This is a genomic window from Aeromonas sp. 600724 (assembly GCF_049175135.1).
In the GTDB taxonomy this organism is placed as follows: domain Bacteria; phylum Pseudomonadota; class Gammaproteobacteria; order Enterobacterales; family Aeromonadaceae; genus Aeromonas; species Aeromonas veronii_A.
Window position 1 is genome coordinate 115,344 of record NZ_JAAKUM010000002.1, and the last position, 56,290, is coordinate 171,633.

Sequence of the window (56,290 nt, forward strand, 5' to 3'; positions counted from 1 at the left end):
TGGAACCACATGGAGTGATCGATGGTCGCCACCTGCATATCCGGCTCCCAGTAGGACACCCCGTGCGGCTGCAGCGAGGTGAGCAGGAAGTTGAAGTCGGAGGCGTAGGCCAGCAGGTATTTGTGCACCCGCAGATCGTCCGGCATCTGGCCGTTGGCCTTGAACCAGACGTGGCGCACCGGGTCCTGCACCGTCGGCCGAATAGGGTCGACCAGGGTCACCGGGCGCATCTCGATGGGCTGCTCGCAGAGGATCTTGTCCCGCAGGGAAGCCGGGATCAGGTTCTCGTAGGGGCGCACCAGCTCCAGCTCACTCTTGAGCTCCTCCGGCGGGGTGATGCCGGTCGGCATCTGCGCCTGATGCTCGAAACCATCTGCCGGCACCTGAAACGAGGCGTTGAGATAGAAGATGGGCTTGCCGCCCTGAATCGCCTTGACCCGGCGGGTGGAGACGGTCTGGCCGTCACGGATATTCTCCACGTCATAGACGATGGGACGGGTCACATCCCCCGGACGCAGGAAGTAGGAGTGAAAACTGTGAACCTGACGGCCGGTCTCGACCGTCTGCTTGGCGGCTGACAAGGCCTGCCCCATTACCTGTCCGCCAAACACGGCCCGCAGACCGAGATCCTGGCTCTGGCCCCGAAACAGGCCCTCCTCGATTTTTTCCAGCGCCAGCAACGCCAGCAGCTCATCAAGTACCTTGCTCATCGTTCACTCCTCTATCAGAGCCGCACAGGCTAACAAGAGCTGATCCGGGGCGCAATCTTTTGGCTGGCAATCAAGGATTTCCGGATAGAAGAAAGGAGGCTCGATAGCCTCCTTTCTTCTATTCAACCAGACACGATAATTGTCAGTTATTTGAGAAAAATGCCTTGGTTATACCCATTTCCAATCCCCTCACTTCAGCCAGCCCTTTAAGACGACCAATACATGAGTATCCTGGATTTGTTTTCTTCTTCAGGTCATCAATCATCTGATGACCATGATCTGGCCGCATGGGGATAAGTCTATTATCACCATCTTTCAGTCGCCGTTGCTCTTCACGTACAATTTCCAATACCACATTATACATGTCGACATCACCATCAAGGTGAGCCGCTTCGTGGAATGTCTTCGGATTATCTTCCCGCTTGGTTGAACGCAAATGGGTGAAGTAAATACGATTCCCATAACGCTTGATCATATCAACCAGATCATTATCCCCACGCACACCATAAGAGCCGGTACACATGGTAATACCATTGGCCTGACTGGGAATTCGGTTAACCAGCCATGCGATATCCTCAATGGTAGAGACGATACGCGGCAACCCCAGGATCGGGCGGGGAGGATCATCCGGATGGACAGCTAAACGGACGCCTGACTCTTCACACACAGGTACGATTTCATCGAGAAAATAGGCCATGTGCTCCCGCAAACGGTCTTTGTCGATATCCTTGTATTTATCCAACTGCGCCTGAAATGCCTCCAGGGTATAACCCTCTTCAGCACCAGGTAAGCCGGCAATGATATTCCGGGTCAGAGTCTCTATTTGCTCCGGGCTCATTTCATTAAAGTAGCTGAATGCCTGTTGCTGCTCTTCCGGTGAATATTCCTGCAAGGCACCCGGGCGCTTGAGGATGTAGAGCTCAAAGGCGGCAAACGCAATATGGTCAAAACGCAGGGCTCGGGAGCCGTCCGGCATCTCGTATTCCAGATCGGTTCGGGTCCAGTCCAGCACTGGCATGAAGTTATAACAGATAGTATCAATACCACAGGCGGCCAGATTACGGATCGACTCTTTATAGTTGTCTATCCATTGCTGATACTGGCCAGAATGTGTCTTGATCTCTTCATGTACAGGTACACTTTCAACTACCGACCAGGTTAAGCCTTTTTCTTCAATTAATGCTTTGCGAGCGAGTATCTCGTCTTTATTCCAGATCTGACCATTTGGTATATGATGCAGGGCAGTCACAATGCCAGTTGCCCCCGCCTGTTTGATATCATTCAAGGTTACCGGGTCATTAGGCCCATACCAGCGCCATGTTTGTTCCATATACTCACCTATAATTTTATATGTGGCAACTCGATTTACTTTTAATAAAAAGCTAGATACACCATCAAAAAACTCAAACATCATTTACTATGAAATGTCATATCTTTTTGATGGAAATACTGGATAAGAGCTGAATAGATACCCATCAAAGTTTGGGTCATCACTATCAGAAAGCTCCATCAATCTGTTTTTTACGTTCTCAAGATGCTGCCACATTGCTTTTTTAGCTGCTTCCGGATCTTTTTTTATCATAGCCGATAGGATTGCTTGATGATCGACAAACCACTCTTGTCGATATGTCAAATCGGTAATTCTTGCATGCAGTTTTTTCCACATGGAATTGGTTTCACGAATATCCCACGACTGTTTAAACAACTCAACTAACACACTATTTTGAGTGGCCTCGGCAATAGCTAGATGAAATATATGATCACCTTCCTCCCCTTCACCTGAAATCAAATCTTGCCGCTCTATCTCCAACGCTTTGCGCATTTTAGATATGTCATGAGGTGTAGCCTGCAAAGCAGCAAACTCAGCGATATTACTTTCTAATAATTGTCTTGCTTGTAACATCTCAAATGGACCAGCGATACTTTGAGGCACATTTAGAGATTCATTATTTTTTGGCTGCGGCAACTGGATAACATAGACACCAGAACCTTTACGGACCTCAACCAAATTTTCCAACTCCAACATGATCAATGCTTCTCTAACCACCGTTCTACCAACGCCAAGTTGCTCAGCAATGTCACGTTCTGGTGGTAGACGATCACCAACCTGGTATTGTTCATCCAACAATTGATTACGGAGAAACTGCCCAACCTCTTGATATGGTCGTTTGATTTCAATAGTCATCAGAATAAAGCCCAGCGATAATAGATGTGATAGTAGCTATCATAGCAACCGTAACAAACTGGTCAACCAATTGTTCGAGTAAGGGATGGCTGGAACGTACCCATCCCCACTCATGATCATTTTGCGTTTTTAATTCGCTCCACCATCACATCTAATTCAGGATCGTTTTTCTGTATTTCAGCATATATTGGCTGAACAGCCTGCACGAAAGGTGCTTTATCCACATTGCTAAAAATTACCCCAGCTTTTTCTGCAACAGCTCGTTCCTTTTCCTCTGACTGTATCCATAGTTTTTTCATCAACTCAGAAGAGTTAGCAGCAGCCTTATATAAAACTTGTTGCTGCTCTGGAGTCAATTTATCTAGTGTCTTTGTCGAAACAACCAGCACATCAGGTACCATTGTGTGTTCATCAAGGCTGAAAAATTTTGCAACTTCACTGTGACGGCTCAAGCTAAATGATGGGATGTTGTTTTCTGCCGCATCAACAACACCTTGCTGCAATGCAGTGTACAACTCACCATACGCCAAGGGGGTTGGATTTCCGCCCAAGGCCTTTACCATAGCAATGGCTGATGGACTAGGCTGAACCCTTATCTTCATGCCCTTCAGGTCGCTTGGCGAAGTGATCGGTTTCTTGGCATATAGGCTACGAGCACCAGCATCATAATATGTCAAGCCAACGAAACCTGATGCCTTTGTAGAATTCAGTATTTCACGACCAATATCTCCCTCTTCGACCTTGAATAGATGCTCTTTATCTCGAAACAGATATGGCAGATTAAATACCGAATAAGCAGCCCCGAAAGACTCAAGCTCAGCTGCATTGCTCTTGACCATGTCAAGGGCACCATTTTGCATCAGCTCCATCGATTCACGTTGCGACCCTAACTGAGCATCTGGATAAATTCGGATCACCACCTCTCCGCTGGTTTTTTCGCGAACCTCTTTTGCCATATCAGACATTGCCTTGTGCACAGCATGATCACGGTTATGGTTGTGACTCAATTTCAAAGTGGTCACAGCCATAGCTTGTGATGGCCCAAACAAGAGCAGAGCTCCAATCACAGTACCGAGCAACGTTTTAGCAGCATTCATAGGTGACTCTCCCATTAGCCAGAGAGCAAACCTGTGTTTGCTCGCATATCTGACTGGTTGACCAAATAGTGGGTTTCAGGTTTATCGGAAGCGATGATGTCCCCTTACCTCGTGCCAAGTCAAAGGGAAAAGCCAAATTGGTCGACCAAGATCACAATACCAGCGAACAATTTGGTCGACCTGTTCATATGTGACCGCTATCACTAGTACGTAAATAGTCGCTTCCCTATACTGACACCGTCTTAATGGAATCTCTGGTCAACCAATTCTGGAGATCCCCCCCAAAAAGGACTGATAAGTAATGAAAAAATTTATCTTTCATCTAAATCAGACGCTCGCAATATTTACAATTTGCTTGTCTGTCTTTTTAGTTGTGTGTGTCGTGTGGCAAGTGTTGTCACGCTACATCTTTGCCACCCCTAGTACCATAACAGATGAGCTATCTCGCTATTTGTTCATGTGGGTCGCAATGATAGGGGCGGCCTATACCACAGGACAAAAAAGACATCTAGCAATTGACTTGCTCGTCATGAAGCTAAGTGGTAAACGAAAGATTTTGGCAGAGCTCTTCATTCAAATAGCGATCACTGCCTTTGCGGTTATTGTACTTATCTATGGCGGTTCAGTTCTAACTATCCAAACCTTAGCCGCAGGCCAGTTAACACCAGCTCTCGGTATCGAAATGGGGTATGTATATTTCTGCCTCCCCATCACCGGCATCTTGATGGTGATTTACTCAATACACTTCATGCTTTTACTTGTGACAAAAAAGCAAAATAGTTTCGATGTTGTTCCCGAACAATGTTAATCAGGATTAAGGTGTAATTTATGGACTGGCAAGTCATTCTCACTTTGTTTGGAAGTTTTGGAATATTATTGTTTATTGGTCTTCCGGTTTCATTTGCAATCGGATTGTCTTCATTACTTACCATCGCAATGGCATTACCACTTGATACGGCAATCACAGTCGTTGCGCAACGAATGGCTGTGGGAATGGATAACTTTGCTCTATTAGCGATCCCATTCTTTATTTTAGCTGGTAATATCATGAATCAGGGAGGTATCGCTGCACGACTAATCAACCTAGCGAAAGTTCTTGGGGGTCGCTTACCAGGTTCACTGGCACATGTGAACATAATGGCCAATATGCTTTTTGGTGCTATTTCAGGTTCTGCTGTTGCTTCTGCTGCCGCCGTTGGTGGCACTATGGCACCGATGCAGAAAAAAGAGGGATATGACCCTGCATTTTCTGCAGCCGCCAATATAAGCTCTTGTCCAAGCGGTTTACTGATTCCTCCCAGTAACACCCTAATTGTTTTTTCTTTAGTATCTGGGGGGACTTCTATTGCAGCATTATTCTTGGCTGGCTATATCCCAGGGATATTAATGGGATTGAGCCTAATGATCGTTGCAGGTATTATCGCCAAACGTAGAGGCTATCCAGTTTCCCCAAAACCAAGTTGTTCCCAAATATGGGATACTACAGTTAAAGCACTGCCTTCGTTACTACTCGTCATACTTATTATGGGTGGAATTATTGGTGGAATATTTACTGCGACAGAAGCATCCGCCATCGCAGTTATATACACGTTAGTCTTGGCTGTATTAATATACCGAGAGGTATCATTCAAACAGTTACCAAAAATAGTGCTCGAATCTGCGATTACAACCTCGATTGTACTATTGCTAGTCGGTGCATCCATGGGAATGTCTTGGGCAATGGCTAATGCTGACATCCCCTATATGATTTCGGATGCGTTATTGGCAGTTTCTGATAACCCCTTGGTACTTTTATTGATAATAAATATCATCTTGCTGATTGTGGGGATTTTTATGGATATGACTCCCGCAGTCCTCATCTTTACACCAATATTTCTACCTATTGCGCTAGATCTAGGAATTGATCCCGTCCACTTTGGCGTAATGATGACCTTTAATCTGGCGATAGGGATCTGTACCCCTCCAGTCGGAAGTGCACTTTTCGTAGGCTGCTCGGTTGCAAATATATCTATTGACCGAGTAATCAAACCATTACTGCCTTTTTACGCGGCCATGTTCATCTCACTGATGTTGGTCACATATATCCCGCAACTTAGCTTGTGGCTCCCTCAGATCTTGCTTGGCTACTGAGCAACAAGGATAACATACCAATGAATATTGCTAGCTGTGAGCTTCATACAAAAAAATTAAACACTATGTATCTACGTGGTGAACTAAAAAGCCGGATCGTCCACCTTGGCTTCGGCGCATTCCATCGAGCACATCAGGCACTGATCACGCACGAAATGCTGGCTAAACATGGCGGAGACTGGGGGATCTGCGAGGTCAACCTGTTCGGTGGAGAGGAGCTGATCCGATCGCTCAGAGCACAAGACCACCTCTACACCGTGCTGGAGAAGGGTGCCGAGAGCGTACAGCCCAAAGTGATTGGTTCTGTGGTGGAGTCACTGCACCCCACCTTTGACGGCATGTCCGCCATCCTCGAGAAGATGGCAGAACCGCAAGTCGCCATTGTATCGATGACGATCACTGAAAAAGGCTATTGCGCAGACCCTGCCACCGGGCAGTTCAACCCGCAGAATCCGTTGATCCAGCACGACTTGCAGCACCCTGATGCCCCCACTTCCGCCATCGGCTGCATCGTTGCCGCCCTGCGCCTGCGCAAAGAGCGTTGCCTCCCTCCCTTTACAGTCATGTCTTGCGACAACGTGCAGGAAAATGGTCATGTTGCACGTCAGTCCATTCTGGGATTTGCCGAACTGCTCGATGGAGAGCTGGCATCCTGGATCCGTGAGCAGGTCACCTTCCCTTGCACCATGGTCGACCGCATCGTACCTGCAGCCACCCCGGAGACGCTGGCCGAGATTGAGCAGGCAATTGGTGTGGCTGACCCCTGTGGTATTGCCTGCGAGCCATTCCGGCAATGGGTGATTGAAGATAATTTCGTCAATGGCCGACCAAACTGGGATCTGGCCGGTGCCGAATTTGTCAGCAATGTCGTGCCCTTTGAAGAGATGAAATTGCGCATGCTGAACGGCAGCCACTCATTTCTCGCCTATCTCGGCTACCTCGGCGGCTATGCCCATATCGCAGACACCATGACCAATCCGGCCTACCGCCAGGCAGCACTTGATCTGATGCTCAATGAACAGGCGCCAACCCTGAACATGCCTGTTGGAACTAATCTCGAGGGCTATGCCCAACAACTGATCACCCGTTTCACCAACCCCTCGCTCAAACACCAGACCTGGCAAATCGCCATGGATGGCAGTCAAAAGCTGCCACAACGCATGGTCGACTCCGTCCTCTTCCATCTGAAGAACGGCAGTGATTACCGGCATCTGGCATTGGGCATCGCCGGATGGATGCGTTATGTCAGCGGTGAGGGAGAAAACGGTGAGGTGATCGATGTCAGGGATCCCCTGCTACCCCGCTTCCAGGCGATCTATGCAGAGCACGGCCTCAGTTGCAACGTGGTCAAACCGTTGCTGGCCATTGAGGCCATCTTTGGCCCGGAACTGCCGCAACAGGGTGCTTTTGTCGATGCGGTCACTCGGGCCTATCAAGGACTGCTTGACCACGGCGCCCGTCGCTGCGTCGCTGCGCTCTAATCACCATATCTGGCAACGACCGGGCCAAGGGAGAAATGAATATGAAGTCTTTCCTGTGTAAGGATTTTCTGTTGAACAGCGATGCGGCACGTCATCTCTACCATGACTATGCCGCTGATATGCCTATCTATGACTACCACTGCCATCTCAATCCACAAGAGATAGCGGAAGATCGCCGATTCGATGATCTGGGCCAGATCTGGCTGGAGGGGGACCATTACAAATGGCGAGCCATGCGCAGCGCCGGTATCCCGGAGGCTCTGATCACCGGCAAAAACAGCAGCAGTCGTGACAAGTTCAATGCGTGGGCACAGACAGTCCCGCAAACGCTGGGTAACCCTCTCTATCACTGGACCCATCTAGAACTGCGCCGCCCCTTCGGTCTGGAGGGTATCACCCTGGCGCCAAACACCGCCGACAAGGTATGGGATCACTGCAACGAACTGCTCGCCACCCCGGCCTTCTCCGCCCGCGGGTTGATGCAGCAGATGAATGTCCGCATGGTCGGTACCACAGATGATCCGGTGGATTCACTTATCTATCATCGCCAGATTGCCGAGGACCCCGGTTTTGCTATCGAGGTGCTCCCCAGCTGGCGCCCCGACAAGGTATTCAAGATCGAGCAAGCCGGTTTTGCTGACTACATTGGGACATTGGGTGCCGCCGCCGATGTCGACATTACTACCTTTGCCGACTTGCTGACTGCGCTGGAACGGCGCCTTGAACACTTCGCCCGACATGGTTGCCGCGCAGCGGATCACGGTATCGAAGTGGTGCGTTATGCACCAGTTCCCTCCGATGCGACCCTGACTCAACTGCTCCAGCGCCGACTGGCCGGAGAGGTGCTGGACGAATCGCAGATTGCAGCCTTCTCCACTGCCGTTCAGGTATGGCTCGGCCGTCAATACGCCAAGCGAGGCTGGGTGATGCAGTTGCATCTGGGCGCTCAACGTAATAACAACAGCCGCATGTTCACCCTGCTTGGCGCAGACTGTGGCTTTGATTCTATCGGAGACAAGCCATTTGCCTGGGAGCTTGCTCATCTGCTGAATGAGATGGATCAAACCGATGAATTGCCCAAGACCATCCTCTATTGCCTCAACCCTCGTGATAACGAGGTGCTGGCAACCATGGCGGGCAACTTCCAGGGGGGAGGCATTGCAGGCAAGATCCAGTTCGGCTCAGGCTGGTGGTTCAACGATCAGAAAGATGGCATGCAGCGCCAGCTGGAGCAGCTCTCTCAACTCGGCCTGCTCAGCCAGTTTGTCGGCATGTTGACCGACTCCCGCAGCTTCCTCTCCTACACTCGCCACGAGTATTTCCGCCGTATTTTGTGCGACATGGTGGGGTGCTGGATCGAGCAGGGCGAAATCCCCAGTGATCTGCAGCTGTCCGGGAAAATGATCCAGGATATCTGCTATCACAATGCAGCCCGCTACTTTCAACTGCCAGGAGCCCGAGGATGAAACGGATTGCCCTGCTCGGGGAGTGCATGATTGAGCTCAATGGCACGCCTTTTGGCGACATGCAGCAGGCATTTGGGGGCGATACCCTCAATACCGCCATCTATCTCGCGCGAGCCTCCCACCCCACCGATATTCAGGTGAGTTATCTGACCGCCATGGGCCAAGACCCTCTCAGCCAGCAAATCATCGCGCGTTGGAAACAGGCCGGGATCGACACCAGCGCGGTGCTCATCGATCAACAGCGCCATCCCGGCCTCTATCTTATCCAGCTTGATGAGCACGGCGAGCGCACCTTCCTCTACTGGCGCAACGATTCGGCTGCCCGTTACCTGATGCAGCACCCGCAGTTGCCGCGGCTCAAGCAGGCCGTCAGCGACGTGGATGCGCTCTATCTCAGCGGTATTTCGCTGGCGATCCTACCCGCCGCAGATCGGCAAGCGCTGCTGCAGTGGCTGGCTGAGCTGCACCGGGCGGGCGTAGCGATCATCTTTGACAGCAACTATCGCCCCGCCTTGTGGCAGAGTCCGGCCGACGCCCGGGCCTGTTACCAGCAACTGCTGGCCATCACCGCGCTGGCTCTGGTCACCGACGACGATGAGCAGGCCCTGTGGGGGGACGAGGATGTGACCCAGACCCTGCAGCGCCTCAAGGCGGCCGGGGTGCAGCAGGCGGTGGTCAAACAGGGGGCGGCTGGTTGCTGTTACCAGGCCCTGCAAACCGGGGAACCCGCCATCACTATCCCTACCCAAGCGGTCAGCAAAGTAGTGGATACCACCTCGGCCGGTGACTCCTTCAATGCCGGTTTTCTGGCTGGCTACCTGCAAGGACGGGCGATCGACGAGTGTGCCCGCATGGGCCACCGACTGGCGGGGATCGTCATCCAGCACAAGGGGGCAATTATTGCGGAAAGTGCCACCCGCAGTGTCACCGACAGCTTCATCAAACCAGCATCACACTAAACGAGGTCAACTGAATGTCATCCATTACTGAACAACTGCAGGCGCTGAAAGTGATCCCGGTGATCGCCATCGAGCAGGCTGAAGATATCATTCCACTGGGGGCAGCCTTGGCCAATAACGGGCTGCCGGTTGCCGAGATCACCTTCCGCTCCGCCGCGGCTGTCGAAGCTATCCGTTTGCTGCGCAAGGCATATCCAGAGATGCTGATTGGCGCAGGCACCGTGCTCAACCGCGAGCAGGTGATCGCAGCCAAAGAGGCAGGGGCCACCTTTATCGTCTCCCCCGGCTTTAACCCGAACACCGTCAAGGCCTGTCAGGAGCTGAACATCCCGATCATCCCTGGAGTCAATAATCCCAGCACCATTGAAGCGGCGCTGGAGATGGGGCTGACGACGCTGAAGTTCTTCCCGGCCGAAGCATCAGGTGGTAGCGCGATGATCAAGGCGCTGCTGGCACCTTATACCCAGATCACGCTGATGCCCACCGGCGGGATCTCGACTCACAATATCAATGAATATCTGGCGATCCCGCGGGTCATTGCGTGTGGTGGTTCCTGGATGGTCGACAAGAAACTGATCGCAGAGAAACAGTGGGAAGAGATCGGCCGACTCACTCGTGAAGCAGTGGCACAGGTCCAATAATATTGCCGCTAGGCAACGCGCTGACAAAAAAGGCCCGCACCATCTGGTGCGGGCCTTTGCTTGGCCGACTGAGCACTTGAACAGCGCTCAGTACGCAACAGGCTATCGGCTTACTTGCTCCCGGTACCGGAGTTGCGGGTAGAGGCTTGCGGCTTGCGACGGGCGGTGGTGGCGCGGGCACGGGGCTCTTTGCCCTGCATCTCTTTGTGACGCTGTACGGCGCGACGGATCTGGGCGGCCTGCTTGTGACGGCTGGTTTTGCCATCCTGCTGCAGATCGACCTTGGATTCGGTCTCCGGCGGCAGGTTGACCAGACCGCGCAGGTAGTTCACTTCCGGCAATTTCAGCTCTTGCCAGCCGCCGCGCGGGATGCCGCGGTCCAGCTTGACGTCACCGTAGCGGATGCGCATCAGGCGGCTCACCTGCACTTCCTGAGATTCCCACAGGCGGCGCACTTCACGGTTGCGTCCTTCGGTCAGGGTGACGTTGAACCACTGGTTCAGACCCTCACCGCCAGCCGGTTTGATCTTGTTGAACTTGGCGGTGCCATCTTCCAGCTGCACGCCCTTGCGCAGACGCTGCAGCATGGCTTCGGTGATTTCGCCAAAGACACGTACCGCGTATTCCCGCTCCACTTCGTGGCTCGGGTGCATCAGGCGGTTGGCCAGCTCACCGTCGGTAGTGAACAGCAGCAGACCGGAGGTGTTGACGTCAAGGCGGCCGACCGCGATCCAGCGGGCACCTTCCATCTTGGGCAGACGATCAAACACGGTGGGACGACCTTCCGGATCGTGACGGGTACACATCTCCCCTTCCGGCTTGTGGTAAGCCAGTACGCGGCAGATCACTTCCTCTGCGGCACGGGTCTTGACCTGGTGACCATCCACCCGGATCACGGCGTTCACTTCGACGCGATCCCCCAGTGTGGCGACCTTGCCATCCACACTGACCCGACCTGCGGTGATCAGGGCCTCCATCTCACGACGGGAGCCGTGACCCGCGCGGGCCAACACTTTTTGCAGTTTTTCACTCATCGGGGTTACCTGATTGTTGATCGCTGCCCACAGGTAATAGGGGCAACGGGGTTAACTGTAACAAACGCCGGTTGGAGCACTCGCCACAGTTGAAAAATGTATATCTCGGTGACGTCGGCACGCTTGGGCGCCATTCACCGGGCATCGCTCTCCCCGTCCACCGCAGGGGGCAACAGGGGTTGCAGCTCCGGATCCAGCTCGGGGAGCTGCTCCAGACTCTGCAGATTAAAGTAATCCAGAAACTCTCTGGTGGTGGCGAGCAGCTCGGGGCGACCGGCTACCTCTTTGTGGCCTATGCTGCGCACCCAGCCACGCTCTTTCAGGGTATTCACTATCTGGCTCGACACCGCCACCCCGCGGATCGCTTCGATCTCGGCCCGGGTGATGGGTTGGCGATAGGCAATCAGGGTCAGCGTCTCCATCACGGCGCGCGAATAGCGCGGCGCCCGCTCGCTCCAGAGCCGCGAGAGCTCTTCGGCATACTCCTGACGCGCCTGAAAGCGCCAGCCGGAGGCGACCTCTTTGAGCTCGACGCCCCGCGAGCTGTAATCTTGCCTGATCTCGGCCAACAGTAGCTGAACATAGCGACTGGTCACCGGATAATCGGCCAGCACGCTGCTTTTCAGCTCGCTGACATTGAGCGGACGACCGGCCACAAACAGCGCAGCTTCGATCAGGGTCTTGAGTCGTTCAGTGGGCAGCGCCACGGTTGCCCTCCTCGCTCTGCTCGGCCAATGCGAAATGGATTGGTCCGAGTGGTTCTGCCTGCAGGATCCAGATCAGTTGCTCCTTGCACAGCTCCAGCAGGGCCAGAAACGTCACCAGTACCCCCATGCGCCCCTCTTCGGCGCGCAGCACCTGCTCAAGGCGCAGGGTCTGCCCCAGCGTGAGCATGGCAAGGATCTCCGCCATGCGCACCCGGGTCGGGATCTGTTCGCGGCGGATCTGGTGATGTTCGAAATGAGTCGCGCGTTTTACCACACTTTGCATGTAAAGGGCGAGCTCAACCAGCGAAACATCGGGCGCCAGTGGCTTGAGGGCGCCAAAATCGGGGGGCAGGGCAGCGGCGATATAAATCTCCCGCTCCACCCGTGGCAGCTCATTGACCCTCTCTGCACCTACCTTGTAACGCTCATACTCCTGCAGGCGGCGGATCAGGGTCACCCGCGGGTCTTCCCCCTCATCTTCATCTTCCAGCTCCGGTGCCTTCGGCAGAAGTAGACGGGATTTTATCTCCGCCAGCCAGGCCGCCATCAGCAGATATTCGGCCGCCAGCTCAAGGTTGAGCCCCTGCATCAGCTCCACATACTCCATGTACTGGGCGGTGATCTGCAGGATCGGCAGGTTGAGGATATCGAGCTGCTGGCGCCGGATCAGATAGAGCAGCAGATCCAGCGGTCCCTCGAAGGTATCGAGGAACACCTCCAGCGCATCGGGCGGGATGAACAGGTCCTGGGGCAGCTCGTGATAGGGCTGCCCCAGGACTTTCGCGATGGGTAGCGCGGCGCCAGTCCCCGTCTCGGCGGAAGGAACAGTCACCGGTTCAGCGACATCACTCAAACGGGGTCGGGTCTCCGGCACCGCGACGACGCAATACCGGCTCGTCGTCAGAGAAATCGACCACTGTGGTGGGCTGCTCGCCCAGATAACCGCCGTTGACCACCAGATCGATCTGCTTGCCCAGTTTGTCGAAGATCTCTTCCGGATCGAACTCGGCCATCTCGGAGTCCGGCAGGATCAGAGTGGTGGAGAGCAGCGGCTCGCCGAGGGCTTCCAGCAGTGCCTGGGCAATCTTGTTGTCCGGTACCCGGATGCCGATGCTCTTCTTCTTCTCGTTCATCAGACGGCGCGGCACCTCTTTGGTCGCCTTGAAGATGAAGGTGTAGGCGCCCGGGGTATTGTTCTTGATCAGGCGAAACGCGCTGTTGTCGACCTTGGCGTAGGTGGAGATCTCGGAGAGATCGCGACACACCAGAGTGAAGTCGTGGTTGGCGTCGAGGCGACGGATGCGGCAGATGCGCTCCAGCGCCCCTTTGTCACCCATCTGGCAACCCAGCGCATAACCGGAGTCTGTCGGATAGACGATGACGCCGCCGTTCTGGATGATCTGTACCGCCTGACCGATCAGTCGGGCTTGGGGATTTTCCGGATGTACGTAAAAATGCTGACTCATAGCTTGTTCTCGCAATGGGGGCAGCAATACCTGCCCGCTCGTATGGTCACGGGCCAAAGACCCATGACACTACCTTAACCTGTTTGTGGCTGCTTCGCTGACGCCGTTACCGACTCGCCAGCAGCTCGGCATGTTGCTCGGTGGTGAGCCCAAAGTGATTTGGATAGGCCAGCCAGACGGGCATCCCCTCTTTGGGCAGCCAGAGATGGCGGCCCAGCTCGGTCCAGTTGGAGGGGAAGTGAAAATCCGATCCCACCGAGATATAGAGGTCGTGATCCTTGGCCCACTGGCCCAGATTGGCCCGCTCCTGCGGGCTCTGCTGGGGCAATGACACCTCCATGGCATCGCCACCGGCCGCCTTGAAGGCCACCAGCAGCCGCTTGATCCACTTGGCGGTGAGATCGTAACGGCTGGGGTGGGCCAGCACCGCCAGCCCACCGGCGGCGTGAATGGCCGCGATGGCTTCGCTCATCTCGGGCCACTCGGCCGGGGCATACCCTTTATTGCCACGGCTCAGGTACTTTTTGAATACCTTCTGCATGTTGTCGGCCACCCCGCGCGCCACCAGCACCCGGGCAAAGTGGGCGCGGGTCACGGCGGCATCACCAGCCAATGCCTTGGCCTCTTCATAGGTGCCGGGGATGAGACACTTCTCCAGACGACGCCCTATTTCCAGCGCGCGCGCTTCGCGGCGGGCCAGCTGACCGGCCAGAAAGTCGGTCAGCTGCGGATTTTTTTCATCCACCCCCAGCGCCACGATATGAATTTCGTGATGCTCCCAGCCGGTGGAGATCTCGACCCCGCTCACCAGTCGCAGCGGCAGTTGCTCGGCTTCGATGGTGCGGCGCACCTCATCAAGCCCGGCGAGGGTATCGTGGTCAGTAACTGCTAACACCTCGACCTGTTTTTCGGCAGCGCGGCGCACCAGTTCGGCGGGGCTCAGCACCCCGTCGGAGGCAGTGGAATGGCAGTGAAGATCGAATCTCATCAGGTTATTCCGCTCTCGTGGTCAGGTCACCATTCATGGCAAATCGGTGAAAGAAGGCTAAAAAGCGACTTGACTTGGCCGCGGCTTTATCGTTTTCTGTAGGCACTTCATTGCAAACATCTTTTTACAGGACTTTATCATGCAAACGACTTCCATCCTGACCATCTGGTGGTGGCACACTCCCTGACATGCGGGCGTGTGGTCGTTGCTGTACCTGTAATCTGACAGCAAATTAAGAACCCAAAGAAAAAGCCCGCTGACCCCAGCGGGCTTTTTTATTATCCGGCAAATGGACCTGTGATGAAACCGAGAATTCAGACAAGCAAGCTGACCTGGCGATGGCGCCCCTGAACCAGCCACCCCGGACCAATTAAATTTTCAAGGAATTCAAAGTCATGAACATCGGTAACACGCATCACACGCAAGGGAACGCACTATGACAGCCACACATCGCCTTCCTCTGGGTGAATTCGATACCCTCAAACTCAACGCCCCCTATGTGGCCGATCCGCTGGCGCTCTATACCCGCCTCTGTCAGGGTCGCCCCAACAACCTGCTGCTGGAATCGGTGGAGATCGACTCCAAGGCAGGTAAACAGAGCCTGCTGCTGGTCGATGCCTGCCTGCGCATCGAGTGCCGTGGTCGCACCGTGCGGGTGCGCAGCCTGAACGACAACGGCGCCCAGTTGCAAAGCCTGCTGGCCGAGCGGCTGCCTGCGGTGGTGGCTCGTTCGCTGGTAGATGGCGAGCTGCAACTCGACTTCCCGGCCTCCGATCGGGAGCTGGACGAAGATTCCCGCCTCAAGGGGAGCAGCGTGCTGGACGTGCTGCGCACCCTGCAACGGGAGCTCGATTGCCAGCTCGGCAAAGAAGCGCTCTTTATGGCGGGCAGCTTTGCCTATGACCTGATCGCCTCATTTGAAGATCTGCCTGAAGTGCCGGAGGGGAGCAACAGCTGCCCCGACTACTGCTTCTACGTGGCCGAGACCCTGATCACCATCGATCATATCGAACGCACCACTCAACTGCTGGCCTGCATCTTTGGCGGTGATTGCGACGAAAGCCAGGTGGAAGACAGATACACCCGCCTGACCGAACGGCTCACCGACTTCAAACAGATTTGCCAGCAACCCCTCTGCGCCGAGCTGACCACCCAGCCCCTGACCGGCGGCATGAGCGTGGACAAGAGCGACAAACAGTTCTGCGCCGAGGTGGAGAAGCTCAAGGGCTTTATCCGCCGTGGCGACATCTTCCAGGTGGTGCCGTCCCGCTGCTTCTCCCTGCCCTGCCCGAGCCCCCTGGCCGCCTATCGCCGCCTCAAGCAGACCAATCCCAGCCCCTACATGTTCTACGTGCAGGATGAGGGCTTCACCCTGTTTGGCGCCTCGCCGGAGAGCGCGGTGAAATTCTGCGCCGCCAGCCGCGACGTGGAGATGTACCCCATCGCCGGTACCCGCCGCCGCGGCTTCAACCCGGATGGCAGCATCAACCGGGATCTCGACGGCCGTATCGAGCTGGAGCTGCGTCAGGACGAGAAAGAGGTGGCCGAACACCTGATGCTGGTGGATCTGGGCCGCAACGACATCGCCCGCATCTCGGAGCCGGGTACCCGCTACGTCAAGGAGCTGCTGAAAGTGGATCGCTACAGCCACGTGATGCATCTGGTCTCCAAGGTGGTCGGCACCTTGCGCGCCGACCTGGACGCCCTGCACGCCTATCAGGCCTGCATGAATATGGGCACCCTCACCGGTGCCCCCAAGATCCGCGCCAGCGAGCTTATTCGCATGGTGGAAGGCAAGCGCCGCGGCAGCTACGGCGGCGCGGTCGGCTACATCAACGGCGCCGGCGAGATGGATACCTGCATCGTCATCCGCTCGGCGTTTGTCAAAGATGGCGTGGCCCATGTGCAGGCCGGTGCCGGGGTGGTCTACGACTCCAAACCGCAAGCCGAAGCGGACGAGACCCGCGCCAAGGCGGCGGCCGTGCTGGCCGCCATCGCAGCCAGCCATGGCACCTCTCTGCAAGCCCTGAGCGCCCAGCAGGAGCAACATAAGGACGTGAGCCAATGAGTACCGGATCAACAGCCACTAACATCTTCCTGCTCGATAACTTCGATTCATTTACCTACAACCTCGTCGACCAGTTCCGCTCCCTCGGCTATCCGGTGCGGATCTACCGCAACAGCCTGCCGGCCAGCCGCATCATGAGCGAGATCGCCGCCTGCGAAGGAGACGCCGTGCTGGTGCTCTCGCCGGGACCGGGCGCCCCCCACGAAGCGGGTTGCCTGATAGACCTCATCAAGCTGGCCCGTGGTCAGGTGCCCATCCTCGGTATCTGCCTCGGCCATCAGGCCCTGTGCGAAGCCTACGGTGGCACCGTCGGCGCGGCAGGCGAAATTGTCCACGGCAAGCGTTCGCTGATTGAGCACAACGGCCACGGCGCCTTCGCGGGGCTGCAAAGCCCCTTGCCGGTAGCCCGTTACCACTCGCTGGTCGCCACCTATGTACCGGAAGAGCTGACTGTGATTGCCCACTATCAGGGGATGCCCATGGCCATCGAGCAGCAGGATGAGCGGGTACTGGGCTTCCAGTTCCACCCGGAATCCATCATGACCTCGGAAGGGGCCCGTCTGCTGACTCAGGCGCTCGCCCATATCACCCGTCCAGAAAGCAGCGTGCGTTAAGGTAAGGAGACCAACATGCATCAACATCTCAACACCCTCTATCAGGGTCAGTCTCTGAGCCGTGAAAGTACCCGCGACGCCTTCGGTCAGGTGGTACGTGGCGAAGTGGATCCCATCGTGCTCGCAAGTCTCTTGACCGCCCTCAAGATCAAGGGAGAGACCCCGGAGGAGATCGCCGGCGCCGCCGAGGCGCTGCTGGCAGAAGCACGCGACTTCCCGCGTCCGGACTATGCCTTCTGCGACATCGTTGGCACCGGTGGCGATGGCCTCAACACCATCAACGTCTCCACCACTTCGGCACTAGTCGCCGCCGCCTGCGGCCTGAAAGTGGCCAAGCACGGCAACCGCTCGGTTTCGAGCAAGTCGGGTTCGAGCGATCTGCTGGACAAAATGGGCATCAAGCTCGACATGAGCCCGGCGCAGGCGCGCCGCTGCCTCGATGAGCTCGGCATCTGCTTCCTGTTCGCCCCCCAGTACCACGCCGGGGTGCGCCACGCCATGCCGGTGCGTCAGGCCCTCAAGACCCGCACCCTGTTCAACGTGCTGGGGCCGCTTATCAACCCCGCTCGCCCCACCTATCAGCTGATGGGGGTCTATGCCCCCGAGCTGGTGCGTCCCATCGCAGAAACCCTGCTGGCACTGGGACTGAAAACCGGTATGGTGGTTCACGGCGCCGGGCTCGATGAGATTGCCATCCACGGCCCGACCCAGGTGGCCCAGATCCGTGACGGCGAGATCCGCGAGTTTCTGATCACCCCGGCTGACTTTGGCCTCGAGACCTATCCGGTCAGCGCCATTCAGGGTGGGGAACCGGAAGAGAACCGCGCCATCACCGCCGCCATTCTGGAAGGGCGTGGCACCCCGGCCCACAACGCCGCCATCGCCGCCAATGTGGCGCCGCTGCTGCTGATGGCGGGCAAGGCGACCGATCTCAAGAGCGCGGCGGCAGAGGTACTGGCGGTGCTGGCGAGCGGCAAGGCAGCGGAGCTCGCCGCCCGGCTCGCCACTTTGAGCCATCAGGAAGCGGGCCATCAGGAGGCATGATGTCATCCACCACATTGCATAACAGTCATTCAGAACGCCCGCAGGGCAAGAGCCAGTTTCGCAAGGATAACGAGATGTCAGACCTTATTGCCCCCCATGCTTTTCTGAACATGGCCTCCATCAGCCAGACCATTCTCGGCAAGATCGTGGCGGCCAAGCAGGAGTGGGTTGCCGCCCGCAAGCTGGCCCAACCGCTAGAGAGCTTCCAGAACGCGCTGACCCCAAGCGATCGGGATTTCGTCGGGGCACTCAAGGCTGGCTCCACCCGCTTTATTCTGGAGTGCAAGAAGGCTTCCCCCTCCAAAGGCTTGATCCGCGACGATTTCAGCCCGGAGGCGATCGCCGACATCTATGGCAAATACGCAACCGCCATCTCGGTGCTGACCGACGAGAAGTTCTTTCAGGGGGATTTCGCCTTCCTGCCGCGGGTGCGTAGCCGCGTCAGCCAGTCGGTGCTCTGCAAGGATTTCATGATTGACCCCTATCAGGTCTATCTGGCCCGCCACTATCAGGCAGACGCCATCCTGCTGATGCTCTCCGTGCTCACCGACGAGGGCTATCGCGCCCTGTTCGCGGTGGCCAAGGAGCTGGGCCTTGGCGTGCTCACCGAGGTAAGCAACGAGGAGGAGCTGACCCGCGCCATCGCGCTGGGGGCACCGGTCATCGGCATCAACAACCGGGATCTGCGCGACTTGAGCGTCGATCTCAACCGCACCAAACAGCTGGCCAAAGACATTCCAAACGATCGGGTAGTGATCAGCGAGTCCGGCATCAACCACCGCGCCCAAGTGGCGGACCTGCGCCACTACGCCAAGGGCTTTCTGGTGGGCTCATCCCTGATGGCCGAGCCGGATCTGGAAGCCGCAGTGCGCAAGCTGGTACTGGGCCAGAACAAGGTGTGCGGCCTGACTCGCGCCGAGGACGCTGCCGCCGCCCATCAGGCGGGCGCGGTGTTCGGGGGTCTTATCTTTGTGGCGAAAAGTCCGCGCTATGTGGACATTCCCGCCGCCCGCGCCGTGATGGCAGGTGCGCCGCTTAGCTTTGTCGGAGTATTTCGCAACGCCCAGCCCGCCACCATCGCCAAGACGGTGGATGCGCTGGAGCTAGCCGCAGTCCAGCTGCACGGGGATGAGGATGCTGCCTATATCGAGGAACTGAGGCCGCTGCTGCCCGCTGGCTGCCAGATCTGGAAAGCAATTGGCATCACAAGCGGCGAGCCGCTGCCCGACCTCGACTACCCGGCCGATCGGCTGCTGCTCGATACGAAAGTGGGCAGCCAGAGCGGCGGCACCGGTCAGGCGTTCGACTGGGCCCTGTTGGCAAATCTCGATAAAGCCAAGTTGATGCTGGCGGGCGGCCTTAATCCCGACAACGCCCTGCAGGCGGCGCAAGTGGGCTGCCTCGGCCTTGATTTCAACTCCGGGGTGGAGAGTGCCCCGGGCCAGAAGGATGCGCACAAGATTGCAGCCGCCTTCGGCGCACTGCGCAACCTGTAACGCAACCCTTTTTGATGTTTCGATTTAGCTAATACAAGGAAGAAGCCATGACCCTGCTCAACCCGTTTTTCGGTGAATTTGGCGGTATGTATGTACCCCAAATCCTTATCCCGGCCCTGCTCCAGCTGGAGAAAGCCTTTGTCGACGCCAAGGATGACCCGGCCTTTATCGCCGAGTTTCAGTCCCTGCTGACCGAGTATGCCGGTCGCCCGACGCCGCTCACCCTGACCCGCAATCTGACCAAGGGCACCAAGACCCGCCTCTATCTCAAGCGTGAAGATCTGCTGCACGGCGGCGCCCACAAGACCAACCAGGTGCTGGGTCAGGCGCTGCTCGCCAAGCGGATGGGCAAGAGCGAGATCATCGCCGAGACCGGCGCCGGTCAGCACGGCGTCGCCACTGCGCTGGCCTGCGCCCTGCTCGGCCTCAAGTGCCGGGTTTATATGGGTGCCAAGGATTGCGAGCGCCAGAAGCCCAACGTCTTTCGCATGAAGCTGATGGGCGCCACCGTCATCCCGGTGCACTCCGGCTCCAGCACCCTGAAAGATGCCTGCAACGAGGCGCTGCGCGACTGGGCCGCCAACTACGAGTCGGCCCACTACCTGCTCGGCACCGCCGCGGGCCCGCACCCCTTCCCCACTATCGTGCGGGAGTTCCAGAAAATGATCGGCGAAGAGGCCAAGGCCCAGTGCTTCGAGAAGGAAGAGCGACTGCCCGATGCGGTAATCGCCTGCGTCGGCGGCGGGTCGAACGCCATCGGCATGTTTGCCGACTTTATCGATGAGCCGTCGGTGCGCCTGATCGGCGTCGAGCCGGGTGGTCACGGCATCGAGAGCGGCGAGCACGGTGCGCCGCTCGGTCACGGCAGCAAGGGGGTCTTCTTTGGCATGCACTCCTACCTGATGCAAGACAATCAGGGCCAAATTCAGGAGTCCTACTCCGTCTCGGCGGGGCTCGACTTCCCCTCCGTCGGCCCGCAGCACGCCCACCTGGCCGCCATCGGCCGCGCCGAGTACCCCTCGGTGACCGACAAGGAGGCGCTGGACGCCTTCCAGGAGCTGGCCAAATCTGAAGGCATCATCCCGGCGCTGGAGTCCTCCCACGCGCTGGCCCACGCCCTCAAGATGGCCCGCAGTGAACCGGAAAAAGAGCAGGTGCTCATCGTCAACCTCTCCGGCCGTGGCGACAAAGATATCTTCACCGTCGCTGACATCTTTGAAAAAGAAGGAACCTTGTCATGAACCGTTACGCACAACTCTTCTCCCGTCTGGACGAAGCCAATCAGGGCGCCTTTGTGCCGTTCGTGATGCTGGGTGATCCCACTCCTGAACTCTCTCTGGCCATCGTCGATGCGCTGGTCGCAGGGGGCGCCGATGCACTTGAGCTCGGCATTCCCTTCTCCGATCCGGTGGCGGACGGCCCCACCATTCAAGGCGCCGCCCTGCGCGCATTTGCCAGCCACACCACCCCGGATGACTGCTTCGAGCTGCTCGGCCGCATCCGCGCCAAGTACCCGCAGCTGCCCATTGGCCTCTTGGTCTACGCCAATCTGGTCTATGTGCGCAAAATTGACGGCTTCTACGAGAAGTGCCAGCAGGCAGGCGTGGACTCGGTGCTGGTCGCCGATGTGCCGGTGCAGATGTGCGCCCCCTACAAGGCGGCCGCCGACAAGTTCGGCATCGACAGCATCTTTATCGCCCCGCCCAATGGCGACGCCGAGACCCTGAAACAGGTGGCGGAGCTTGGCAATGGTTACACCTATCTGGTGAGCCGCGCTGGCGTCACCGGTGCCGAAACCAAGGCTGGCATGCCGGTGGAGGGGCTGATCAATACCCTGCGCGAGTTCAACGCCCCCCCCGCCCTGCTCGGCTTTGGCATCAGCGAACCGGCTCAGGTGCGTGAAGCGATCGCCGCTGGCGCCGCCGGTGCCATCTCCGGCTCCGCCGTGGTGAAGATCATCGAGACCCACCACCAGAACCCGGAACATATGCTCAATCGTCTGAAGGAGTTTGTGGAAGGGATGAAGGCTGCGACCCTGCGCTAAGCGTTCAGTCAAACGCCCACCCCCATGACAAGCAAGGGAGCCCAAGCGGGCTCCCTTTTGTTATCCACCATCCCTGGTTGGTGCCACCCTTGTAGGTCTGATTAGCGAAGCGTAATCAGACGTTCGCGGAATTGATGCTGATGCTATGGCGCGGCTTCGCCACGCAGGACACGAGGGCGCTGCCCTCGACGGGGTTTAACCCGCCCTTCGGGCTGAGGCGAGTGACTTTGGAAAGACCCGCTCTCTTTGGCAAAGAACACCAAAGGTCTTCTCCCCCGCTTATTCGCCCGACTGACGTCGGGTACCTTCGGCTCATCCTCTTGTCCAACGGCACGCGCCGATGGACCTTTGGCTTCCGCCATCCATGGCTTCGCCCAAAGCCCGCTTCGAACATCCGTGTTCTCGCGCCAAATCGGGTCGAGCGGCGCTCGCCCTTTCCCGATTTTGCCCATAGCCCAACGCCGCTCGTTCGGCGTCATGCCTCGCGGCCTGGACAAGAGGACTCGCCTCAGCGAATAAGAGCGGGATCAAAACCGTGCCCGCCTGAGGCTACCGTGCTACAGTGAACAAGCACCCCCTCCCCTTGGGAGAGGGCTGGGGTGAGGGGAAGCTACGGCAACCGAATTTGCTCAAATTGAATACTACTGATGACTAATTTATTGATCCAGCACAGATTCCCGCCAAAACACGCTTCTCAACGCGCCGCCAGCCCCCTTAAGATACCCGAATGACAATCAACCTCTCGGAAAAACGCCATGACAGCGATTGTTGCTATCCCGCAGGTTAAAAGCAGCGAACTGGGGACTGAAACTCAGGGGCGGTAGCGTGGTTTTTGTGGGTTGGCGCAGCGTGTAGCAAAGCCCAACAGGCGAGCATTATTTCTCCACCCTCTACCCAGAGTGGGATAAATATGGATGTGGCAGATCCGTAAAACAGATTTCAAATATATTCGCGGTAAACGTTGAGCTTCACTTCGTTCAGCGCCAACCTACGATCTTTATCCCAGCATACTCGATAAACTATTTTTAGTAACCAAGGTAATATCATGATTTTTCTATCACACAACTACAATGACAAGCCAGTAGTAGAACAGATAGCTATCAGACTAATGCAACTATTTGGCCAAGATAAAGTTTTTTATGACTCTTGGTCTATACAGCCCGGCGATGGAATTATCGATAAAATGAATAAAGGGCTAGGTGATTGTGAGTTGTTTCTATTTTTTGTTTCTAAAAATAGTTTGCAAAGTAAAATGGTAGAACTTGAATGGCAAAATGCAGTAATGAAATCGTCTCAGGGAAAAACCAAAATCATTCCTGTTAAATTAGATGACTGCATGATGCCTCCAATTTTAATGCAATCACTTTATATCGACCTGTTTGGACAAGGCTTAGAAGTAGCATTGCGTCAAATCGTAGATGTAACCTCTGGTAGAAATACTTTTCAAAAAGGACCACAAGAGTTTTCTAACATGAGGGCCTATACCTATCAAAAAGATGGTTATACCTATGTAGAATGCCATGCTGAATTTTACCTAGAACCAATTTCCAGCTTTTTAATTCTTGTTCATAACTCTCAAGACGAGATCCAATTTAATTGTCTAAGTAGCTCGATGACATATGAAGGATTCAACCCAGACATAACTCTTAATGATGGCCGTAAATATAATGCACAATCCATTCGAATAGAGAGGAGCACTGCACCTGGCTTTCCTTTTGTAATGGAACTAAAGCCTCAGAATGGATATCAGGTTAAACTTGCAGGCATCATGCATGAGAAAAAACAAGGGGAATACCGTATGTTACCTCTCACTCATGGGAAAAAATAAACTAAGATATCAACTCACTTTAGCAAAGTGAGCTCCAGTATTTAAAAAAATTAAATAGAAATGACATCTCCCACCTTTCTGAACAATTGGCTACATTGTCGACTCACAGAAAGGTGGTTTTTATTTTATCTCATACAACCCTTGCCAACCCCACCACTACCGTCCCCTGCCCCACACCCGCCATCCCATCAATACCAGCATCAATACAACCCCCGGCAGCCAGACCCAGTAGAGCTCGGAGAGGATCACCGCTTCGCCTCGGGCGGTGAGATAGGCCTCCAGCTTAAAGGGGGCGACCCGGATCACCTGCCAGGGGGCAAAAAATCGTTCATCACGCCACGGCCAGAGCCAGCCAACCCCCTTGCCCCCGGTGGTGAGGGAATCGAGCAGGCTGTGGGAGAGCAAAGAGGCCAGCAGAAACGACCAGATGATGGCGGCGCTGGCCCGAAATGGGCGGTGAAACAGCATGGCCAGTGTGGGCAAGGCAAAGGCAAACAGCAGTGAGTGGGTAAAGCCGCGGTGGCCAAAGACATGGCCGTAGGCGACCCCCAGTTTAAAGGCAAGCACATCGGCATCGGGCAGCATGGCGATGGCAACCCCAGCCAGCAGCAGGCGCGGCGGGATAATCCGGCTGCCAAGCCCGAGACCAAGGCAGAGAGGGACGGCGGCGTGAGTGACTATGGTGGGCATAGGATAAAGCTCCAACTGAAAACGTGAGCCTACCCTACCCCTGCTCGGTGAAGTGAAGGTGAAGTGAACCCACTGTATTGGTTCGCTGTTAGCTAAATGCAGCGCCAATCAGCGTTGGCGCGTTAACTTGAAATGTTCATTTAACAGCGGCTGACATGCAGAACGGGATCGTGATAAGTAGTCTCTTCGGTTCACATCACAGGGATAGTGGCAGCGATGAATGTACCAAAAAGCGTCATGCGGATTGCGAGCGTTATCAGCCTTTGGTTAATGACAGGGTGCATGGCAGAGGCCGCCTCTGCGCAGCCGCAGCAAGAGCCGTATGCGCTGATCTATAACGGGCCGGTTTCTGATGGGGATAGCACCAGAGCGATTGCGGATGTGGTCAAGCAGGTGGGCTTGCCGGTCAGGTATCTCTCCAATATCGAGGCGCTGCCTGCAGAGCTCGATCATGCCAAGGTGTTTATCGTTGGCGGCACAGAGGACGATGTTGAGCCGCTCCTCAATGCCTTCACCGCGGACGCGCGCTCGGCATTAAAAACCTATTTGCTAAGCGGTGGCCGCTACCTCGGGATCTGTGGGGGCGCATTTGTGGCATCCACCGGCTGGTCTGAGGACGAAGGCTTTGTGCCGGCGCTGGGCCTTGTTCCTGCCACATCCGATGATTATGACGGCGACTTTAGCGCCAGGATCTTCCCGATCAGCTGGCTTGGTGAAGAGCGCCAGATGTATTACCAGGCCGGCCCGCAATTTACGCTGGTGCCAAGCCCCGAGCAGGTCAAGGTTATCGCCCATTTTCAAAACCATCATATAGCTGCGCTGATCAGCGCATACGGCAAAGGCAAGGTGGCCGTTTCCGGACCACACCCCGAAGCCCCTGAATCGTGGAAAGCGAACGCGGTGGATGGCGACAAGATGGAGTCGAATATTCATTTAGCCACTGGACTCGTTAACGAGTTGCTCTCCGAAGAGCCCGTCACCCATTCGAAGTAGGCGCGTCCCTACGCCCTGGATGTGACCCCATTGATCGGCCCGGAAGTCAGGCCATCCAATCGACCGCAATCCATAAAAAAACCACCTACCTGCAAAAGGTCGGTGGTTTTTTTATCGGTGGCAGATCACGGGTAGCCGATACAAAGCGTTCGCTACCTCAACTTTCGCCCGGGAACGAGCACTACTCTTCCTGCTCCTCCGGTTGTCTCTCCCCACCCCGCAACTGTTGCAGCTCATCGACTCGGGCTTGCCACTTCTCTTGGGCTTTTTTGCGCTCCTGAAGCTGGAACTCTTCGCGCATGGTGTCGATGTTAAGGTCAAGTGTTTCCATCAGAGTGTCTCCTTTGTATGACCGCTTAAAGACTGGCTGACGGCGCATTGGCCAACCTGCTCCCCTATTCAGACACCACTCATCCCCCAAACGCCCAACTAAATAATCGATTGAATATGCAACATTCAATCTAAAAAACTATTCATTCTGCACGGTGACACGCTGTAGCAGCGGCTGCCGCCCCGTTACGCGAAACGCAACGAGGCCCACGTCCCCCGCCAAAAAGGTGATAAAGGCATACGCAGTAACCCGGTTTGGCGTAGTCCCATGCTGGAGCAGATCTCATCGCCGAACCGGATTATCTGGCACTGCGCCGAAATGGCGTTAAGCAGTGCTACTACCATTTTCAAAGGCAGGCAGCGCAGTTGCCCAACCGGCGAAACCAATAAAAAGACCCCCTATTGCCCAGCGGTAAGAGGGGGTCTTTTGTTTGAGCCGCCGGCTAGCCGGCTATTGCCTCACGCTATCAGGCCAGCGAGACAAAGATCCCGGCCAGGGTGGCACTCATCAGGTTGGCGAGGGTCGCCGCCAGCACCGCCTTGAAGCCCATATTGGCCACATCGTGACGGCGTTCCGGCGCCATGGTACCGATGGAGCCGAGCTGCACCGCAATGGAGCCCAGATTGGCGAAACCGCACAGCGCGAAGGTGATGATGATCTGGGTGTGGGCGCTCAGATCCGCCTTGATATTGGCAAAGTCCAGATAGGCAACGAACTCGTTCATGATCACCTTCTGACCGATCAGGGAGCCTGCCGCCATCATCTCGCTGGCGGGCACGCCGATCAGCCAGGCCACCGGGGCAAACAGATAACCCAGCAGCTGCTGCAGGGAGAGATCGGCCCAGCCGAACCACTCGCCGACGGTGGTGAGACCAGCGTTGATCATGGTGATGACGCTGACAAAGGCGAGCAGGATGGTGCCGATGGCCACCGCGATCTTCATGCCACCCATGGCGCCGCCCGCCAGCGCATCGATGGCGTTGCTGTAGTCGCTCTTGTCGAGGGTGATCTCGGTCTGATCGCTCACCTGTTGCTGCTCCGGCACCAGCAGTTTGGCCATCAGCAGGCCACCCGGCGCCGCCATAAAGGAGGCGGCAATGAGGTATTTAAGATCCACACCCAGACCGGCGTAACCTCCCAGCACCGAGCCCGCCACCGAGGCCATGCCACAGGTCATCACCGCAAAGAGCTCGGAGCGGGTCATACCGGCGAGGAAGGGACGAATAAGCAGCGGCGACTCCCCTTGCGAGAGGAAGATATTGCCGGTAGCAACCAGCGACTCGGCGCGGCTGGTACCGAGCAGGCGATGAATCGCGCCGCCCAATACCCGGATCACCCACTGCATGATGCCGAAGTGGTAGAGCACGGCGATCAGCGCGCTGATAAAGATCACCAGCGGCAGCACCCGCACGGCGAAGATAAAGCCGTTGCTGGCCAGATCGCCAAACACGAAACGGATGCCGCTGTCGGCAAAGCCGAGCAGGGCAGAGACGCCATTGCTCATGGCACCGAGCATGATTTGTCCGGGGGGGAAATAGAGCACCAGCGCAGCAAAACCGGTTTGCAGGGCGAGCGCACCCAGTACGGTTCGCCAGCGGATGGCTCGGCGGTTTTCACTGGCCAGCCAGGCGATAAACATCAGGGCCAGCATACCGACCAGACTCAATAACAGTGTCATCTTGCACCTATGAAGAGAGGAGTTTCATATGGCAAGTCTGCAGACAGGCGTCGCGGGAGTGTAGGCAGGAGAGGTGCCGACCCACGCGACACGCAGACCACAAACCTACAGGTTAGTGGCGGGTCCCATCCTGGGGTCATTCACGTTCCGGGTGACAGCATGTATCGGGTGACGCCAGCGCCGTCGCAGGGGGAGATGCGGCCGGGTGGCAGGTCGGGCGGCGATGGTACAGTGATCATCGTCACAGAAAAAGCGGTAAAACGATTGGCCGGAGTAACTTTTTCAACTTGTTCACACAACGAAACAGGGCCAGCGTGAAGCTGGCCCTGTTTCAATCCGTACTTGAGCGTTCAGACGATTACTTGAGGCGCTTGCCGCTCGCATCAACCACCTGCTCGCCATCCTCCTTGGCGAAGGCCCCTTTTTGTTGATCGGGCAATATATCGAGCACCACTTCCGACGGACGGCACAGTTTGGTGCCAAGCGGCGTGACGACGATGGGACGGTTGATGAGGATGGGGTGAGCCAGCATGGCATCGATCAGTTCATCATCGCTGAAACGATCTTCCGCCAGCCCGAGCGCCTCGTAAGGCGGCACGTTCTTGCGCAGCAGATCGCGCACCGGCATGGCCATGGCGGCGATCAGCGCCACCAGCTGGTCACGGGAGGGGGGCGTCTCCAGATAGTGGATGACAGTGGGTTCCACGCCGCTGTTGCGGATCAGCTCCAGGGTGTTACGGGAGGTACCACATTCCGGGTTGTGATAGATGGTGATTGCACTCATTTGCGTGTCTCTCATTAATCAAGTGAATAGAAAATGGATAGCATCTAGTTCGCGGCCAGCTGTTAGCGGCCATCAGTTAACGGCTCAGCCCCGCTTCGTACCAGGGTTTGCTGGCGTTAACCACCCGCACCACCAGCAGCATGACCGGCACCTCGATCAGCACGCCAACCACGGTGGCGAGCGCCGCGCCGGAGTGAAAGCCGAACAGGCTGATGGCGGCGGCCACCGCCAGCTCGAAGAAGTTGGAGGCGCCGATCAGGGCGGAAGGACAGGCAACCGAGTGCTTCTCCCCCACCTTGCGGTTGAGCCAGTAAGCCAGCCCGGAGTTGAACAGCACCTGGATCAGGATCGGCACCGCCAACAGGGCGATAACCAGCGGCTGCTCGATGATGGCGTTGCCCTGAAAGGCGAACAGCAGCACCAGAGTGAGCAGCAGGGCCGCCACCGACCAGGGCTGGATGCGGGTCATGACGCCGTCAAAATGGGCCTCACCCTTTCTCAGCAAAGCCTTGCGCAGCAGTTGGGCGATGATGACCGGGATGACGATATAGAGCACCACAGAAGTAAGCAGGGTATCCCACGGCACTATGATGCTGGAGACCCCGAGCAGCAGCGCCACCAGCGGGGCGAAGGCAAACACCATGATGAGGTCGTTCACCGCCACCTGCGACAGGGTGAAGTAGGGATCGCCGTTGGTGAGGCGACTCCAGACAAACACCATAGCGGTGCAGGGGGCCGCCGCCAGCAGGATCAGCCCCGCTACATAGCTGTCGAGTTGATCTGCCGGCAGCCAGTCGGCAAACAGCACGCGGATAAAGAGCCAGCCGAGGAAGGCCATGGAGAAGGGTTTGACCAGCCAGTTGATAAAGAGGGTGACCCCAATACCCTTCATGTGCCCCTTCACCTGATGCAGGGCGCCAAAATCGATCTTGAGCAGCATGGGGATGATCATCACCCAGATCAGCAGCCCCACCGGCAGGTTGACCTTGGCCACCTCCATGGCACCGATCGCTTTGAAGAGATCCGGCAAACCCTGCCCGAGGCCGATCCCCACCAGAATACAGAGGGCGACCCAGGCGGTCAGATAACGTTCAAAAAAGCCGATGGCAGGCACGGCCTTGGCATCACATGTTGCAGACATCACAGCTCCCGATGCGGCGCAATTTCGCATCTTCTATTGGTTCAACACACGGGTTTATAACAAGTAACGGCATATTCAAGCCGCCCCGGCAGCAGGCCGGGACGGCGACTCAATGGTGCTGGCAGAGGCGGCGCAGGGCATCGGGCCCCACCGGCTCCTCGGCGAGCAGCGGCACCACGGCGTAGCGGCTGGCGTGTTGCTGCTCGACCGCCTCGATATGGGGCAACTGGCGCTCGGCCCGCAGTTGCAGCAGCGGCGAGCTGACCGCGGCTTGCTGCAAGCTGTGGTTGATGAGCCAGCCCCAGGGCTCGATGCCGGCCCGGCGCAGGTCGGCTTGCAGATTGGCCGCCTCCTGTACCGGCGTCGGCTCGGGCAGCGTCACAATCAACACCTTGGTCTGCTTGGGATCCTGCAACTGCATCATGGGGGTGGTGAAGTGCAGCCCCTTGTTTCCCATCTGGCGAGCGATCTCCCTGTGGTAGGCGCCGGTGGCGTCGAGCAGCAGCAGGGTGTGGCCGGTGGGGGCAGTATCCATCACCACGAAGCGCTTGCCCGCCTCGCGAATGATGCGCGAGAAGGCCTGAAACACGGCGATCTCCTCGGTACAGGGGGAGCGCAAGTCCTCCTCCAGCAGTGCCCGCCCCTGCTCGTCCAGGGCCGCTCCCTTGCTGGCCAGCACCTGGGCGCGGTAACGCTCGGTCTCGGCGTGGGGGTCGATGCGACTCACCTCAAGATGGGACAAGCTACCTGCCAGCGTCTCGCTCAGGTGTGCGGCGGGATCCGAGGTGGTGAGGTGCACCGGCAAGCCGCGGCTCGCCAGCTCCACCGCCACGGCGGCAGCCAGAGTGGTTTTGCCCACCCCGCCCTTGCCCATCAGCATGATGAGGCCGTGACCATCGGCGGCCAGCTCGTCCACCAACGAACTCAACTCGGGCTGGGCTGGCTTGACAGTGGACTGTACTGTCGGAGATTGGGCGGCGCTTCCCTCTGATTGCAGCAACAGGCGCAAACTGTCGAGCCCCACCAGATTGGTGGCCAGCAGCGGGATATGATCCTGCGCCAGCCCCTTGATCCCCTGCGGCATCTGGGCGAGAGCCTGTTGCTCACGATGCCAGAGCGCCATTGCCAGCGGATCTCCGGCAATGGCGCCTTCGGGGAAGAGGCCATTGATCACCAGTTGCTGGTTCAACAAGCCGATGGCGGCCAGCTCCTCGTGGGTGCGAGCCACTTCCCGCAGAGTGGATTGCTGGGCCCGCGCCACCAGCACCAGCCTGGTGCGAGCAGCATCAGCCAGCGCAGCGACCGCCTCTGCATACTGGCTGCGCTGCTTCTCCAGCCCCGCCAGCGGGCCCAGGCAGGAGGCATCCCCCTTGCCCTGCTCCAAAAATTCGCTCCAGGCGCCCGGCAATTGCAGCAGCCGGATGGTGTGGCCGGTTGGGGCCGTATCAAAGACGATATGGTCATACTCGGCCAGCAGCGTTTGGTCGGTCAGCAGCGCAGTGAATTCGTCAAAGGCGGCGATCTCGGTGGTGCAGGCGCCGGAGAGCTGCTCCTCGATGCTGCGCACCACGCTCTCGGGCAACTTGCCGCGCACCGGCCCGACGATCCGCTCCCGATAAGCTTTGGCCGCCGCGGGGGGATCTATCTCCAGCGCCGACAAACCGGGCACAGCGGCGATGGCGGTGACGCGATTGCCGATCTCGGTGGCAAACACCTGCCCCACGTTGGAGGCAGGGTCGGTGCTGACCAGCAGTACGCGCTTGCCAATATCACAAAGAGCCACCGCACTGGCGCAGGCCAGCGAGGTCTTGCCCACCCCGCCCTTGCCTGTGAAAAAGAGAAACGGCGGTGGATTGGTCAGAAAATGGTACATAGCCTCTCCCGAATGGTGCGTCACGACTCAGCAGCAACCGCTGCCAGAGCAGCAGCCGCCCTTGACGATCCCCTTGATGGCCGCTTGCGGCGCAGGCAGCCCGGCATAACGGGCCAGCTCGCTGCGGTTCGGGTAACGGCCGGTCAACACCACCTGCCCCTCTACCAGCACCAGTGGCAACCCCTCCTCCCCGGCGTGGGTCAGAAAAGCGCTGACGGCAGGTGTCTCGGCAAATTGCATCGGCTGCTGGGCCAGATTGAAACGCTCGATGGCAACGCCCTGCTCCTTGGCCCAGGCAAGGTCGGATGCGAAGGTGACCAGTGCCTGATCAACCTCGGTACCGCAGACACCGCTGGAGCAGCAGAGGGCGGGATCAAAAATCTGAATGGAGGACATGGCATTACTCCTTGTTGCAGCAGGGCTGCGCAGGCAGAACATGGGGGGAGCAGGCTGACTCGGCACGCATCACGCCGCACGCCTCGGGATGACCGGCGCAGCACTCCTCGGTGAGGTAGGCGATCACATCCAGCATCAGGGGAATATTGGCGCGGTAGCGCAGAAAGCGCCCCTCCTGCTCCACCGACAGCAGACCAGTGTTGAGCATCGCCTTGAGGTGAAACGAGAGGGTATTGGGGGCAATATCGAGCTCGCTGGCCAGTTCACCGGCGACCCGCCCCTCCAGCCCGGCCTTCACCAGCAGCCGCCATACATCGAGCCGGATGCCGGATGCCAGCGATTCAAAGACCTTGGTGGCCATCTCTTTGTTCATCTTCACTCCCCTTGGTGCGACCTTTCACTTCAACTATACAAGAATTATTGAAATGATCAAGATATGTACCGAAGCGAAGATACGAGATTCTGGTATCAAACCGGGCTGACTGGAGAATCGACGAGTGAACAACAGTAGCGGACGACCACGCAGGGTTCATCGCAGATAAACAGACGCCCTCCAGAGGGAGGGCGTATCAGAGCGTTTGACCGGCAGCACAGTCAGCACTGTCGGGGCAATCAGACGAACGCGTGCCTTATTTGGCAGCAGGCACAGCGTTAAAGGTGAGCAGGGCCGCCTTGTTGGCATCGCTCAGAGTCAGCTGGTTGCCGTTGATGGAGTAGGTTGCCACCTTCTCCAGCTTTTGCAGGAACTCGGTCTCTTTTTTCATGGCGTCGCCGATGCACATCATGCGAGTAGAGCCCATGGCGCCCAGCGTCAAGACACCGTCACCCTGCTTGGTGATACCGCCAAAATAGCGGTTGCAGCCGCCCTTGCCCGCCACCTTGCCGTCGACCACTTGCAGGGTGAAGGTATCGCCGGTGGCGCCTTGCAGCTGCCAGCTGGATGCTTGCAGTTGAGCCATGCTGGAACCCGTTGCCATTGCGCAGCCTCCCAGTGCCAGCGCGGCCAGCAGAGTCAGTTTCTTGTTCATGGATTCACCTCTTAATGATTAGAGCCATCAATACGGCAGCCTGTTTATCATGGCTGGCGCCCATGCCAAAGGATTTTATTGTGATCTCCCTTCACTTTACTACCAGCTGGCATGTGCCATGCTTAGGCTCAGTTCCGGACCCAGGGAGGGGAAACGAATGGTCAAATCACTCATCATCACACTGCTTGCAACCTGCGCCAGCATGGCCGTACAGGCCGCCGACTGGGCAGTGGTTCAGCCGCAATCCAACCCGTCTCTCTATGTCAAAAGTTACTCGGGTGTGTTGCTCAATGGCCATAGCCATCACAGCGACAGTTTTGATCTCTGGCTGGTCAATAGCGGCTATCAATATCCGGTGGTGGATGATGTGACCCTCTTTATGGAAGCGGGCCCGGCGGTGGCGGATCAGAATCGCACATCCGGTTTCAATATGAGTTCGGGGGTACGCTACCAGCTCTCTCCGGCATTCAATATCGGCAGCCAGATCAAGCATCTCGATCTCAACAAGACCAGCACCCTGCTGGAGCTTAACTCCAGCCTGCTGCTGACACCCAGACTCTCCCTCACCGCCAACTACGGCGTCAGCGCCATCACTGCCGATCAGGCACTGAGTCTGGGCGTCGGCTTCAACTTCTGATGATCACAACAGCGGCGTGGCACTCACCACCACGCCGTTGCGATCCGCATAGACGTAATCCCCTTCGTGGATGGTCACACCGGCAAAGCTGACCACGGCCCCCAGCTCTCCCAATCCCCGCTTCTCGGTCTTGACCGGACAGGCCGCCAGCGCCTTGACCCCGAGCGCCAATGTCGCCAGGGTGCCCACATCCCGCGCCGCGCCGTGGATCAGGATACCCTCCCACCCCTGCTCCACCGCCTTGACCGCCAGTTGATCGCCCAGCAGCGCACGGCGCAGCGAGCCGCCGCCGTCGATCACCATCACCTTGCCGTGACCGGGGCGGGTCACCAGATCCCGCACCAGACTGTTGTCTTCATAACAGGAGAGCGTTACGGCGCGACCATAAAAGAGGGCCTTGCCGCCAAAATCCTGAAACACCGGGTCGGCTACTTGCAGCAAGTCGCCGTGTTGATCGCAGAGGTCGGGCAGGAGATCCAACATGATTTGATTCCTTTCAGATGCATGAAGATGTTCATTCTTTCATCAGGCAAGTTTTCTGGCAATCCAGAAGGATTCAATATTGCCCAGACAAACTGCTGATTTATCCGTCAATACTGGTGTCAGCCAGAGCTGGCCATCCTCCACCCAGTAGATGGCGTTCTGGCCAAAACGAACAGCCAGCTGACGGGCTTGTGGCAGAGATAGCGCCACCGCCAGCGATGACTCCTGCCAGCGTTCGTCCGGGTCAGATCCCCAAAACGGCCCCACCACGGGCACCTGCAAATCCATTGTCAGATGGCGCCACATCGCCCGTTCCCGCCGCATATTGCGTCGTTCTGTGACCCACTGGCTGGCCGGATTCCAGGCTGTGATGATGGCAAAGGCAGACCAGTCTGGTGGCTCAAATGGCGCGATAAAGCAGATTTTCTTGTAGTTTTCCCACAAATTCATGTCAATCACATGTTACATTCCATTACATTTTGTAGGGGCGAAAACCCGGTTCAGGCCAAGTATGATGCAGCTGTACCAGGGTTTGACCTATATCAAAACAGAGTTAAAAAGTTGCTATCTGACGGCAAAGAGTGTTGTTATGCTCCTGTTAACTGATAAAATGCGGCCACTTTCGTAATGGACGACCTTTCCAGGCTCTGCTCGACCAGACTTGTCGGGAACCTATAAGTGGCACAGGGATACTTGCCGGTACTGATGCCTAATTCGCGATATTCCGACCTGACTCTCATACCCAGGATGACGTAATAAATTTTCAGGATCAGTCAGGAAATCGGTTTGAAACGCCAAAGAGTGTTAAATTTAAGATAATTAACTGATAAGAATCTGGGAATACTCATGCAAACACCACACATTCTGATCGTCGAAGACGAGCTGGTCACACGCAATACCCTGAAAAGCATTTTTGAAGCCGAAGGCTACATCGTGCTCGAAGCCAACAACGGCGACGAGATGCATCAGGCCCTCACTTCCCACACCATCAATCTGGTGATCATGGACATCAACCTGCCGGGCAAGAACGGCCTGCTGCTGGCCCGTGAGCTGCGTGAGAACGACAACATCGCCCTGATGTTCCTGACCGGCCGTGACAACGAAGTGGACAAGATCCTGGGTCTGGAGATCGGCGCCGATGATTACATCACCAAGCCGTTCAACCCGCGCGAACTGACCATCCGTGCCCGCAACCTGCTGAGCCGCACCATGAACGTGGCTGCCGGTGGCGAAGAGAAGAAGCTGGTTGAGCGCTACCTGTTCAACGGCTGGGCGCTGGATATCAACAGCCGCGCACTGGTCAGCCCGACTGGCGACATGTTCAAGCTGCCGCGCTCCGAGTTCCGCGCCATGCTGCACTTCTGCGAAAACCCGGGCCAGATCCAGACCCGTGCCGAGCTGCTGAAGAAGATGACAGGCCGCGAGCTCAAGCCCCACGACCGTACCGTCGATGTGACCATCCGTCGCATTCGCAAACACTTCGAAAGCGTCAACGATACTCCGGAGATCATCGCCACCATCCACGGTGAAGGCTACCGTTTCTGTGGTGAACTGGAGCAGGAATAAGCTCCCGCTACGCTGTTGATCTGAAAAGGCGCCTCGAGCGCCTTTTCTGTCTCTGCGGTTTGCCTTAAAAGCCGAGAAACCGTGAGCGTGACGTCGAACGGCGCACAAGACAGCTTCAAAACAAAAAGCCCACTCGCAGGAGTGGGCTTTTTGTTTTGAAGCTGGAGCGGGCAGCGGGAATCGAACCCGCATCATCAGCTTGGAAGGCTGAGGTAATAGCCATTATACGATGCCCGCCTGGCATCTGAAATTTGGAGCGGGTGATGGGAATCGAACCCACGTATGCAGCTTGGGAAGCTACCGTTCTACCATTGAACTACACCCGCGTCAGGGCTCCTACTATATGCATTTTGCCGCCGAGCGCAATGGCGCCTTTGCCACTTTTTTCAATAAATCAATCTGTTCGGACAAGGATTGAACAGACGGTTGCTTTTTCAATCAAACATTTTTAACACAGATAATTTACAAGGTTGCCAAGGCCAAACGGCAAGGATAGTCTTGCGCCACTCGACGCGAGGATGGTGGTAATGGATAAAAAAACGCAAAAACGTCTCTATGGCTGGTTGCGCAAGCAATCGAGTCACGGTCGCCGCTGGATCACGATATCCATCGCTTTTGGCCTTGGCCAGGGCATTCTGATGGTGGCGCAAGCCTGGCTGCTGGCGACCCTGTTGCACGGCTTTATCATCGAAGGCTCAACGCCTGAGCAATCCATCACGCTCTTTATTACCCTGCTGCTGGTGACGCTTGGCAAAGCGGCGCTGGCCTATGGCCGCGAAGTGGCCAGTTTCAAGGCGGGCAGCGCGGTGCGCCAGACCATCCGCCAGCTGGTGCTCACGCGCTTGGGTCGTCTCGGCCCTGCCTATATCCAGCGCCGTCCGGCCGGTAGCTGGGCCAGCCTGTTGCTGGAACAGATTGAAAACATGCAGGATTTCTTCTCCCGCTATCTGCCACAGATGGCCATCGCCGTCTTTATTCCGGTGGTGATTCTGGTGGCTGTATTCCCGGTCAACTGGGCGGCAGGTCTGATCCTGCTGGGCACTGCGCCCCTCATCCCCATCTTTATGATCCTGGTGGGTGTGGGCGCCGCCGATGCCAACCGCCGCAATTTTCAGGCGCTGGCCCGTCTCTCCGGCCATTTCCTCGATCGCCTGAAGGGGCTGCGTACCCTGCAACTCTTTATGCGTACCCAGGCAGAAGGTGACGCCATTCGCGACGCCTCGGAAGATTTTCGCGAGCGCACCATGGAAGTGCTGCGCCTGGCGTTTTTGAGCACCGCCGTGCTGGAGTTCTTCGCCGCTATTTCAGTGGCGCTGGTCGCCGTCTACTTCGGCTTCTCTTATATCGACCATCTGAACTTTGGTAGCTATGGGGTCAAGGTCACCCTCTTTACCGGCCTGTTCGTGCTGTTTCTCGCCCCCGAGTTCTACGCCCCGCTGCGGGAACTGGGTGCCCACTACCACGCCAAAGCGCAGGCTATCGGCGCTGCCGAGCAGCTGCTGGAATTCCTCGAAGCCGAGGTGAGCGAACCGGCTGCAGGCACGGCGCCGTTCCATGCCGACAGCCCGGTCAAGGTAGAAGCCAAAGGACTTGAAGTGCTGAGCGCCGAAGGCAAGGTGCTGGTCGGCCCTATCGATTTCACCCTGGAAGCCGGTTCGCGCACAGCCCTCATCGGCGTCAGCGGCGCAGGCAAGAGCTCGCTGGTCAATGCCCTGCTCGGCTTTGCGCCCTATAGCGGTGAGCTCAAGGTCAACGGGCAGGAGCTTGCCACCCTCGACATGAGCCAGTGGCGCCTGCAACTGGGCTGGCTCTCGCAAAACCCGCAGCTGTTCCACACTTCCTTGCGTGACAACCTGCTGCTGGCCAAACCAACGGCCAGCGATGCCGAGCTGGAAGATGCCCTGAAACGGGCGCAGGCGTGGGAATTTGCGATGGAGAAGGGGCTCGACTATCCGGTCGGCGATCAGGCAGGCGGCCTCTCGGTCGGTCAGGCCCAGCGCCTCGCCCTGGCGCGAACCCTGCTCAAATCAACCCAGCTGATGGTGCTCGATGAACCGACCGCCAGTCTGGATCGCCACTCCGAACGCGCCATCATGACCACCATTGAGCAGGCGATGGCTGGCCAGACCCTGCTGATGATCACCCACCGCCTCGACCAGCTTACCAAGATGGACAAGATAATGGTGCTGGCCCGCGGCCAGCTGGTGGAGCAAGGCAGCTTCCAGCAACTTAGTTCTGGGCAGGGGCATTTTGCCCGCCTGCTCTCCCAACGTTCCGGAGGTTCTCTCGATGAGTGATCTGTTGCCATTTCTGCGCCTCTATCGCCAACACTGGCTCAGCCTCACCATTGGTTTGCTGCTGGCGCTGGTGACCCTGGCCGCCGGCATGGGGCTGCTCTCCCTCTCCGGCTGGTTCCTCTCCGCCGCCGCCGTGGCGGGGATGACAGTTGCGACGACCCATGCCTTTAACTACATGACCCCCGCCGGCGGGGTGCGCTTCTTCTCCATCGTCCGTACCGCCGGTCGCTGGGGTGAGCGGGTCGTGAGCCACGACGCCACCTTCAGGGTACTGACCCGACTGCGGGTCTGGTTCTGGCAGAAACTCTCGCCGCTCTCCACCGGTACCCTGGCCGGTTTCCGTCAGGCGGATCTGCTCAACCGACTGGTAGCCGACATCGATGCGATGGACCACGTCTATCTGCGGCTGATCACCCCCATAGGCGCGGCCCTGCTCAGCACCGCCGGACTGGTCTTCTTCCTGTCGTTTTTCGACAGCCGTCTCGCCCTCACCCTGGGTGCCATTCTGCTGTTTGGCATGATCGCCCTGCCGCTGGTGTTCTACTTCCTCGGCCGTCGCCCCGGTCAGGCGCTGATTGCCGAAAAATCGACCCTGCGTACCCGGATGGTGGACTATCTGGATGGTCAGGCCGAGCTGCAGATGTTTGCCGCCGCCCCCAAGGCGCTGGTTGAGCTGCAACAAGCCGAACAGGCGCTGCTCGTCGCGCAGGCCCGGATGGCCAAGGTAAGCGGGCTGGCCAACTTCTCGGTGCAACTGCTGAGCGGCTGGACCCTGACCCTGATGCTCTGGCTGGCCGGTCATGGGGTAGCGGGTGCGGCGCCCGACCCCATAACCGCACTGATGGTCTTTGCCACCCTGGCAAGCTTCGAGGCACTGATGCCGCTGGCTGGGGCTTTCCAGCACCTCTCCACCAGCCTCACCTCGGCACGCCGCCTGAACGAGATCCTGCAAGAGGCAAAAGCCCCCGTGTGGGGCGACGAGCAGACCCATGCCACCGCTGGCGCGCTGCAGATCAATGACCTCTATTTTGGCTACCCCGGCAATCCCCAGCCGGTGCTGCGTGGCTGCACCTTGCAGCTGCACGCCGGTGAGAAGATGGCGCTGCTGGGCCAGACCGGCTGCGGCAAATCGACCCTGATGGGGCTGCTGACCCGTGAGTGGAGCCCGCAGGCTGGCAAGATCCTTCTCGATGGCAAGCCGCTCACCGACTATAGCGAAGGGGCGCTGCGCGCCTCCATCTCGGTGGTGAGCCAGCGGGTGCACCTGTTTGCCGATACCCTGCGGGGCAACCTCAAGCTGGCCGCCCCGACCGCCACTGACGAGCAGTTGATTGCGGTACTGACCCAGGTCGGACTGGCCAATCTGCTGGAAGATGAGGCGGGCCTCGACGCCTGGCTCGGTGACGGCGGCCGCCCCCTCTCCGGTGGTGAGCGTCGCCGTATCGGTATCGCCCGCGCCCTGCTGCACGATGCGCCGCTCTGGCTGCTGGACGAACCGACCGAAGGGCTCGACAGTCAGACCGAACGGGAGATCATGGATCTGTTGTTCAAGCTCGGGGCAGATCGCACCTTGCTGCTCATCTCCCACCGCCTGCTGGGGATGGAGCAGATGGACCGGATTGCCCTGATGGAAGAGGGACAGATCCGCCTCTGCGCCCCTCACAACGAGCTGCTGGCAGATGATTACTACCGCAGCCTCTATCAGCGACTGGCTCCGGTTTGATATCAGGCTGATGGGGGTCACACCCTGACAACAGGGCGCAAAACGGGGCTGGTCGCCGCAGGCGGCTGGCCCCTATAATGTCCCCCTCATTATTCAACAAGATGCCGACATGGAGCGCCTGCGCATTTCTACTGTCCTCATCACCGACACAAGATACGAGACGATGAAACGCCTGATCCTGATGATGCCCCTGATTGCCTCCGGCTGTGCCAACTACGCCTTCAACAGCAATCTGGATAAAGAGAACTTCGACGAATACTTCAAACCCGGTAGCGTGCGCATCTATGAACAGGATGAGCTGGCTGACCTCAACTACCTCTACCTCGGCACCATCGAGGGGGAATCCTGCCAGTCCGATGCCAACCAGCCGGTGCCCAACGCCGGTGAAGCGCGCACCCTGGCCCGCCGCCGCGCGGCCGACATGGGCGGCAACGGCGTCACCATCGATAAATGCGCCGAGTTCAGCGACACCCCGGGCTGCCTGAAACAGGTGATCTGCTACGGGCAGGCGCTGAAAGTGGCCGAAGAGAAGTAACCCGCTGTCATGGCCCTCGCTATCGTTCGTCTTGGCAGCCCGCGCCTGCCCGATGAGGGGCTGCGGATCGGCACGGTGCGCCGCCCACCCCGCGGCGTACCCAAGAGCGAATTTACCAGCCAGCATTGGTACGATGTCTGGTTCCCCAATCTGGCCCCCAGCAGCGAGACCATGAAGCTGGGGCAGGCAGCCGAGACACCCGCCCAATGGGCGGCGTTTGGCAAACAGTACAAGGCCGAGATGGCGCAACCTGCCGCTAGGCACGATCTGGCGCTGCTGGCCACCCTCTCTCATACCACCAACCTCTCGGTCGGTTGCTACTGCGAGCAGGAGTCCCGCTGCCATCGCGCTATCTTGAAAGAGCTGCTGATAGCCGCAGGCGCCGCCATCCGCTAACTCGGTGAGCGACAGCGATGTGATGGGGAATCGCGTCAGCCTCTATTCGGCAACCATCAGGCATGGATAGACAGAGAGGGCATCCCGCGGGATGTCCTCTCTCGTTGTGTTCGCGCTAGCGCAGCAATTTTCCGCAGCAGCGGCTCGATGCACCCTCTCCTATTGCAGACTGGGCTCCAGCAACTGCTGACGCAGCGAAGTCTCCTCGGCCTGAGTCATGGCATGTTCCGCCACCCCGGCGGCAGGCTCGATGGCAAGCCAGTGGGCAAGGTCGGCGGCAGTCTCCTCCAGCGGCCGAAAGTTCAACCCCTTAACGATGGCCGCCTCGGCACTTATAGAGCCGTAACCGGCAAATTCCGCCTGCGCGCAGGGCAAGAGGGTGGGATAGCTCTGCCAGGGCTCGATACCGGCTGCCATTAGGGTGGGCCAAGGCTGCCACTCGGGCTGAATGGGTCTGGCGGGCTGCAACCGGGCGCTCAGCCGCTCCAGCCAGTCACTCAAGGTAATGCCGGGTTTGAGCAGGTTGAAGATGCCCGATAGCTGCTGCTCGGCCGCGCGCAACACAAACTCGGCGCAGTCGCGCACATCGAGATACTGCAAGCGATCCTCGCCACTGCCCGGCAGCAACCAGGGCCCGCCCTGCTGCACCCGCTTAATCCACCAGGCCATGCGCCCGGTAGGATCATGGGGGCCGCACAACACGCCCGGGCGCAGGATGCAGAGCCGCCCGTCCCAGCGGGCGCGATACTCCTGCTCGCACAACACCTTGAGGGGGCCATAGTCAGTGGGCATTTCCCCTTCGGGGATAGCATGAAGCGGCGCCGACTCATTCATCCCGGGCATTGAGAAATCACGATAGACGCTGATGGTGGAGATAAAAATCAGCCGCGCGCAGCGCCCGCGCAAAGCCGCCGAGAGGCTCGCCGCCTGCTCGGGGCGATAGCAGCAGGTATCGATGACGAGGTCCCACTGCAACCCGGCCCCTTGCAGGGCGCTCAGGCTCTTGTCCCTGTCGCCGGTGAGCTGCACCAGATCGCGCCAGTCCGGATGCTGGTGCAGGCCACGGTTGAACAGGGTCACTTCATGGCCCCAATCCAGCGCGAGCGCGGTGAGGTGGCGCCCCAAAAAGCCGGTGCCACCGATAATCAGCAGTTTCATCCCTCTCCCTCTCCCTCCCCCTTCGGCGCGAGTGCGCACATTTCATCCTGACACGCCAGTTGCCTTCACCCTACGCAACTTGGCGCGCGGGCACAGCCCCCGACTGGCCGGGATGGGACAGGGATCACGGCAGCGCCGCAGAAATAGGCGTAATAAGGCCGAACCTGCGTTTTGGGGCCGCCTGTGCTAAATTGCCGGGGTTTTCAGTCAGGATCCGCCATGAAGTTCGAAATCGACACCCTCGGGATCATCCGCTCTCCCTACAAGGAGAAGTTCGCCATCCCCCGCCAGCCCGGACTGGTCAAATCGGCCCGCGCCCGCCTCGAGCTGCTCCCCCCTTACGATCAGCCGGATGTGCTGCGCGGCATCGAGCAGTTCTCCCATCTGTGGCTCAGCTTCGTGTTTCATCAGACCATGGCGCAGGGCTGGCACCCGACGGTGCGCCCGCCGCGCCTTGGCGGCAACGAGCGGGTCGGCGTCTTTGCCACTCGCTCCACCTTCCGCCCCAATCCGCTTGGGCTCTCGGTGGTCGAGCTGCACGGGATCGGCCGTGAGCGGGGCAAGCTGTGGCTGGAGCTGGGGGCGGTGGATCTGCTCGATGGCACCCCCATCGTCGATATCAAACCCTATATTCCCTATGCCGACAGCCTGCCGGATGCCCGTGGTGGTTTTGCCCCCGACGCCCCCACCCCGCCGCTGGCGGTGAGCTTCAGTGCCGAGGCCGAGCAGCAGTTGCAACCCTGGCTCAAGGCTCACCCCGAGCTGCGCCAGCTGGTGAGCGAAGTGCTGGCGCAAGATCCGCGCCCGGCCTACAAGAAGGGCAAGCCCGATGAGAAGGAGTACGGGGTGCGGCTGTTTGACTGCAACGTCCGTTTTCGCATCAGCGAGCCGGATTGCGTGGTGCTGGCCATCGAGCCCGCCTGAACCTTGGCGGGCCGACATCACGGATGCTATTTCACGCCTTCTTCACGTCACAAGGGGCTTAATGAGCCTGTAAATTGTGTGGCATTGATCAGACTATCTACCCGGTTACCAGTGATACCATGCAGACAGCAGAGGGCATCTCCTCTCTGACTGAGGCCAGCCGCAGGCTGCCGGTTGATGGTAAGCATGGCAGCTCGGCTGTTGCAGCCAAAGGATCTGGCCTCGCTCCGACACGTTTGAGTGCGGGGATGCCACACGGATGTGACAGCACTTCGAAGGAACAAACCTATGCTGATGAACAGTGAACAACGTTATGGCACCCTGAATATCGGGCTGCACTGGCTGACCCTGTGGGCCATGATCGCCGTCTACGCCCTGATCGAATTTCGCGATATCTTCCCCAAGGGGGACCCTGGCCGGGATCTGATGAAGGAGTGGCACTTTATGCTGGGGCTGCTTATCTTCGCCCTGGTGTTTGTCAGACTGGCCCTGCGCTGGATGAGCCCGACGCCGCGCATCGTGCCCGAGCTCTCCCCAGTCATGCACAAGCTGGCAAAACTGGCCCACCTCGCCCTCTACGGTTTTCTTATTCTCACCCCGCTGTTTGGCTGGCTGCTGCTGAGCGCCGCGGGCAAGCCCATCCCCTTCTTCGGGCTTGAGCTGCCTGCCCTGCTCTCCCCAAGTCCGGACCTCAAGGGGCTGATCAAGGAGGTACACGAGACGCTGGGCAATATCGGTTACGCCCTGATCGGCCTGCACACGGTGGCGGCCCTCTATCACCACCATATTCTCAAAGACAACACCCTCACCAATATGCTGCCGCCACGCCGCAGCTAACAAGCAGCAGAACAAAAACAGAAGGGGCACACATTGCCCCTTCTGTTTTTTGAACGCGACAAGACCGGTGTCTCTGAAGCGGCCCACTGCTCAGGCCTCTGACAGGTCTCTACAAGCAGAACGCCTTATGATTCAGTCCCGATACAGGAGCTGCACGATAGGATTCGAATTGACTCAAAGCGACATACACTTTCTAATTGACAGTCTGGACCCCTATGACCGTTCACATCATGAAAATTCTGTTGGTCGAAGACGACAAGCTGCTCAATCACCACCTCTCCTCTCTGCTGACCGAAGCCAACAATCAGGTATACAGCACCGATCAGGCCGGAATTGCGTTGCACTATGCCGCCGACTACCCCATTGATGTGGCGATCATCGATCTCGGTCTGCCCGATATGGATGGCTTGCAGTTGATCCGCCAACTGCGCGAACGGCAGATCCCCTTCCCCATCATTGTGCTGACCGCCCGTGGCAACTGGCAGGACAAGGTCGAAGGACTGGAGGCGGGGGCTGATGACTATCTGGTCAAACCGTTCCAGAAAGATGAGTTGCTGGCCCGCCTCAATGCCTTGATGCGCCGCAGCGCCGGCTTTATCTCCCCCAGAGTGAAGGCCGGTGATTACGAGCTGGATCTCTCCCGCAAGGAGCTGACCATCGACGGTGAAGTGGCAGTGCTCACCAGCTTTGAATACCTGATTCTGGAGTACCTGATGCGCAACGCCCGTCAGGTGGTCTCCAAGCAGCAGTTACTCGACCAGCTCTACGGCGATGGAGAGGGGGATCCCAACACCATAGAGGTGATGGTGAGCCGCCTGCGCAAAAAGCTGGATCCGGAAGGGACGATTCAACCCATCTCGACCATCCGTCGTCAGGGCTACATCTTCAACCTCTCCTGTAGCTGATGCAGTTTCATCTGCCACGTCCCATCAGGATGCTCCGCAGCTCTCTGCACATCAAACTGCTGCTCAGTTCGCTGCTGGTCATCGCACTGAGCATGGGGTTCGCCGTCTATGCTCTCTACCTCGGCCACATGGAGGAGCAGAGCCAGAAGGCGAGCGCCGGCATGCAGGAGAACCTGGCCAAGATGTTCTCCTCTACCAAGCCAGTCAACAGCGAAGCCACCGAGATCGGACGCATTTCCCGCCAGGTCAGTAACAGCAATCTCGATACGCTGATCTGTCGTGCCGATGGCGAGCTGATTTGGTCGAGCCTCCATATGCCGGAGGTGATCAAGGCCAAACAGACCATCTGTCGGGACCTGATGAAGTATCTGGGGGGAATGGATCTCGACTACTTCTTCAAGAAGCACACCATCAAGAACGGCGAGAGCTACTTCGTCTACAGCCTGCGTTTTACCCGCAATCCCGGCAGCGGCACCACAGCCTACTACGTGGTGATGATTGACTCGGCCAAACGCTATCACGAAGAGTCCCGCGCCTACCTCTACCAGACGGCCAAACAGGCGTTGCTCGCCTATCTGCTGCTGGCCGGGCTGCTGCTGCTCACCACCTTCTGGAGCCTCCGCTCCCTGCGCACTATCGCCAATCAGCTCGACGACATCCGGGCAGGCAAGCGGGATGCTATCGCCCATGATTTTGAACGGGAGTTGGCCCCGCTGACCGACTCCATCAACCAGTTGCTGGAGAACGAACGCCAGCAGACCCAGCGCTACCAGCATGCCCTCAACGATCTCGCTCACAGCCTGAAAACACGGCTGGCGCTGATCCAGATCACCACCCGCGAAATGAAGCTGGGGAGGGAGATCCACGACAACATCAATGAACAGATCCTCACCATGGATCAGATGATCCAGTACCAACTCAGACGAGCCGTCACCGGTCGCCAGCGCCTCGCCAGCAAGGGCACCGAGCCGGTACCGCTCATCGAGAAGCTGCTGGCCAGTCTGGCCAAGGTCTATCGCCACAAGAAGCTGCAGACCCACTTCCAGTTCGATGATGATGCCCTCTTCCACGGCGAACAGGGCGATCTGATGGAACTGATGGGCAACCTGCTCGACAACGCCTGCAAATTTGCCATCAGCGAAGTGAAGGTGACGGTACGCCGCCATCTCGATCGGTTACGCATCGAGGTAGAAGATGATGGCCCGGGCATCGATCCGGCCAAATCGGAGCAGATCTTTCAGCGTGGCGTGCGCGCTGACAGCTCGCCCGGCCAGGGCATCGGTCTGGCTGTCGTGACCGAGATCGTTCACAGCTACGGCGGCCAGATCCGGGTCGATGAATCTCCCCTCGGCGGTGCCCGCTTTACCCTGGATCTTCCCTGACACCGGATGGGCAAGGCCACGAGCCCTGCCAACCGCTCCATCGCCCTCCCCGGGGTTAAAAAATCCTGCCTGGCACCACCCAATTCAGCAATATGCTATCGAGATGCTTGAGATGTGAGGCATCTCGGTTAAGCTATGGCCGACTCGTTTGTTAACCATTTGATGGATCTTTAATCGCACTATGGAAAACATGTTTGAAAGATTGATGTACGCATCCCGCTGGATCATGGCCCCCATCTATCTTGGGCTCAGCCTCATACTGCTGGCACTGGGGGTGAAATTCTTTCAGGAGATCCTCCATATCCTGCCCAACATACTGGAGATGAAAGAGGTGGATCTGGTGCTGGTCACACTGTCGCTGATCGATATCACCCTGGTAGGGGGACTTATCGTGATGGTGATGTTTTCCGGCTATGAGAACTTCGTCTCGCGCCTCGATGTAGGGGATGAGAGCGACAAACTGGTGTGGCTCGGCAAGCTCGATGCCGGCTCCCTGAAAAACAAGGTCGCCGCCTCCATTGTCGCCATCTCCTCCATTCACCTGCTCAAGGTGTTTATGAATGCCGAAAACCTCCCCAACGACAAGATCAAGTGGTACCTGCTGATCCACATCACCTTTGTCCTCTCGGCCTTCGCCATGGGCTACCTCGACAAGCTGACCCGCAAATAGAAGTCAGCCTGTAATAGACGCTATGCCCGATAACGCAATCCGGATCGGGCATAGCGGTCGCCCCGAGCTGGGGATGGATTGGCAACGGGGATAAGCAAGTCACCAACATAGATGGCCGCCCGCCTTGGCCGGTATTGTGGCCGCCTTGAATGCCATGGCGGCATTCTCTACAATGACCCACTTTTTATTCATTTCGGGTTATATCGATGAGCGATACCAGCACCAAACCGGCTCTGCCGGATCACCTCTCCTGCAATCCCCGCAGCCCTCACTATGTGGCAGCCTGCTTCGAGCACCCGATCGGTATTCGCCTGAACGGCAAAGAGCGCACCGATGTCGAGGAGTACTGCATCAGTGAAGGCTGGGTGAAGATCCCCTCCCCCAAGGCGCTGGATCGCCGTGGTCAACCCATCCTGATCAAACTCAAGGGCACCGTCGAAGCCTATTACAGCTAATCGCGGCAACCCGCTTCGGGTAAAACAGAAGGCCACCCTCGCGGTGGCCTTCTGTTTTTCGGCATTTGTGCTGGCATCTGCGCTCGCATCGTCGCCAGCACCAGACCATATTTCTCGCCGGGCAGCCCTTATACCCCCAACCGATCGCGTAAGGTGTACCAGGCGGCGCCCGCGGCGGTGAAGGGAATGCGGAACAGGCGACCGCCCGGGAAGGGGTAGTGCGGCAGCTTGGCAAAGGCATCGAAGCGCTCCGCCTGACCGCTCAGCACCTCGGATAGCAGCTTGCCCGCCAGATGGGTACAGGTGACACCGTGGCCGCTGTAGCCCTGCATGTAGTAGATGTTGGGGCCGATGCGACCAAACTGTGGCAGCCTCGACAGGGTGAGCAGGAAATTGCCTGTCCAGGTGTACTCCACCTTGACGTCTTTAAGCTGGGGGAAGGTCTTGAGCATCTTGGGGATGATCAGCCGCTCGATATCTGCCGGATCCCGTGCGCCATAGACCACGCCGCCGCCATAGATCAGCCGGTGATCGGCGCTGGTGCGGTAGTAGTCGAGCAGGTAGTTGCAATCCTCCAGGCAGTAATTCTGCGGCAGCAGCTCGCGGGCCCGCTCCTCCCCCAGCACCTCGGTGGCGATCACCTGGGTGCCGCAAGGCATGCTCTTGCCGGCAAGCTCGGGCACCAGATTGCCGAGGTAGGCGTTACCGGCCACCACTATGTAGCGCGCCTTCACCGCTCCTTTGGCGGTCTTGACCAGAGCAGGCTGGCCCGGGGTGATGCTGGTAACGGCAGACTGCTCGAAGATCTGCCCACCCTGCATGCGGATCGCTTCAGCCTCGCCGAGAGCCAGATTGAGGGGGTGAATATGGCCGCCGCTCTTGTCGAGCAGGGCGCCGACGTAGCGATCGCTCGCCACCACTTCGCGCACGCCTCTGGCATCGAGCAGCTCCAGCTTGTCGTTGCCCCACTTCTGCCAGCGCGCCTGCTGCGCCTTGAGCTCGTGGAACTGTTTCTCGGTCTCGGCGGCAAAGACGCCCCCCTCCTGCAGATCGCACTGGATGTTGTAGCGTTTGATCCGCTCGCGGATGATCTGCCCCCCCTCAAACAGCATGGAACCGAGCAGCCTGGCCTGATCCGGCGGGCAGTTCGCTTCTATGGTGTCAATGTCGCGGCTGTAGGAGTTGACTATTTGGCCGCCGTTGCGGCCGCTGGCGCCAAAACCGACCCGGGCTGCCTCCAGTACCACCACCTTGTAGCCCTTCTCCACCAGATGCAGGGCACTGGAGAGGCCGGTATACCCCGCCCCGATGACGCAGACATCGCACTCCAGCTGCTCGGTCAGTGTCGGGTAGGGCGCGTGTTTATTGGCGCTGGCTGCGTAGTAACTGTTTACATGTTCGGTCATGATCCTGTTTCCTTACCGGTTTGGTTGGCAAACCCTATTCCAAGATTAAAAACTGGCCGGGGTATGGGCACTGACGATGCGACAGGTCTCCCCCGACGGATTGCTGAAGCTGTGGGGTTCGCCAGTGTCGATCACATAGCTGTCACCCGCCTCCAGCTGATAACTCTCTCCTGCCACGGTCAGGATCACCGAACCCTCCAGCACAGTGCCCACCTCTTCTCCCTGGTGGGTCACCTGACCACCGGTGTCGGTGCCCGGGGGGTAGGTCTCCAGCATAAAGCCGAGCTGGCGGCGGTTGTTGCCGTTGTGCACCAGCTTCATCGAGACCCCCTGACTGCCCAGCTCGATCAACTGATCACCCTTGATCACCACCTGCGGCGGGCGACTCAGCTCCTCTTCGGCAAAAAAGCGTGACAATGGCAAGCCATATACGGTGAGCAGCTTTTGCAGCGAGGCGACCGAGGGGCTCACCTTATCCTGCTCGATCATGCAGATAGCACCGTGGGTCAGGCCGCTCAGCTCGGCCGCCCTCCGCTGGGAGAGCCCCAGTTGATGACGCACCGCCGCCAGCCGCTCCCCCATGCTCGCCTGCCGTGCAGCCCCCTGACCGAAGCGGGTACTGCTGCTCTGGGTTGGCGCCCCGCTCATGGCAGGCCTCCGCCATCGATTCCCTTGTCACGTTGGTACATTGGCCACCTCCCTGTTGCCACTGGTTAAAATAGCGGACCAGCCATGGCATCACTGTTTGCTATCTTACACAGCCTGGCGTTCATTATTTTGCACACCACTTATCGTGCGATACCCTGTTCATCTGGTTAAACTGCGCTACACAGCCCAATTTCTAGCATGCGACACACCAACAATTCAAATATATTTAACACTTGAAAAACATTTGCGCTCAATTTATGGTCTCTCTGTGCTTATTATTTTATACGGCAGCAGTACAGGATGAGCCGCATCATCGCCACCTTGCTGCCAGGTTTCATCATCGAGGCTTGCCATGTCCGCTACCAGTTCCAATCAAAGCTTGATCAAATCCCGTGCCTATATAGCTGGTCACTGGTGCGAGGCCGCCAGCGGCCGCACCTTCGAGGTGACCAATCCTGCCAGCGGGGCCGTCATTACCCAGGTGCCCGACATGGATGCCGAGGATACCCGCCGCGCCATCGCGGCCGCCCACGCGGCGCAACCCGCCTGGGCTGCGCTGACCGCCAAGGAGCGCAGCAACAAGCTCTACGCCTGGTTTGCCGCCATCACAACCCATAGCGACGAGCTGGCGCGCATCATGACCTGCGAGCAGGGCAAGCCGCTGGCAGAAGCCAAGGGCGAGGTGGCCTATGGCGCCAGCTTTATCCAGTGGTTCGCCGAGGAGGGCAAGCGCGCCTATGGCCGCACCATCCCGGGTTTTAGCGGCGATCGCCGGCTGGCCACCATCAAGCAGCCGGTCGGGGTAGTCGCCGCCATCACTCCGTGGAACTTCCCCATTGCCATGATCACCCGCAAGGCGGGCCCTGCGCTGGCAGCGGGTTGCACCATCGTCATCAAACCCGCCGCAGAAACGCCGCTCTGCGCGCTGGCGCTGGCGGTGTTGGCCGAGCAGGCGGGCATCCCCGCCGGTGTCATCAATATCGTCACCAGCCATCAGGCGAGCGCTGTGGGCAACGAGCTGTGCAGCAATCCGGTGGTGCGCAAGCTCTCCTTCACCGGCTCCACCCGCATCGGCAAGCTGCTGATGCGCCAGTGCGCCGACACCATGAAGAAGCTGTCGCTGGAGCTGGGCGGTAACGCCCCCTTTATCGTCTTTGACGACGCCGACCTCGACGCCGCCGTGGCCGGGGCACTCGCCTCCAAATACCGCAACGCCGGGCAAACCTGCGTCTGCGCCAACCGCATTCTGGTGCAGGCCAGTATCTATGACGCCTTCGCCGAGAAGCTGACCGCTGCCGTCAGAGCCTTCAAGGTGGGAGATGGCATGGCGGAAGGCACCCAGATCGGCCCGCTCATCAACCCCGCCGCCGCCAGCAAGGTAGCCGAGTTGGTGCAGCAATCAGTCGCCGCCGGTGCCGAAGTACTGCTGGGGGGCGAAGCACACCCCGCCGGCCCCCTCTTCTACCAACCCACCATTTTGGGCAAGGTGGATAAAACCAACCCCATCCTGCAGGAGGAGATCTTCGGCCCGGTCGCCCCGCTGGTGCGCTTCGAGACGGAAGCCGAAGCCATCGCGCTGGCTAACGATACCCCTTATGGGCTCGCCGCCTACTTCTATGGCCGCGATATCGCCCGTGTCTGGCGCGTCGCCGAGCAGCTTGAATACGGCATGGTCGGCATCAACGAGGGGATCATTTCAACTGAGCTGGCTCCCTTCGGCGGCATCAAGGAGTCAGGTCTGGGCCGGGAAGGGGCCGCCGAGGGGCTGGAGGAGTATCTGGAGACCAAATATCTCTGCTTTGGCGCCATTCGCTAGGGCAGTAAAACAGAGACGACAGGCCGCCGATCTGGCCCGATGGGCTGTTCGGCGGTAATGGGCGCCAGATCGCCCACCACATTTTCAGGGAATATCAGGGGCTGCGGCCCCTCAGGGAGGAAAGATGAGTCAGTCAGAATCAAACAAGGCGTGGCAAGCACGCCGTGAAGCGGCCGTGGTCAACGGCGTCGGCACCCTGCTGCCGGTCTTTATCGACCGTGCGCAAAATGCCGAGCTGTGGGATGTGGAGGGCAACCGCTACATCGACTTTGCCTCCGGCATCGCCGTGCTCAACACCGGCCACAACCACCCGAAGGTGGTGGCGGCGGTGCGCGAGCAGCTGGAAAAATTCAGCCACACCTGCTTTCAGGTCACCCCTTACCCGGGCTATATCGAGCTTGCCGAAAAGCTCAACGCCCTGGTGCCCGGCCCGACCCCGAAACGCACCCTGTTTCTCTCCACCGGTGCCGAGGCAGTCGAGAACGCCATCAAGATCGCCCGCGCCCATACCGGTCGCAGCGGCACCATCGCTTTCAAGGGGGGCTTTCACGGCCGCACCATGATGGGGATGGCGCTCACCGGCAAGGTGGTCCCCTACAAGACCGGCTTTGGCCCCTTCCCGGGTGAGGTCTACCACATCCCCTTCCCCGCCGACTATCTGGGGGTAAGTGAAGAGGATGCCCTGTACGCCCTCGATCTCTGCTTCAGCGCCGACATCGAACCCTCCCGCGTTGCCGCCATCATCATCGAGCCGGTACAGGGAGAAGGGGGCTTCTATCCCGCCTCCCCGAGCTTTATGCAGAAGCTGCGCAGCATCTGCGATCAGCACGGCATTCTGCTCATCTGTGACGAGATCCAGAGCGGCTTCTGCCGCACCGGCAAGACCTTCGCCACCGAGTATGCCGGCATCGAGCCGGACATCATGACCCTGGCCAAGAGTCTAGCGGGGGGCTTCCCGCTCTCTGCAGTAGTCGGCAAGGCAGAGATCATGAACGCCGCCAAGCCGGGGGGCCTGGGTGGCACCTATGCCGGTTCCCCCATTGCCTGCGCCGCCGCGCTGGCGGTGTTGCAGGTGATCGAAGAGGAGCAGCTCAACCAGAAGGCCCAGGCGCAAGGTGAGCAGATCAAGGCGGGACTGGAACGCATAGCCGAGCGTTTTGACTGCATAGGTCAAATTCGTGGACCCGGAGCCATGGTGGCCATGGAACTGGTGAAACAACGTGATGCCAGCCGGCCCGATCCCGACCTAACCAAACGTCTGGTGACCGAGGCGGGCAAGCGCGGTCTGATCCTGCTCTCATGCGGGGTGCGCGCAAATGTCATCCGTTTTCTCGCCCCCCTGACCGCCCCTGCGGCAGTGATTGACGAAGGGTTGCGACTCCTTGAAAAATCGCTGGAGGCCGTGCTGGACTGACCAGCAGGAAAGCAATCGCTAACCTGTGCAAAAAAATGCAGTTTCGCCCCCCTTTTTTACTTGTCAAGGGGGCCCTGCAAATGCACAATGCGCCGCCACTGCAAGGACCGGTATCACCACATCTCACCGGTCCTTTTTTGTGCAGCGAACAAACCCATAAACGAGGCCGGATAACCCCCGGAAAAGATAGCGAGATTGGCAGCAATCTCCCGACACCACATTCTGTGAGGAACAACATGGGGCATCTCTATGCTTTCCTGCCGGCTCTGACCGGCGCGCGCCACCCCGGCGCCCTTGATTCCCGGGCCTCTCTCCCGGTTTCGTTGATGGAGTGTGCCGCCCTGGCACCGCGTGAGGAACAGGCATGATGAACGCCCAACCGGTTGGTCTGAAAAAGACCCTGAAACTGTGGCAGGTCGTGGTCATGGGTCTTGCCTACCTCACTCCCATGGCGGTATTCGATACCTTCGGCATCGTCACCGAAATTACCGAAGGCCATGTGCCGACCGCCTACCTCTTTGCCCTCATCGGCATGTTGTTCACAGCCCTGAGCTACGGCCATCTGGTACGCAAGTTCCCGTCGGCAGGCTCCGCCTATACCTATGCCCAGAAGGTGTTTCACCCCTATGTCGGCTTTATGGTGGGCTGGACCTCCCTGCTCGACTATATGTTCATGCCGATGATCAACATGCTGCTGGCCAAGATCTATCTGCAGGCTCTCTTCCCCGAGGTGGAGCCCTGGACCTATATTTTTGGTCTGGCGGCGGTGATGACCGCCCTTAACCTGCGCGGTATCAAGCTGGTGGCCAACTTCAACAGCCTGATCGTCATCATGCAGTTCAGTATTATCGCCGTCTTCATCGGCCTGATCGCCTGGGGCGTCCACAACGGTGAAGGGTTGGGGACCGTGGCCAGCAGCCGTCCCTTCTTCTCCGAGCAGATCAACATCTCGCCGTTGTTGATGGGTGCCTCCATCCTCTGTCTGTCGTTCCTCGGCTTTGATGCCATCAGCACCCTGTCGGAAGAGACACCGGACGCGGATCGGGTGATCCCCCGCGCCATCGTGCTGACGGCGCTGATCGGCGGTGTGCTGTTTGTCAGCACGTCCTACTTCCTGCAGCTCTACTTCCCGGACATCTCCCGCTTCAAGCAACCGGATGCAGTCCTGCCGGAGATCGCTCTCTATGTCGGTGGCAAACTGTTCCAGGCGGTGGTACTGGTCTGCACTACGGTGGCGGTGCTGGCCTCGGGACTCGCCTCTCACGCCGGGGTGTCGCGCCTGCTTTATGTAATGGGTCGTGATCGCGCTCTGCCGAGTCGCTTCTTCTCCTATGTGCATCCGAAGTGGCAGACCCCGGCATGCAATGTGCTGCTGGTCGGTCTGCTGGCCCTCTCGGCGGTATCGTTCGATCTCGAGATGGCACTGGCACTGATCAACTTTGGCGCCCTGGTGGCCTTCACCTTCGTCAATCTGGCGGTGATTGCCCACTTCTATGTGAAGCTAGGCCGCAACAAGTGTCTCAAGGATCACCTGATGTACCTGCTGCTGCCGCTCTGTGGCGCCGCCTGCATCGGGGTGTTGTGGCTCAATCTGGAACCCGCCTCCTTCGAGCTGGGGCTGATCTGGGCGGCGCTGGGTGCCATCTACCTGTTCCTGCGCCTCACCGTGTTCCGCATCCCGCTACAACCTGCTGACAAGGTGGAGATCGCCCAGTAATCGCGGCTCAACCATACCGCCATACAAAACAAGGAGCCTGCGAGCTCCTTGTTGTTTTTGCGGCGAGCTGGTTGCCAGAAACGCGGTTTCTGCAGGAAGTGTGACTGATTTCAAATAACTACCCAGCCGGACCGCTCGCCGTGCCATGGCCCGAGCCGCGTCGCCTCCTATCATTAGTCACTAATGTGAATGGATATGCAATCACTCTTTTTCCATTTCACCCCCTCCCATCCCCCGCCAGCCGATAAGATCGCTGGACTCGAGCCCGGGGGAACGCCGGCAAATATGATCAGGATCAATGTTGAGGCGCTATGCACCCTGCAGCCCCGATTTGCCGACTTTTCATACGTTACGACAGGGTTCTCTTACCCCCCGAAAAGGGGGGAGCGGCTCGGGGACGGCTGCCGGGGGCGAGTGACCACTTACCCGCCCCCTGCGTATGCAAAAAAATGCGTTAATCCGCCCTTTTTTGCTTGTCAAGGGGGCTGACCGAATGCACAATACGCCGCCAATAAAGGACCGATGTTCACTGCGACATCGGTTTTTCTATTTTGAAGTGCAGTACAAACCCACCACAAGAGGCCGGAACATTTCCGGAAGTGATATTCGAGATTGCCAAACAATCTCCCGACGTTGAGAGGATAACAATGGGGCGTTTTAATGCTTTCCTGCCGGTACAGCCCGGTATGCGCCTCCCCGGCGCCCTTGATGTACAGGCTTGCGAATCCATCGTATCCCTGCGCTCGTTGCAAGCACGTGCTGCGGCACTGATTGAGGAGAAAGCGTAATGGCATCGCAAAACGCCAAGCTGCTCAAGACCCTTACCCTGACACAAGTGATTGTGATGGGTCTGGCCTATCTGACCCCCATGGCTGTCTTCGACACCTTCGCCATCGTCGGTGACATCACCGATGGCCGGGTTGCCACCGCCTATCTGCTGGCTCTGGGTGGCATCCTGCTCACCGCTTTCAGCTACGGACATCTGGTACGCAAGTTCCCCTCTGCGGGCTCTGCCTATACCTATGCCCAGAAGGTGTTCAACCCCTACGTCGGTTTCATGGTCGGCTGGTCATCCCTGCTCGACTACATGTTCATGCCGATGATCAACATCCTGCTGGCCAAGATCTACCTGACCGCCATGTTCCCGGGCGTTGAGCCCTGGGTGTTCATCTTCGGTCTGGTGACCGTGATGACCTTCCTGAACCTGCGTGGCATCAATCTGGTCGCCAACTTCAACGGTCTGATCGTGGTGATCCAGCTGGCCATCATCACCCTCTTTATCGGCCTGATGGCGTGGGGCATCTACCACGGTGAAGGGGCTGGCACCCTGATGAGCAGCCGTCCGTTCCACTTCGAGTCAGCACAGCTGGTACCGCTCTTTACCGGTGCGACCATCCTCTGCTTCTCGTTCCTGGGCTTTGACGGTCTGAGTTCCCTCTCCGAAGAAACTCCGAACGCTGGCAAGGTGATCCCCAAGGCGATCGTGCTGACGGCCCTTATCGGCGGCATCATCTTCGTGGTGGTCTCTTACTGCCTGCAGCTCTACTTCCCGAGCCTCGCCCGCTTCCAGCATCCGGACGCGGTACTGCCGGAGATCGCCCTCTACGTTGGCGGCACCTTCTTCCAGTCCGTGGTGCTGGTCTGCACCACGGTGGCGGTACTGGCCTCCGGCATGGCGGCTCACGCCGGTGTGTCGCGCATCCTCTACGTGATGGGGCGTGACCGCATGATCCCGGAGCGGGTGTTTGGCTACATCCACCCGAAATACCGTACTCCGGCCATCAACGTGCTGATGGTAGGCGGTCTGGCCCTCTCCGCCGTGTCGTTTGATCTGGATACCGCACTGGCGCTGGTCAACTTCGGCGCACTGGTGGCGTTCAGCTTCGTCAACCTGTCGGTGATCGGTCAGTTCTGGGTGCGCGAGAAACGCAACAAGACCCTCAAGGATCACGTCATCTACCTGTTGATGCCGTTGCTCGGCGCCGCCACCATCGGTGCGCTGTGGATCAACCTGGAGCAGAGCTCGCTGGAGCTGGGCCTGATCTGGGCTGGCCTCGGCGCAACCTATCTGTTCCTGCGTCTGGCGGTGTTCCGCATCCCGTTCCGTCAGTACGAAGAAGCAGCTGACGCCTGATCCTTTGCGGATAACGGATAGACAGAAGGGGAGCCATGGCTCCCCTTTTTGCTGCCGGTCTGTGGCCGGTCACACGGGCTTGGGCCCGGTCTGCTTACTGCTTATCCAGTACGGCGGTCGCCGCAGCCTTGAGCGGATCGCGAGCGATGGTCTTGGCATCCTGCTCCGCCTTGTGCAGCTGCTGGTTTGCCTTGTCCATCTTCTGCTGCATACCGTTGCCGCTCTCCTTGAGGTCGGCACGCTTCTCGCCCAGCAGGTCGTTGCGGCCTTTTTGCACCTCGGCTTTCACCTTCTCTTTCTCCTGCTTCACCAGCT

The 56,290-nt window shown here is 58.3% G+C and carries 55 protein-coding genes and 2 tRNA genes (2 of these 57 only partly in view); 31 read left to right on the plus strand and 26 right to left on the minus strand.

The features are described 5' to 3' along the window. The 4 genes from tesB to G5168_RS02715 form a co-directional block, all read right to left on the minus strand. Positions 1-710: the 5' portion of an acyl-CoA thioesterase II gene (gene tesB, locus G5168_RS02700; RefSeq protein WP_019445657.1), read on the minus strand. 157 nt of this gene lie to the left of the window's left edge; only the first 710 of its 867 coding nucleotides appear in the window; it begins with the start codon at positions 708-710; its stop codon lies beyond the left edge, outside the window. A gap of 142 nt (positions 711-852) precedes the next feature. Further along, positions 853-2,124 (minus strand): mannonate dehydratase, encoded by a 1,272-nt coding sequence (gene uxuA / locus G5168_RS02705; protein ID WP_421251809.1) that lies wholly within the window; start codon positions 2,122-2,124, stop codon positions 853-855. Between the two features lie 3 nt (positions 2,125-2,127). Then, positions 2,128-2,895, minus strand: coding sequence for an FCD domain-containing protein (locus tag G5168_RS02710; protein ID WP_216953206.1), 768 nt, complete (start codon positions 2,893-2,895; stop codon positions 2,128-2,130). Positions 2,896-3,011: 116 nt separating this feature from the next. Next, positions 3,012-3,992, minus strand: a complete 981-nt coding sequence (locus tag G5168_RS02715) for a TRAP transporter substrate-binding protein (protein WP_421251810.1) — start codon at positions 3,990-3,992, stop codon at positions 3,012-3,014. Positions 3,993-4,293: 301 nt separating this feature from the next. Here G5168_RS02715 and G5168_RS02720 point away from each other — a divergent pair, with 301 nt between their 5' ends. Genes G5168_RS02720 through G5168_RS02745 form a run of 6 tightly spaced genes read left to right on the plus strand, consistent with a single transcriptional unit; the run spans position 4,294 to position 10,669 of the window. Beyond that, positions 4,294-4,800 carry a TRAP transporter small permease gene (locus G5168_RS02720; RefSeq protein ID WP_216953204.1) on the plus strand — a complete coding sequence of 169 codons (507 nt, stop codon included), beginning with the start codon at positions 4,294-4,296 and terminating at the stop codon, positions 4,798-4,800. Positions 4,801-4,820: 20 nt separating this feature from the next. Beyond that, positions 4,821-6,122 carry a TRAP transporter large permease gene (locus tag G5168_RS02725; RefSeq protein WP_216953203.1) on the plus strand — a complete coding sequence of 434 codons (1,302 nt, stop codon included), beginning with the start codon at positions 4,821-4,823 and terminating at the stop codon, positions 6,120-6,122. A gap of 20 nt (positions 6,123-6,142) precedes the next feature. After that, the gene (locus tag G5168_RS02730) at positions 6,143-7,603 is read left to right on the plus strand and encodes a fructuronate reductase (protein WP_421251811.1); all 1,461 of its coding nucleotides are present in this window, start codon (positions 6,143-6,145) and stop codon (positions 7,601-7,603) included. A gap of 41 nt (positions 7,604-7,644) precedes the next feature. Beyond that, entirely contained in the window at positions 7,645-9,069 is a 1,425-nt protein-coding gene (gene uxaC, locus G5168_RS02735; protein WP_421171767.1) for a glucuronate isomerase, read from the plus strand. Then, a complete protein-coding gene (locus tag G5168_RS02740; RefSeq protein WP_335812829.1) occupies positions 9,066-10,028 on the plus strand; it encodes a sugar kinase in 963 nt (320 codons plus the stop codon). The genes uxaC and G5168_RS02740 overlap by 4 nt, the downstream gene beginning before the upstream one ends. Positions 10,029-10,042: 14 nt before the next feature. Beyond that, a complete protein-coding gene (locus tag G5168_RS02745) occupies positions 10,043-10,669 on the plus strand; it encodes a bifunctional 4-hydroxy-2-oxoglutarate aldolase/2-dehydro-3-deoxy-phosphogluconate aldolase (RefSeq protein WP_005347342.1) in 627 nt (208 codons plus the stop codon). 110 nt (positions 10,670-10,779) lie between these two features. Here G5168_RS02745 and rluB read toward each other — a convergent pair whose 3' ends face one another. The 5 genes from rluB to rnm form a co-directional block, all read right to left on the minus strand. Beyond that, on the minus strand, positions 10,780-11,703 hold the full coding sequence (gene rluB / locus G5168_RS02750) for a 23S rRNA pseudouridine(2605) synthase RluB (protein WP_005347347.1): 924 nt from the start codon (positions 11,701-11,703) through the stop codon (positions 10,780-10,782). A 134-nt stretch (positions 11,704-11,837) separates the two neighbouring features. Then, the gene (scpB, locus tag G5168_RS02755; protein WP_204383690.1) at positions 11,838-12,410 is read right to left on the minus strand and encodes an SMC-Scp complex subunit ScpB; all 573 of its coding nucleotides are present in this window, start codon (positions 12,408-12,410) and stop codon (positions 11,838-11,840) included. Beyond that, positions 12,394-13,263, minus strand: coding sequence for a segregation and condensation protein A (locus G5168_RS02760; protein ID WP_005347349.1), 870 nt, complete (start codon positions 13,261-13,263; stop codon positions 12,394-12,396). The genes scpB and G5168_RS02760 overlap by 17 nt, the downstream gene beginning before the upstream one ends. Beyond that, positions 13,256-13,876, minus strand: coding sequence for an L-threonylcarbamoyladenylate synthase (locus G5168_RS02765; protein ID WP_005338129.1), 621 nt, complete (start codon positions 13,874-13,876; stop codon positions 13,256-13,258). Before G5168_RS02765 ends, G5168_RS02760 begins: the two co-directional genes overlap by 8 nt. Before the next feature lie 106 nt (positions 13,877-13,982). Beyond that, entirely contained in the window at positions 13,983-14,864 is an 882-nt protein-coding gene (gene rnm / locus G5168_RS02770) for an RNase RNM (protein ID WP_421251812.1), read from the minus strand. A gap of 436 nt (positions 14,865-15,300) precedes the next feature. On the opposite strand from rnm, the gene G5168_RS02775 reads away from it, so the two are divergent. The 7 genes from G5168_RS02775 to G5168_RS02805 all read left to right on the plus strand — a co-directional run bounded on the left by G5168_RS02775 (position 15,301) and on the right by G5168_RS02805 (position 23,958). Then, on the plus strand, positions 15,301-16,932 hold the full coding sequence (locus G5168_RS02775) for an anthranilate synthase component 1 (protein WP_421251813.1): 1,632 nt from the start codon (positions 15,301-15,303) through the stop codon (positions 16,930-16,932). Beyond that, entirely contained in the window at positions 16,929-17,546 is a 618-nt protein-coding gene (locus tag G5168_RS02780; protein WP_005350219.1) for an aminodeoxychorismate/anthranilate synthase component II, read from the plus strand. Before G5168_RS02775 ends, G5168_RS02780 begins: the two co-directional genes overlap by 4 nt. Before the next feature lie 15 nt (positions 17,547-17,561). Continuing rightward, on the plus strand, positions 17,562-18,590 hold the full coding sequence (trpD, locus tag G5168_RS02785; protein WP_268012311.1) for an anthranilate phosphoribosyltransferase: 1,029 nt from the start codon (positions 17,562-17,564) through the stop codon (positions 18,588-18,590). Further along, positions 18,590-20,086: a bifunctional indole-3-glycerol-phosphate synthase TrpC/phosphoribosylanthranilate isomerase TrpF gene (trpCF, locus tag G5168_RS02790; RefSeq protein WP_421251814.1), complete on the plus strand. Its 1,497-nt coding sequence runs from the start codon at positions 18,590-18,592 to the stop codon at positions 20,084-20,086. The genes trpD and trpCF overlap by 1 nt, the downstream gene beginning before the upstream one ends. 47 nt (positions 20,087-20,133) lie before the next feature. Next, a complete protein-coding gene (gene trpB / locus G5168_RS02795; protein WP_005347359.1) occupies positions 20,134-21,327 on the plus strand; it encodes a tryptophan synthase subunit beta in 1,194 nt (397 codons plus the stop codon). Beyond that, positions 21,324-22,130, plus strand: coding sequence for a tryptophan synthase subunit alpha (gene trpA / locus G5168_RS02800; RefSeq protein ID WP_421231070.1), 807 nt, complete (start codon positions 21,324-21,326; stop codon positions 22,128-22,130). Before trpB ends, trpA begins: the two co-directional genes overlap by 4 nt. A 1,045-nt stretch (positions 22,131-23,175) precedes the next feature. Then, positions 23,176-23,958, plus strand: a complete 783-nt coding sequence (locus tag G5168_RS02805) for a toll/interleukin-1 receptor domain-containing protein (protein ID WP_421231071.1) — start codon at positions 23,176-23,178, stop codon at positions 23,956-23,958. Between the two features lie 156 nt (positions 23,959-24,114). On the opposite strand, the gene G5168_RS02810 is transcribed toward G5168_RS02805, so the two are convergent. Further along, positions 24,115-24,648 carry a metal-dependent hydrolase gene (locus G5168_RS02810; protein ID WP_421251815.1) on the minus strand — a complete coding sequence of 178 codons (534 nt, stop codon included), beginning with the start codon at positions 24,646-24,648 and terminating at the stop codon, positions 24,115-24,117. A 216-nt stretch (positions 24,649-24,864) separates the two neighbouring features. Between G5168_RS02810 and G5168_RS02815 the strand changes: the two genes are divergently transcribed. Continuing rightward, the gene (locus tag G5168_RS02815; RefSeq protein WP_421251816.1) at positions 24,865-25,641 is read left to right on the plus strand and encodes a BPL-N domain-containing protein; all 777 of its coding nucleotides are present in this window, start codon (positions 24,865-24,867) and stop codon (positions 25,639-25,641) included. Between the two features lie 181 nt (positions 25,642-25,822). Here the strand turns inward: G5168_RS02815 and G5168_RS02820 are convergent, their stop codons facing one another. The 8 genes from G5168_RS02820 to G5168_RS02855 form a co-directional block, all read right to left on the minus strand. Continuing rightward, positions 25,823-25,972 carry a hypothetical protein gene (locus G5168_RS02820; RefSeq protein ID WP_005347375.1) on the minus strand — a complete coding sequence of 50 codons (150 nt, stop codon included), beginning with the start codon at positions 25,970-25,972 and terminating at the stop codon, positions 25,823-25,825. 466 nt (positions 25,973-26,438) lie between these two features. Beyond that, positions 26,439-27,650 (minus strand): NupC/NupG family nucleoside CNT transporter, encoded by a 1,212-nt coding sequence (locus tag G5168_RS02825; RefSeq protein ID WP_071911985.1) that lies wholly within the window; start codon positions 27,648-27,650, stop codon positions 26,439-26,441. A 358-nt stretch (positions 27,651-28,008) separates the two neighbouring features. Beyond that, positions 28,009-28,434: a glutaredoxin-dependent arsenate reductase gene (arsC, locus tag G5168_RS02830; RefSeq protein ID WP_005338171.1), complete on the minus strand. Its 426-nt coding sequence runs from the start codon at positions 28,432-28,434 to the stop codon at positions 28,009-28,011. 76 nt (positions 28,435-28,510) lie between these two features. Next, positions 28,511-29,575, minus strand: coding sequence for an ACR3 family arsenite efflux transporter (gene arsB / locus G5168_RS02835; protein ID WP_139436082.1), 1,065 nt, complete (start codon positions 29,573-29,575; stop codon positions 28,511-28,513). Positions 29,576-29,684: 109 nt separating this feature from the next. Further along, the gene (gene arsA / locus G5168_RS02840; RefSeq protein WP_421251817.1) at positions 29,685-31,448 is read right to left on the minus strand and encodes an arsenical pump-driving ATPase; all 1,764 of its coding nucleotides are present in this window, start codon (positions 31,446-31,448) and stop codon (positions 29,685-29,687) included. Positions 31,449-31,475: 27 nt separating this feature from the next. Beyond that, positions 31,476-31,844, minus strand: a complete 369-nt coding sequence (gene arsD, locus G5168_RS02845) for an arsenite efflux transporter metallochaperone ArsD (protein WP_216951431.1) — start codon at positions 31,842-31,844, stop codon at positions 31,476-31,478. Positions 31,845-31,848: 4 nt separating this feature from the next. Next, positions 31,849-32,217 (minus strand): ArsR/SmtB family transcription factor, encoded by a 369-nt coding sequence (locus G5168_RS02850; protein WP_005338181.1) that lies wholly within the window; start codon positions 32,215-32,217, stop codon positions 31,849-31,851. Between the two features lie 256 nt (positions 32,218-32,473). Further along, a complete protein-coding gene (locus G5168_RS02855) occupies positions 32,474-32,872 on the minus strand; it encodes an META domain-containing protein (RefSeq protein ID WP_407956665.1) in 399 nt (132 codons plus the stop codon). A gap of 157 nt (positions 32,873-33,029) precedes the next feature. Between G5168_RS02855 and G5168_RS02860 the strand changes: the two genes are divergently transcribed. Next, entirely contained in the window at positions 33,030-33,509 is a 480-nt protein-coding gene (locus tag G5168_RS02860; RefSeq protein ID WP_407956667.1) for a hypothetical protein, read from the plus strand. Positions 33,510-33,512: 3 nt separating this feature from the next. Here G5168_RS02860 and G5168_RS02865 read toward each other — a convergent pair whose 3' ends face one another. After that, positions 33,513-33,992 (minus strand): putative 4-hydroxy-4-methyl-2-oxoglutarate aldolase, encoded by a 480-nt coding sequence (locus tag G5168_RS02865; protein ID WP_118854119.1) that lies wholly within the window; start codon positions 33,990-33,992, stop codon positions 33,513-33,515. 42 nt (positions 33,993-34,034) lie between these two features. Beyond that, a complete protein-coding gene (locus tag G5168_RS02870; RefSeq protein WP_227342274.1) occupies positions 34,035-34,442 on the minus strand; it encodes a DUF3293 domain-containing protein in 408 nt (135 codons plus the stop codon). 396 nt (positions 34,443-34,838) lie between these two features. Between G5168_RS02870 and arcA the strand changes: the two genes are divergently transcribed. Continuing rightward, positions 34,839-35,558, plus strand: a complete 720-nt coding sequence (gene arcA, locus G5168_RS02875; RefSeq protein ID WP_005338193.1) for a two-component system response regulator ArcA — start codon at positions 34,839-34,841, stop codon at positions 35,556-35,558. 162 nt (positions 35,559-35,720) lie between these two features. On the opposite strand, the gene G5168_RS02880 is transcribed toward arcA, so the two are convergent. Together G5168_RS02880 and G5168_RS02885 are read right to left on the minus strand one after the other, a co-directional pair. Next, positions 35,721-35,795 (minus strand) — tRNA-Gly (locus G5168_RS02880). 15 nt (positions 35,796-35,810) lie between these two features. Further along, positions 35,811-35,884, minus strand: a tRNA-Gly gene (locus G5168_RS02885). Positions 35,885-36,085: 201 nt separating this feature from the next. Here G5168_RS02885 and cydD point away from each other — a divergent pair. The 4 genes from cydD (at position 36,086) to G5168_RS02905 (ending at position 40,509) form a co-directional block, all read left to right on the plus strand. Continuing rightward, complete coding sequence (gene cydD, locus G5168_RS02890; RefSeq protein ID WP_421251818.1) at positions 36,086-37,855, plus strand: heme ABC transporter permease/ATP-binding protein CydD; 1,770 nt, start codon at positions 36,086-36,088, stop codon at positions 37,853-37,855. Continuing rightward, on the plus strand, positions 37,848-39,578 hold the full coding sequence (gene cydC, locus G5168_RS02895) for a heme ABC transporter ATP-binding protein/permease CydC (protein ID WP_204479786.1): 1,731 nt from the start codon (positions 37,848-37,850) through the stop codon (positions 39,576-39,578). The genes cydD and cydC overlap by 8 nt, the downstream gene beginning before the upstream one ends. A gap of 163 nt (positions 39,579-39,741) precedes the next feature. Further along, complete coding sequence (gene rcsF / locus G5168_RS02900; protein ID WP_158109736.1) at positions 39,742-40,113, plus strand: Rcs stress response system protein RcsF; 372 nt, start codon at positions 39,742-39,744, stop codon at positions 40,111-40,113. 9 nt (positions 40,114-40,122) lie between these two features. Beyond that, complete coding sequence (locus G5168_RS02905) at positions 40,123-40,509, plus strand: DUF488 domain-containing protein (protein ID WP_421251819.1); 387 nt, start codon at positions 40,123-40,125, stop codon at positions 40,507-40,509. A gap of 159 nt (positions 40,510-40,668) precedes the next feature. On the opposite strand, the gene G5168_RS02910 is transcribed toward G5168_RS02905, so the two are convergent. Further along, a complete protein-coding gene (locus G5168_RS02910; protein WP_421251820.1) occupies positions 40,669-41,667 on the minus strand; it encodes an NAD-dependent epimerase/dehydratase family protein in 999 nt (332 codons plus the stop codon). A gap of 219 nt (positions 41,668-41,886) precedes the next feature. Here G5168_RS02910 and tsaA point away from each other — a divergent pair, with 219 nt between their 5' ends. The 6 genes from tsaA to G5168_RS02940 all read left to right on the plus strand — a co-directional run bounded on the left by tsaA (position 41,887) and on the right by G5168_RS02940 (position 46,840). Next, on the plus strand, positions 41,887-42,591 hold the full coding sequence (gene tsaA / locus G5168_RS02915; protein ID WP_019445624.1) for a tRNA (N6-threonylcarbamoyladenosine(37)-N6)-methyltransferase TrmO: 705 nt from the start codon (positions 41,887-41,889) through the stop codon (positions 42,589-42,591). Positions 42,592-42,879: 288 nt separating this feature from the next. After that, on the plus strand, positions 42,880-43,428 hold the full coding sequence (locus G5168_RS02920; protein WP_064341216.1) for a cytochrome b: 549 nt from the start codon (positions 42,880-42,882) through the stop codon (positions 43,426-43,428). 230 nt (positions 43,429-43,658) lie between these two features. Then, positions 43,659-44,333, plus strand: a complete 675-nt coding sequence (locus G5168_RS02925) for a response regulator (protein WP_216953181.1) — start codon at positions 43,659-43,661, stop codon at positions 44,331-44,333. Beyond that, complete coding sequence (locus G5168_RS02930; protein ID WP_216953180.1) at positions 44,333-45,715, plus strand: ATP-binding protein; 1,383 nt, start codon at positions 44,333-44,335, stop codon at positions 45,713-45,715. Before G5168_RS02925 ends, G5168_RS02930 begins: the two co-directional genes overlap by 1 nt. A 181-nt stretch (positions 45,716-45,896) precedes the next feature. Next, entirely contained in the window at positions 45,897-46,385 is a 489-nt protein-coding gene (locus tag G5168_RS02935) for a TIGR00645 family protein (protein WP_040065876.1), read from the plus strand. 206 nt (positions 46,386-46,591) lie between these two features. Next, positions 46,592-46,840: a DUF3297 family protein gene (locus G5168_RS02940; RefSeq protein WP_005347440.1), complete on the plus strand. Its 249-nt coding sequence runs from the start codon at positions 46,592-46,594 to the stop codon at positions 46,838-46,840. A 128-nt stretch (positions 46,841-46,968) separates the two neighbouring features. On the opposite strand, the gene G5168_RS02945 is transcribed toward G5168_RS02940, so the two are convergent. Together G5168_RS02945 and puuR are read right to left on the minus strand one after the other, a co-directional pair. Beyond that, entirely contained in the window at positions 46,969-48,246 is a 1,278-nt protein-coding gene (locus G5168_RS02945) for an NAD(P)/FAD-dependent oxidoreductase (RefSeq protein ID WP_216953179.1), read from the minus strand. Positions 48,247-48,291: 45 nt separating this feature from the next. After that, positions 48,292-48,828: an HTH-type transcriptional regulator PuuR gene (gene puuR, locus G5168_RS02950; protein ID WP_337072501.1), complete on the minus strand. Its 537-nt coding sequence runs from the start codon at positions 48,826-48,828 to the stop codon at positions 48,292-48,294. Between the two features lie 418 nt (positions 48,829-49,246). On the opposite strand from puuR, the gene G5168_RS02955 reads away from it, so the two are divergent. From G5168_RS02955 to G5168_RS02975, 5 genes are all read left to right on the plus strand, one after another. Continuing rightward, positions 49,247-50,710: an NAD-dependent succinate-semialdehyde dehydrogenase gene (locus G5168_RS02955; RefSeq protein WP_216953177.1), complete on the plus strand. Its 1,464-nt coding sequence runs from the start codon at positions 49,247-49,249 to the stop codon at positions 50,708-50,710. A 124-nt stretch (positions 50,711-50,834) separates the two neighbouring features. Next, positions 50,835-52,124: a 4-aminobutyrate--2-oxoglutarate transaminase gene (gene gabT / locus G5168_RS02960; RefSeq protein WP_421249331.1), complete on the plus strand. Its 1,290-nt coding sequence runs from the start codon at positions 50,835-50,837 to the stop codon at positions 52,122-52,124. A 367-nt stretch (positions 52,125-52,491) separates the two neighbouring features. Next, complete coding sequence (locus tag G5168_RS02965; protein WP_227343014.1) at positions 52,492-53,841, plus strand: APC family permease; 1,350 nt, start codon at positions 52,492-52,494, stop codon at positions 53,839-53,841. Between the two features lie 647 nt (positions 53,842-54,488). Then, the gene (locus G5168_RS02970; protein WP_005338239.1) at positions 54,489-54,629 is read left to right on the plus strand and encodes a hypothetical protein; all 141 of its coding nucleotides are present in this window, start codon (positions 54,489-54,491) and stop codon (positions 54,627-54,629) included. Further along, positions 54,629-55,975: an APC family permease gene (locus G5168_RS02975; RefSeq protein ID WP_021230506.1), complete on the plus strand. Its 1,347-nt coding sequence runs from the start codon at positions 54,629-54,631 to the stop codon at positions 55,973-55,975. Before G5168_RS02970 ends, G5168_RS02975 begins: the two co-directional genes overlap by 1 nt. 94 nt (positions 55,976-56,069) lie before the next feature. Here G5168_RS02975 and G5168_RS02980 read toward each other — a convergent pair whose 3' ends face one another. Next, positions 56,070-56,290, minus strand: partial view of a hypothetical protein gene (locus G5168_RS02980; RefSeq protein ID WP_005359057.1) — the 3' portion only. The gene runs 154 nt beyond the window's last position; the window shows 221 of its 375 coding nt (coding positions 155-375); its start codon lies beyond the right edge, outside the window — the gene reads right to left on this strand; it ends in the stop codon at positions 56,070-56,072.

Excerpts from the sequence above, each read along its gene's own strand:
- arsC (WP_005338171.1), bottom strand. The coding sequence starts at position 28,434 with ATGAGTGCAATCACCATCTATCACAACCCGGAATGTGGTACCTCCCGT.
- rluB (WP_005347347.1), bottom strand. The coding sequence starts at position 11,703 with ATGAGTGAAAAACTGCAAAAAGTGTTGGCCCGCGCGGGTCACGGCTCC.
- G5168_RS02850 (WP_005338181.1), bottom strand. The coding sequence starts at position 32,217 with ATGAACAAAGAGATGGCCACCAAGGTCTTTGAATCGCTGGCATCCGGC.
- G5168_RS02725 (WP_216953203.1), top strand. The coding sequence starts at position 4,821 with ATGGACTGGCAAGTCATTCTCACTTTGTTTGGAAGTTTTGGAATATTA.
- G5168_RS02805 (WP_421231071.1), top strand. The coding sequence starts at position 23,176 with ATGATTTTTCTATCACACAACTACAATGACAAGCCAGTAGTAGAACAG.
- cydC (WP_204479786.1), top strand. The coding sequence starts at position 37,848 with ATGAGTGATCTGTTGCCATTTCTGCGCCTCTATCGCCAACACTGGCTC.
- G5168_RS02810 (WP_421251815.1), bottom strand. The coding sequence starts at position 24,648 with ATGCCCACCATAGTCACTCACGCCGCCGTCCCTCTCTGCCTTGGTCTC.
- G5168_RS02745 (WP_005347342.1), top strand. The coding sequence starts at position 10,043 with ATGTCATCCATTACTGAACAACTGCAGGCGCTGAAAGTGATCCCGGTG.
- trpD (WP_268012311.1), top strand. The coding sequence starts at position 17,562 with ATGCATCAACATCTCAACACCCTCTATCAGGGTCAGTCTCTGAGCCGT.
- G5168_RS02715 (WP_421251810.1), bottom strand. The coding sequence starts at position 3,992 with ATGAATGCTGCTAAAACGTTGCTCGGTACTGTGATTGGAGCTCTGCTC.
- G5168_RS02815 (WP_421251816.1), top strand. The coding sequence starts at position 24,865 with ATGAATGTACCAAAAAGCGTCATGCGGATTGCGAGCGTTATCAGCCTT.
- cydD (WP_421251818.1), top strand. The coding sequence starts at position 36,086 with ATGGATAAAAAAACGCAAAAACGTCTCTATGGCTGGTTGCGCAAGCAA.
- gabT (WP_421249331.1), top strand. The coding sequence starts at position 50,835 with ATGAGTCAGTCAGAATCAAACAAGGCGTGGCAAGCACGCCGTGAAGCG.
- G5168_RS02740 (WP_335812829.1), top strand. The coding sequence starts at position 9,066 with ATGAAACGGATTGCCCTGCTCGGGGAGTGCATGATTGAGCTCAATGGC.
- trpB (WP_005347359.1), top strand. The coding sequence starts at position 20,134 with ATGACCCTGCTCAACCCGTTTTTCGGTGAATTTGGCGGTATGTATGTA.
- G5168_RS02940 (WP_005347440.1), top strand. The coding sequence starts at position 46,592 with ATGAGCGATACCAGCACCAAACCGGCTCTGCCGGATCACCTCTCCTGC.
- G5168_RS02825 (WP_071911985.1), bottom strand. The coding sequence starts at position 27,650 with ATGACACTGTTATTGAGTCTGGTCGGTATGCTGGCCCTGATGTTTATC.
- G5168_RS02720 (WP_216953204.1), top strand. The coding sequence starts at position 4,294 with ATGAAAAAATTTATCTTTCATCTAAATCAGACGCTCGCAATATTTACA.
- arsB (WP_139436082.1), bottom strand. The coding sequence starts at position 29,575 with ATGTCTGCAACATGTGATGCCAAGGCCGTGCCTGCCATCGGCTTTTTT.
- G5168_RS02775 (WP_421251813.1), top strand. The coding sequence starts at position 15,301 with ATGACAGCCACACATCGCCTTCCTCTGGGTGAATTCGATACCCTCAAA.
- G5168_RS02860 (WP_407956667.1), top strand. The coding sequence starts at position 33,030 with ATGGTCAAATCACTCATCATCACACTGCTTGCAACCTGCGCCAGCATG.
- trpA (WP_421231070.1), top strand. The coding sequence starts at position 21,324 with ATGAACCGTTACGCACAACTCTTCTCCCGTCTGGACGAAGCCAATCAG.
- G5168_RS02780 (WP_005350219.1), top strand. The coding sequence starts at position 16,929 with ATGAGTACCGGATCAACAGCCACTAACATCTTCCTGCTCGATAACTTC.
- puuR (WP_337072501.1), bottom strand. The coding sequence starts at position 48,828 with ATGGGGGAGCGGCTGGCGGCGGTGCGTCATCAACTGGGGCTCTCCCAG.
- G5168_RS02765 (WP_005338129.1), bottom strand. The coding sequence starts at position 13,876 with ATGAGTCAGCATTTTTACGTACATCCGGAAAATCCCCAAGCCCGACTG.
- arcA (WP_005338193.1), top strand. The coding sequence starts at position 34,839 with ATGCAAACACCACACATTCTGATCGTCGAAGACGAGCTGGTCACACGC.
- G5168_RS02730 (WP_421251811.1), top strand. The coding sequence starts at position 6,143 with ATGAATATTGCTAGCTGTGAGCTTCATACAAAAAAATTAAACACTATG.
- G5168_RS02925 (WP_216953181.1), top strand. The coding sequence starts at position 43,659 with ATGAAAATTCTGTTGGTCGAAGACGACAAGCTGCTCAATCACCACCTC.
- G5168_RS02710 (WP_216953206.1), bottom strand. The coding sequence starts at position 2,895 with ATGACTATTGAAATCAAACGACCATATCAAGAGGTTGGGCAGTTTCTC.
- G5168_RS02965 (WP_227343014.1), top strand. The coding sequence starts at position 52,492 with ATGAACGCCCAACCGGTTGGTCTGAAAAAGACCCTGAAACTGTGGCAG.
- G5168_RS02975 (WP_021230506.1), top strand. The coding sequence starts at position 54,629 with ATGGCATCGCAAAACGCCAAGCTGCTCAAGACCCTTACCCTGACACAA.
- trpCF (WP_421251814.1), top strand. The coding sequence starts at position 18,590 with ATGTCATCCACCACATTGCATAACAGTCATTCAGAACGCCCGCAGGGC.
- G5168_RS02935 (WP_040065876.1), top strand. The coding sequence starts at position 45,897 with ATGGAAAACATGTTTGAAAGATTGATGTACGCATCCCGCTGGATCATG.
- arsA (WP_421251817.1), bottom strand. The coding sequence starts at position 31,448 with ATGTACCATTTTCTGACCAATCCACCGCCGTTTCTCTTTTTCACAGGC.
- G5168_RS02955 (WP_216953177.1), top strand. The coding sequence starts at position 49,247 with ATGTCCGCTACCAGTTCCAATCAAAGCTTGATCAAATCCCGTGCCTAT.
- rcsF (WP_158109736.1), top strand. The coding sequence starts at position 39,742 with ATGAAACGCCTGATCCTGATGATGCCCCTGATTGCCTCCGGCTGTGCC.
- tsaA (WP_019445624.1), top strand. The coding sequence starts at position 41,887 with ATGAAGTTCGAAATCGACACCCTCGGGATCATCCGCTCTCCCTACAAG.
- G5168_RS02920 (WP_064341216.1), top strand. The coding sequence starts at position 42,880 with ATGCTGATGAACAGTGAACAACGTTATGGCACCCTGAATATCGGGCTG.
- G5168_RS02865 (WP_118854119.1), bottom strand. The coding sequence starts at position 33,992 with ATGTTGGATCTCCTGCCCGACCTCTGCGATCAACACGGCGACTTGCTG.
- rnm (WP_421251812.1), bottom strand. The coding sequence starts at position 14,864 with ATGAGATTCGATCTTCACTGCCATTCCACTGCCTCCGACGGGGTGCTG.
- G5168_RS02930 (WP_216953180.1), top strand. The coding sequence starts at position 44,333 with ATGCAGTTTCATCTGCCACGTCCCATCAGGATGCTCCGCAGCTCTCTG.
- G5168_RS02905 (WP_421251819.1), top strand. The coding sequence starts at position 40,123 with ATGGCCCTCGCTATCGTTCGTCTTGGCAGCCCGCGCCTGCCCGATGAG.
- uxaC (WP_421171767.1), top strand. The coding sequence starts at position 7,645 with ATGAAGTCTTTCCTGTGTAAGGATTTTCTGTTGAACAGCGATGCGGCA.
- G5168_RS02970 (WP_005338239.1), top strand. The coding sequence starts at position 54,489 with ATGGGGCGTTTTAATGCTTTCCTGCCGGTACAGCCCGGTATGCGCCTC.
- G5168_RS02910 (WP_421251820.1), bottom strand. The coding sequence starts at position 41,667 with ATGAAACTGCTGATTATCGGTGGCACCGGCTTTTTGGGGCGCCACCTC.
- G5168_RS02820 (WP_005347375.1), bottom strand. The coding sequence starts at position 25,972 with ATGGAAACACTTGACCTTAACATCGACACCATGCGCGAAGAGTTCCAG.
- G5168_RS02870 (WP_227342274.1), bottom strand. The coding sequence starts at position 34,442 with ATGAATTTGTGGGAAAACTACAAGAAAATCTGCTTTATCGCGCCATTT.
- uxuA (WP_421251809.1), bottom strand. The coding sequence starts at position 2,124 with ATGATGTTTGAGTTTTTTGATGGTGTATCTAGCTTTTTATTAAAAGTA.
- arsD (WP_216951431.1), bottom strand. The coding sequence starts at position 31,844 with ATGTCCTCCATTCAGATTTTTGATCCCGCCCTCTGCTGCTCCAGCGGT.
- G5168_RS02855 (WP_407956665.1), bottom strand. The coding sequence starts at position 32,872 with ATGAACAAGAAACTGACTCTGCTGGCCGCGCTGGCACTGGGAGGCTGC.
- G5168_RS02945 (WP_216953179.1), bottom strand. The coding sequence starts at position 48,246 with ATGACCGAACATGTAAACAGTTACTACGCAGCCAGCGCCAATAAACAC.